The 54,068-nt window shown below is 64.8% G+C and carries 60 protein-coding genes (1 of these 60 running past the window's edge); 17 read left to right on the top strand and 43 right to left on the bottom strand.

The window, feature by feature from the left end; genetic code table 11:
* The 7 genes from ACFTOW_RS09575 to ACFTOW_RS09545 form a co-directional block, all read left to right on the top strand.
* Positions 1-221, top strand: partial view of an ABC transporter substrate-binding protein gene (locus ACFTOW_RS09575; protein WP_379915027.1) — the end only. 946 nt of this gene lie to the left of the window's left edge; 221 of the gene's 1,167 nt are visible here — the last part of the coding sequence; the start codon falls outside the window, past its left edge; its stop codon occupies positions 219-221.
* Between the two features lie 70 nt (positions 222-291).
* Positions 292-1,206: a branched-chain amino acid ABC transporter permease gene (locus tag ACFTOW_RS09570; protein WP_379915025.1), complete on the top strand. Its 915-nt coding sequence runs from the start codon at positions 292-294 to the stop codon at positions 1,204-1,206.
* A 4-nt stretch (positions 1,207-1,210) separates the two neighbouring features.
* Positions 1,211-2,182, top strand: coding sequence for a branched-chain amino acid ABC transporter permease (locus ACFTOW_RS09565; protein WP_379915023.1), 972 nt, complete (start codon positions 1,211-1,213; stop codon positions 2,180-2,182).
* The gene (locus ACFTOW_RS09560) at positions 2,179-2,928 is read left to right on the top strand and encodes an ABC transporter ATP-binding protein (protein WP_379915021.1); all 750 of its coding nucleotides are present in this window, start codon (positions 2,179-2,181) and stop codon (positions 2,926-2,928) included. The genes ACFTOW_RS09565 and ACFTOW_RS09560 overlap by 4 nt, the downstream gene beginning before the upstream one ends.
* Complete coding sequence (locus ACFTOW_RS09555) at positions 2,928-3,629, top strand: ABC transporter ATP-binding protein (RefSeq protein WP_379915019.1); 702 nt, start codon at positions 2,928-2,930, stop codon at positions 3,627-3,629. Before ACFTOW_RS09560 ends, ACFTOW_RS09555 begins: the two co-directional genes overlap by 1 nt.
* Positions 3,616-4,419 (top strand): aspartate dehydrogenase, encoded by an 804-nt coding sequence (locus ACFTOW_RS09550; RefSeq protein ID WP_379915017.1) that lies wholly within the window; start codon positions 3,616-3,618, stop codon positions 4,417-4,419. The genes ACFTOW_RS09555 and ACFTOW_RS09550 overlap by 14 nt, the downstream gene beginning before the upstream one ends.
* Positions 4,416-5,288, top strand: a complete 873-nt coding sequence (locus ACFTOW_RS09545; RefSeq protein ID WP_379915015.1) for an alpha/beta hydrolase — start codon at positions 4,416-4,418, stop codon at positions 5,286-5,288. The genes ACFTOW_RS09550 and ACFTOW_RS09545 overlap by 4 nt, the downstream gene beginning before the upstream one ends.
* A gap of 60 nt (positions 5,289-5,348) precedes the next feature.
* Here ACFTOW_RS09545 and hpaH read toward each other — a convergent pair whose 3' ends face one another.
* From hpaH to ACFTOW_RS09515, 6 genes are all read right to left on the bottom strand, one after another.
* Positions 5,349-6,149 carry a 2-oxo-hept-4-ene-1,7-dioate hydratase gene (hpaH, locus tag ACFTOW_RS09540; protein WP_379915013.1) on the bottom strand — a complete coding sequence of 267 codons (801 nt, stop codon included), beginning with the start codon at positions 6,147-6,149 and terminating at the stop codon, positions 5,349-5,351.
* On the bottom strand, positions 6,146-7,006 hold the full coding sequence (locus tag ACFTOW_RS09535; RefSeq protein WP_379915011.1) for a fumarylacetoacetate hydrolase family protein: 861 nt from the start codon (positions 7,004-7,006) through the stop codon (positions 6,146-6,148). Before ACFTOW_RS09535 ends, hpaH begins: the two co-directional genes overlap by 4 nt.
* A 2-nt stretch (positions 7,007-7,008) precedes the next feature.
* Positions 7,009-7,326, bottom strand: coding sequence for a cupin domain-containing protein (locus ACFTOW_RS09530; protein WP_379915009.1), 318 nt, complete (start codon positions 7,324-7,326; stop codon positions 7,009-7,011).
* 11 nt (positions 7,327-7,337) lie between these two features.
* Positions 7,338-8,318 carry a 3,4-dihydroxyphenylacetate 2,3-dioxygenase gene (hpaD, locus tag ACFTOW_RS09525; RefSeq protein ID WP_379915007.1) on the bottom strand — a complete coding sequence of 327 codons (981 nt, stop codon included), beginning with the start codon at positions 8,316-8,318 and terminating at the stop codon, positions 7,338-7,340.
* Between the two features lie 102 nt (positions 8,319-8,420).
* On the bottom strand, positions 8,421-9,932 hold the full coding sequence (gene hpaE / locus ACFTOW_RS09520; protein WP_379915005.1) for a 5-carboxymethyl-2-hydroxymuconate semialdehyde dehydrogenase: 1,512 nt from the start codon (positions 9,930-9,932) through the stop codon (positions 8,421-8,423).
* Between the two features lie 3 nt (positions 9,933-9,935).
* A complete protein-coding gene (locus tag ACFTOW_RS09515; RefSeq protein ID WP_379915003.1) occupies positions 9,936-10,331 on the bottom strand; it encodes a 5-carboxymethyl-2-hydroxymuconate isomerase in 396 nt (131 codons plus the stop codon).
* A 101-nt stretch (positions 10,332-10,432) separates the two neighbouring features.
* On the opposite strand from ACFTOW_RS09515, the gene hpaR reads away from it, so the two are divergent.
* The gene (gene hpaR / locus ACFTOW_RS09510) at positions 10,433-10,882 is read left to right on the top strand and encodes a homoprotocatechuate degradation operon regulator HpaR (RefSeq protein WP_379915001.1); all 450 of its coding nucleotides are present in this window, start codon (positions 10,433-10,435) and stop codon (positions 10,880-10,882) included.
* Here the strand turns inward: hpaR and ACFTOW_RS09505 are convergent.
* Genes ACFTOW_RS09505 through ACFTOW_RS09475 form a run of 7 tightly spaced genes read right to left on the bottom strand, consistent with a single transcriptional unit; the run spans position 10,879 to position 18,858 of the window.
* The gene (locus ACFTOW_RS09505; protein WP_379914999.1) at positions 10,879-12,123 is read right to left on the bottom strand and encodes a Tm-1-like ATP-binding domain-containing protein; all 1,245 of its coding nucleotides are present in this window, start codon (positions 12,121-12,123) and stop codon (positions 10,879-10,881) included. The two genes, hpaR and ACFTOW_RS09505, sit on opposite strands and share 4 nt — an antisense overlap.
* Complete coding sequence (locus ACFTOW_RS09500) at positions 12,120-13,067, bottom strand: phosphotransferase (RefSeq protein ID WP_379914997.1); 948 nt, start codon at positions 13,065-13,067, stop codon at positions 12,120-12,122. The genes ACFTOW_RS09505 and ACFTOW_RS09500 overlap by 4 nt, the downstream gene beginning before the upstream one ends.
* Complete coding sequence (locus ACFTOW_RS09495) at positions 13,064-14,362, bottom strand: aspartate aminotransferase family protein (protein WP_379914995.1); 1,299 nt, start codon at positions 14,360-14,362, stop codon at positions 13,064-13,066. The genes ACFTOW_RS09500 and ACFTOW_RS09495 overlap by 4 nt, the downstream gene beginning before the upstream one ends.
* Positions 14,347-15,813, bottom strand: a complete 1,467-nt coding sequence (locus ACFTOW_RS09490) for an aldehyde dehydrogenase family protein (protein WP_379915181.1) — start codon at positions 15,811-15,813, stop codon at positions 14,347-14,349. Before ACFTOW_RS09490 ends, ACFTOW_RS09495 begins: the two co-directional genes overlap by 16 nt.
* The gene (locus tag ACFTOW_RS09485; protein ID WP_379914993.1) at positions 15,696-17,315 is read right to left on the bottom strand and encodes a tripartite tricarboxylate transporter permease; all 1,620 of its coding nucleotides are present in this window, start codon (positions 17,313-17,315) and stop codon (positions 15,696-15,698) included. The genes ACFTOW_RS09490 and ACFTOW_RS09485 overlap by 118 nt, the downstream gene beginning before the upstream one ends.
* Positions 17,316-17,325: 10 nt before the next feature.
* A complete protein-coding gene (locus ACFTOW_RS09480) occupies positions 17,326-17,856 on the bottom strand; it encodes a tripartite tricarboxylate transporter TctB family protein (RefSeq protein WP_379914991.1) in 531 nt (176 codons plus the stop codon).
* A gap of 60 nt (positions 17,857-17,916) precedes the next feature.
* Positions 17,917-18,858, bottom strand: coding sequence for a tripartite tricarboxylate transporter substrate-binding protein (locus ACFTOW_RS09475; protein ID WP_379914989.1), 942 nt, complete (start codon positions 18,856-18,858; stop codon positions 17,917-17,919).
* A 160-nt stretch (positions 18,859-19,018) separates the two neighbouring features.
* Between ACFTOW_RS09475 and ACFTOW_RS09470 the strand changes: the two genes are divergently transcribed.
* Positions 19,019-19,846: an IclR family transcriptional regulator gene (locus ACFTOW_RS09470; RefSeq protein ID WP_379914987.1), complete on the top strand. Its 828-nt coding sequence runs from the start codon at positions 19,019-19,021 to the stop codon at positions 19,844-19,846.
* Positions 19,843-21,195, top strand: coding sequence for an aspartate aminotransferase family protein (locus ACFTOW_RS09465; RefSeq protein ID WP_379914985.1), 1,353 nt, complete (start codon positions 19,843-19,845; stop codon positions 21,193-21,195). Before ACFTOW_RS09470 ends, ACFTOW_RS09465 begins: the two co-directional genes overlap by 4 nt.
* Positions 21,196-21,216: 21 nt before the next feature.
* Here the strand turns inward: ACFTOW_RS09465 and ACFTOW_RS09460 are convergent, their stop codons facing one another.
* The 6 genes from ACFTOW_RS09460 to ACFTOW_RS09435 form a co-directional block, all read right to left on the bottom strand.
* Positions 21,217-21,654: a universal stress protein gene (locus ACFTOW_RS09460; RefSeq protein ID WP_379914983.1), complete on the bottom strand. Its 438-nt coding sequence runs from the start codon at positions 21,652-21,654 to the stop codon at positions 21,217-21,219.
* Between the two features lie 17 nt (positions 21,655-21,671).
* On the bottom strand, positions 21,672-22,958 hold the full coding sequence (locus ACFTOW_RS09455) for a TRAP transporter large permease (protein ID WP_379914981.1): 1,287 nt from the start codon (positions 22,956-22,958) through the stop codon (positions 21,672-21,674).
* A 3-nt stretch (positions 22,959-22,961) separates the two neighbouring features.
* Positions 22,962-23,591 (bottom strand): TRAP transporter small permease, encoded by a 630-nt coding sequence (locus tag ACFTOW_RS09450; RefSeq protein ID WP_379914979.1) that lies wholly within the window; start codon positions 23,589-23,591, stop codon positions 22,962-22,964.
* Positions 23,592-23,676: 85 nt separating this feature from the next.
* On the bottom strand, positions 23,677-24,693 hold the full coding sequence (locus ACFTOW_RS09445) for a TRAP transporter substrate-binding protein (RefSeq protein WP_379914977.1): 1,017 nt from the start codon (positions 24,691-24,693) through the stop codon (positions 23,677-23,679).
* A gap of 333 nt (positions 24,694-25,026) precedes the next feature.
* A complete protein-coding gene (locus ACFTOW_RS09440) occupies positions 25,027-26,316 on the bottom strand; it encodes a type I glutamate--ammonia ligase (protein WP_379914975.1) in 1,290 nt (429 codons plus the stop codon).
* Between the two features lie 51 nt (positions 26,317-26,367).
* Complete coding sequence (locus tag ACFTOW_RS09435; protein WP_379914973.1) at positions 26,368-27,624, bottom strand: cytochrome P450; 1,257 nt, start codon at positions 27,622-27,624, stop codon at positions 26,368-26,370.
* A 67-nt stretch (positions 27,625-27,691) separates the two neighbouring features.
* Between ACFTOW_RS09435 and ACFTOW_RS09430 the strand changes: the two genes are divergently transcribed.
* On the top strand, positions 27,692-28,399 hold the full coding sequence (locus tag ACFTOW_RS09430; protein ID WP_379914971.1) for a type 1 glutamine amidotransferase: 708 nt from the start codon (positions 27,692-27,694) through the stop codon (positions 28,397-28,399).
* Here ACFTOW_RS09430 and ACFTOW_RS09425 read toward each other — a convergent pair.
* The 10 genes from ACFTOW_RS09425 to hmgA form a co-directional block, all read right to left on the bottom strand.
* Positions 28,396-29,046: a GntR family transcriptional regulator gene (locus ACFTOW_RS09425; RefSeq protein WP_379914969.1), complete on the bottom strand. Its 651-nt coding sequence runs from the start codon at positions 29,044-29,046 to the stop codon at positions 28,396-28,398. The two genes, ACFTOW_RS09430 and ACFTOW_RS09425, sit on opposite strands and share 4 nt — an antisense overlap.
* 83 nt (positions 29,047-29,129) lie before the next feature.
* Positions 29,130-29,903 carry an aldolase/citrate lyase family protein gene (locus ACFTOW_RS09420; protein WP_379914967.1) on the bottom strand — a complete coding sequence of 258 codons (774 nt, stop codon included), beginning with the start codon at positions 29,901-29,903 and terminating at the stop codon, positions 29,130-29,132.
* A 3-nt stretch (positions 29,904-29,906) separates the two neighbouring features.
* Positions 29,907-31,325 carry a pyridoxal phosphate-dependent decarboxylase family protein gene (locus ACFTOW_RS09415; protein ID WP_379914965.1) on the bottom strand — a complete coding sequence of 473 codons (1,419 nt, stop codon included), beginning with the start codon at positions 31,323-31,325 and terminating at the stop codon, positions 29,907-29,909.
* Between the two features lie 112 nt (positions 31,326-31,437).
* Complete coding sequence (locus ACFTOW_RS09410) at positions 31,438-31,638, bottom strand: DUF2783 domain-containing protein (protein ID WP_379914963.1); 201 nt, start codon at positions 31,636-31,638, stop codon at positions 31,438-31,440.
* 3 nt (positions 31,639-31,641) lie between these two features.
* On the bottom strand, positions 31,642-33,255 hold the full coding sequence (locus ACFTOW_RS09405) for an FAD-dependent oxidoreductase (RefSeq protein ID WP_379914961.1): 1,614 nt from the start codon (positions 33,253-33,255) through the stop codon (positions 31,642-31,644).
* Positions 33,252-33,455 (bottom strand): hypothetical protein, encoded by a 204-nt coding sequence (locus tag ACFTOW_RS09400; protein WP_379914959.1) that lies wholly within the window; start codon positions 33,453-33,455, stop codon positions 33,252-33,254. Before ACFTOW_RS09400 ends, ACFTOW_RS09405 begins: the two co-directional genes overlap by 4 nt.
* A gap of 10 nt (positions 33,456-33,465) precedes the next feature.
* Complete coding sequence (locus ACFTOW_RS09395) at positions 33,466-34,416, bottom strand: MBL fold metallo-hydrolase (protein ID WP_379914957.1); 951 nt, start codon at positions 34,414-34,416, stop codon at positions 33,466-33,468.
* 87 nt (positions 34,417-34,503) lie between these two features.
* Complete coding sequence (gene fahA / locus ACFTOW_RS09390; protein WP_379914955.1) at positions 34,504-35,760, bottom strand: fumarylacetoacetase; 1,257 nt, start codon at positions 35,758-35,760, stop codon at positions 34,504-34,506.
* Between the two features lie 23 nt (positions 35,761-35,783).
* Positions 35,784-36,422, bottom strand: coding sequence for a maleylacetoacetate isomerase (gene maiA / locus ACFTOW_RS09385; protein WP_379914953.1), 639 nt, complete (start codon positions 36,420-36,422; stop codon positions 35,784-35,786).
* Positions 36,423-36,519: 97 nt separating this feature from the next.
* Positions 36,520-37,875 carry a homogentisate 1,2-dioxygenase gene (gene hmgA / locus ACFTOW_RS09380; protein ID WP_379914951.1) on the bottom strand — a complete coding sequence of 452 codons (1,356 nt, stop codon included), beginning with the start codon at positions 37,873-37,875 and terminating at the stop codon, positions 36,520-36,522.
* 175 nt (positions 37,876-38,050) lie between these two features.
* Here hmgA and ACFTOW_RS09375 point away from each other — a divergent pair, with 175 nt between their 5' ends.
* A complete protein-coding gene (locus ACFTOW_RS09375) occupies positions 38,051-38,485 on the top strand; it encodes a MarR family winged helix-turn-helix transcriptional regulator (RefSeq protein ID WP_379914949.1) in 435 nt (144 codons plus the stop codon).
* Positions 38,486-38,533: 48 nt separating this feature from the next.
* Positions 38,534-39,394, top strand: a complete 861-nt coding sequence (locus tag ACFTOW_RS09370) for a DMT family transporter (protein WP_379914947.1) — start codon at positions 38,534-38,536, stop codon at positions 39,392-39,394.
* A 117-nt stretch (positions 39,395-39,511) separates the two neighbouring features.
* On the opposite strand, the gene ACFTOW_RS09365 is transcribed toward ACFTOW_RS09370, so the two are convergent.
* The 14 genes from ACFTOW_RS09365 to ffh form a co-directional block, all read right to left on the bottom strand.
* Entirely contained in the window at positions 39,512-40,321 is an 810-nt protein-coding gene (locus ACFTOW_RS09365) for a division plane positioning ATPase MipZ (RefSeq protein ID WP_379914945.1), read from the bottom strand.
* 198 nt (positions 40,322-40,519) lie between these two features.
* Positions 40,520-40,741: a 50S ribosomal protein L31 gene (rpmE, locus tag ACFTOW_RS09360; RefSeq protein ID WP_024810020.1), complete on the bottom strand. Its 222-nt coding sequence runs from the start codon at positions 40,739-40,741 to the stop codon at positions 40,520-40,522.
* Positions 40,742-40,752: 11 nt separating this feature from the next.
* Positions 40,753-41,136 (bottom strand): 50S ribosomal protein L19, encoded by a 384-nt coding sequence (gene rplS / locus ACFTOW_RS09355; protein ID WP_379914943.1) that lies wholly within the window; start codon positions 41,134-41,136, stop codon positions 40,753-40,755.
* A gap of 442 nt (positions 41,137-41,578) precedes the next feature.
* Entirely contained in the window at positions 41,579-42,376 is a 798-nt protein-coding gene (trmD, locus tag ACFTOW_RS09350; RefSeq protein ID WP_379914941.1) for a tRNA (guanosine(37)-N1)-methyltransferase TrmD, read from the bottom strand.
* A 45-nt stretch (positions 42,377-42,421) separates the two neighbouring features.
* Positions 42,422-43,216 carry a hypothetical protein gene (locus tag ACFTOW_RS09345; RefSeq protein WP_379914939.1) on the bottom strand — a complete coding sequence of 265 codons (795 nt, stop codon included), beginning with the start codon at positions 43,214-43,216 and terminating at the stop codon, positions 42,422-42,424.
* Between the two features lie 4 nt (positions 43,217-43,220).
* Positions 43,221-43,724, bottom strand: a complete 504-nt coding sequence (gene rimM / locus ACFTOW_RS09340) for a ribosome maturation factor RimM (RefSeq protein WP_379914937.1) — start codon at positions 43,722-43,724, stop codon at positions 43,221-43,223.
* A 119-nt stretch (positions 43,725-43,843) separates the two neighbouring features.
* Complete coding sequence (gene rpsP / locus ACFTOW_RS09335) at positions 43,844-44,221, bottom strand: 30S ribosomal protein S16 (protein ID WP_379914934.1); 378 nt, start codon at positions 44,219-44,221, stop codon at positions 43,844-43,846.
* A gap of 80 nt (positions 44,222-44,301) precedes the next feature.
* A complete protein-coding gene (locus ACFTOW_RS09330) occupies positions 44,302-44,598 on the bottom strand; it encodes a chorismate mutase (RefSeq protein ID WP_379914932.1) in 297 nt (98 codons plus the stop codon).
* Positions 44,599-44,694: 96 nt separating this feature from the next.
* Entirely contained in the window at positions 44,695-45,300 is a 606-nt protein-coding gene (locus ACFTOW_RS09325; protein ID WP_379914929.1) for a GNAT family N-acetyltransferase, read from the bottom strand.
* A complete protein-coding gene (locus tag ACFTOW_RS09320; protein WP_379914927.1) occupies positions 45,297-45,827 on the bottom strand; it encodes a GNAT family N-acetyltransferase in 531 nt (176 codons plus the stop codon). The genes ACFTOW_RS09325 and ACFTOW_RS09320 overlap by 4 nt, the downstream gene beginning before the upstream one ends.
* Positions 45,824-46,378 (bottom strand): GNAT family N-acetyltransferase, encoded by a 555-nt coding sequence (locus ACFTOW_RS09315; RefSeq protein WP_379914925.1) that lies wholly within the window; start codon positions 46,376-46,378, stop codon positions 45,824-45,826. Before ACFTOW_RS09315 ends, ACFTOW_RS09320 begins: the two co-directional genes overlap by 4 nt.
* The gene (locus tag ACFTOW_RS09310; protein ID WP_379914923.1) at positions 46,375-46,890 is read right to left on the bottom strand and encodes a GNAT family N-acetyltransferase; all 516 of its coding nucleotides are present in this window, start codon (positions 46,888-46,890) and stop codon (positions 46,375-46,377) included. Before ACFTOW_RS09310 ends, ACFTOW_RS09315 begins: the two co-directional genes overlap by 4 nt.
* Positions 46,887-47,402: a GNAT family N-acetyltransferase gene (locus ACFTOW_RS09305; RefSeq protein WP_379914921.1), complete on the bottom strand. Its 516-nt coding sequence runs from the start codon at positions 47,400-47,402 to the stop codon at positions 46,887-46,889. Before ACFTOW_RS09305 ends, ACFTOW_RS09310 begins: the two co-directional genes overlap by 4 nt.
* A complete protein-coding gene (gene ffh / locus ACFTOW_RS09300; RefSeq protein WP_379914919.1) occupies positions 47,399-48,886 on the bottom strand; it encodes a signal recognition particle protein in 1,488 nt (495 codons plus the stop codon). Before ffh ends, ACFTOW_RS09305 begins: the two co-directional genes overlap by 4 nt.
* A gap of 310 nt (positions 48,887-49,196) precedes the next feature.
* Here ffh and ACFTOW_RS09295 point away from each other — a divergent pair, with 310 nt between their 5' ends.
* The 4 genes from ACFTOW_RS09295 to ACFTOW_RS09280 form a co-directional block, all read left to right on the top strand.
* Positions 49,197-49,589 carry a DUF983 domain-containing protein gene (locus ACFTOW_RS09295; protein WP_379914917.1) on the top strand — a complete coding sequence of 131 codons (393 nt, stop codon included), beginning with the start codon at positions 49,197-49,199 and terminating at the stop codon, positions 49,587-49,589.
* A 144-nt stretch (positions 49,590-49,733) separates the two neighbouring features.
* Positions 49,734-52,418, top strand: coding sequence for an ATP-binding protein (locus ACFTOW_RS09290; RefSeq protein WP_379914915.1), 2,685 nt, complete (start codon positions 49,734-49,736; stop codon positions 52,416-52,418).
* 32 nt (positions 52,419-52,450) lie between these two features.
* Complete coding sequence (locus ACFTOW_RS09285) at positions 52,451-53,347, top strand: LysR family transcriptional regulator (protein ID WP_379914913.1); 897 nt, start codon at positions 52,451-52,453, stop codon at positions 53,345-53,347.
* Positions 53,320-54,068, top strand: a 749-nt coding sequence (locus tag ACFTOW_RS09280) for a DMT family transporter (protein WP_379914911.1), incomplete at its 3' end; no start/stop codon positions are given. The genes ACFTOW_RS09285 and ACFTOW_RS09280, both read left to right, overlap by 28 nt.

The following is a 54,068-nucleotide window of genomic DNA, read 5'->3' as shown; positions in this document are numbered from 1 at the left end:
CCGGCGGCGTGGATGACATCGACGCCCTGCGCGAAGCCGTGCGCAAGGCCGATTTTGACTCGGTACGCGGCGAGTTCAAGTTCGGCCCCAACCAGCACCCGGTGCACAACTGGTACCAGCTGGACATCGTCGCCGGTGAAGACGGCAAGCCGGTCGCCGTGACCAAGGAAGTCCTGCTGGAAAACTACGGCGACGCCTACGCCGAACAGTGCCAGATGTAAGCCACGCGGCCCCGGCGGCACACGCCGGGGCCTGACGCTTTCAACCCATCCCAACAGGCAGGAGGCAGGCATGATCCTGTTCCTCGAGCAGCTTCTGAACGGGCTGCAATACGGTGTCATGCTGTTTCTTCTGGCCGCCGGTCTGACCCTGATCTTTGGTATCATGGGGGTTATCAACCTGGCCCATGGCTCGCTTTACATGATAGGGGCGTTCGGCGGCACTTGGGTCGCCACGCAGACCGGCAGTTTCTGGATCGGCTTGCCCGCCGCGCTGGTCATCGCGGGGCTGTTCGGATTCCTGATTGAAACCACGGTGGTGCGAAAACTATATGCCCGCGACCATCTGGATCAGGTTCTGGCGACATTCGCGCTGATCCTGATCTTCAACCAGATGATCGTGCTGACCTTTGGTCGCCAGCCGATCTTTACCCCGCTGCCTGCCGGGCTGTCGGGGTCGATCGAGCTGCTGCCGGGGCTGTTCTATCCACCCTACCGGCTGCTGATCATCGCCACGGGTCTGCTGGTGGCCGTGGGTCTGTACTTCCTGATCAACCGCACCCGCGTCGGCATGCTGGTGCGGGCGGGTTCGACCAACCGCGACATGGTGCGCGCGCTGGGGGTGGATGTGCGGCTGCTCTATACCATCGTGTTTGGCCTTGGCGCGCTGCTGGCCGGGCTGGCCGGCTACATGACCGGGCCGATCCTGGCGGTGCAGGTCGGCATGGGCGAGGAAATCCTGCTGGCCACCTTCGTCGTCGTGGTGATCGGCGGTGTCGGGTCGATCAAGGGGGCGTTCGTGGCGGGCATCGGTCTGGGTGTCGTGGACACGATGCTGCGCGCCTATCTGCCCACCATCCTGCGCGGGTTCATGGCCCCGTCCGAGGCCGACGCCATCGGGTCATCGGTGTCGTCGATGGGGATTTTCCTGCTGATGGCGATTGTTCTTCTGATCCGGCCCAAGGGCCTGTTCGCGGCGGGGGCCTGAGATCATGCGCAAACTGATCCTGCCCATCGTGCTGATCGCGATCTTCGCCGCGATGCCGCTGTTTGCCGATATCTTTGGCAAGAACGCCTTGCAGACCCTGTCGGCGCGCATCCTGATCTATGCGATGGCAGCGGCCAGCCTGAACCTGATCCTTGGCTTTGGCGGCATGGTGTCGTTCGGCCATGCGGCGTTCTTCGGGGTGGGCGCCTATGCCGTGGGCATCCTGTCGCATCACGCGGCCAGCGAAGTCGCCATATTCGGCGTCTTTCCCGGCTCTACCCAGTTGCTGATCACCCTGCCGGTGGCGATGCTGATCGCGGGCTTTGCCGCGCTTTTGATCGGCGCGCTTTCGCTGCGCACCGGCGGCGTGCAGTTCATCATGATCACGCTGGCCTTTGCGCAGATGATCTTTTTCCTGTTTGTGTCGCTGACCACCTATGGCGGCGAGGACGGCATCATCATGCGCCGTGCCAACACGCTGCCGGGCCTGAACATGCGCGACAAGCTGACGGTCTATTACGTGATCCTTGCCGTGGCGGTGATCTATTTTGCACTGATGTGGCGGGTCATCCATTCATCCTTCGGCCAGATCCTGAAAGGCATCCGCCAGAACGAACGCCGGATGGAGGCGATGGGCATCGCCACCTATCGCTACAAGCTTTACGCCTTTGTGCTGGCGGGCATGGGCGCGGGGCTGGCCGGGGCGCTGATGGCGAACTTCCTGCGGTTTGCCAGCCCCGACATGATGCACTGGACCAAGTCGGGCGAACTGATCATCATGGTGATCCTGGGCGGGCTTGGCACCTTCTTTGGGCCTATCCTTGGCGCGGCGGCCTTCATGATCCTTGAATTCTATCTGGCCGACTGGACCGAGCACTGGCAGCTTGGGCTGGGGATCATCCTGCTGCTGGTGGTGCTGTTCACCAAGGGCGGCATCCTTGGCCTGATCGAGCGTCTGAAAGGGGGCCGTGGATGACCGAGATCCTGCGCATCGAAGGGTTGCAGAAACGCTTTGGCGGGCTGGTGGCCACCGACAACGTGTCGCTGGACGTGCACACCGGCGAAATCCACGCCCTGATCGGACCGAACGGGGCGGGCAAATCGACGCTGATCAACCAGCTGTGCGGCGAGCTGCGGCAGGATGCGGGCATGATCCATCTGGCCGGCCGCGACATCAGCCACATGGCCGCGCCCGACCGGGTCGATCTGGGGCTGGGCCGCACCTTTCAGATGACCTGCCTGCTGGAGGATTTCACCGTGCGCGAAAACGTGGGTCTGGCCGTGCAGGCCCGCGACGGCGGCAATTTCCGGGTGTTTGACCGCATCATGGGCCGCGCATCCGTGTGGGAGGAAACCGACCACCTGCTGCAAGGCAGCCTGCTGTCCGAACGCCCGGATGACATCGTGGCCGACCTGAGCCATGGCGAAAAAAAGCAGCTTGAACTGATCATGGCGCTGGCGACCCAGCCGCGCCTGTTGCTGCTGGACGAGCCGATGGCAGGGTTGGGCCATGTCGAAAGCCAGCAGATGATCGAGACGTTGAAAGCCCTGCGCGGCGAATTGTCGATCCTGCTGGTCGAACATGACATGGATGCGGTGTTTGCGCTGGCCGACCGGATTTCGGTGCTGGTCTACGGCCAGATCATCATGACCGGCACCGCCGATCAGGTGCGTGGCGACCCGCGTGTGCGCGAGGCCTACCTTGGAACGGAGGACGCCTGATGCTGACGGTTGACGGATTGCAGGCGGGATATGGCCGGGCGCAGGTGCTGTTCGACGTGTCGTTGCAGGTCAACGACGGCGAGCTTGTCACCCTGATGGGGCGCAACGGGATGGGCAAGACCACGACCGTGCGCAGTATCATGGGCCTGCTGGGGCCGAGGGCCGGGCGCATCGTGTTCGACGGCAACGATATCCACGGCGCTGCCCCGGAAAAGGTGGCGCGGCTGGGCGCGGGTCTGGTGCCCGAGGGGCGGCAGGTGTTTCCCACCCTGACCGTGCGCGAAAACCTGATCGCCACGGCAGGCAACCGGCTGAAACGCAGTGATCCCTGGACGCTGGACAAGGTCTATGCCCTGTTCCCGCGCATGCAGGAGCGTGCGAACCAGATGGCGGGCACCCTGTCGGGTGGCGAGCAGCAGATGCTGGCAGTGGGCCGCGCGCTGATGACCAACCCCAAGCTGCTTATCCTGGACGAGGCGACCGAAGGTCTGGCCCCGGTGATCCGGACCGAAATCTGGCACGTGGTCGAGCAGCTCAAGGCGCAGGGCCAGTCGATCCTGCTGATCGACAAGAACATCAACGTGCTCAAACGGTTGGCGGACAGGCACTACATCCTTGAAAAGGGCAACGTGGTCTGGACAGGATCGGGGGCCGATCTGGACCGCGATGCCGAGCGTGTGCATGGCTATGTCGGCGTCTGAGGACATCGCCCTGATCGGCTGGGGCGCGATCTCGGGTCAGGTGGCACAAATGCTTGCCGACCGCGCAGCACCCGTGCGGATCGTGGCGGTGGGCGTGCGCGACGCATCGCGCGCGCGCGATGTGCCGGACGGGGCCAAGGTGATCGACGACCCGGATGCGCTGGCAGGCACGGGCGCCACGCTGGTGGTCGAGGCGGCGGGCCGGGCCAGCGTAGATCCGTGGGGCAGCGCCGCGCTGGAGATGGGGGCGGATTTCGTGGTCTCGTCCACCTCGGCCTTCGTGGATGACGCGGTGCTGGCACGGTTGCGCGGGTTGGCGCAGGCCAATGGCGCGCGCATCCTAATCCCGCCGGGGGCCCTTGGCGGCGTGGATGCCCTGTCGGCTGCGGCGCGGATGGGGTTGGACAGCGTCACGCATATCGTGACCAAACCCGCCGCCGCATGGGCGGGCACGGCGGCAGAAGGGCTGTGCGATCTGCATGGGCTGACAACGCCTTGCACTTTCTTCGAAGGCACCGCGCGGGCGGCGGCGGACGCGTTTCCGCAGAATGCCAACGTGGCCGTGATATCCTCGCTCGCCGGTCTGGGGCTGGACCGGACCCGCGTGGCGCTGGTGGCCGATCCCGGGGCTGCGCATAACACGCACAGGATCGAAGCGGCTGGTACGTTCGGCCGGATGCTGGTGGAACTTGAGAATCATCCCCTGCCGGGCAATCCCAAGTCCAGCGCGATGACCGCGCTGAACCTTGTGCGGCTGATTGAGAACCGCGTGTCCGGGCTTGTCATATGACATTCGACGCCCATTTGGACGCCGCACTGATCGAGGCGGATTACGACGCGCGGGCAACTGTTTCGGGGGATCGGTTCGACGCGATCATCGCGGAGTATTTTCGGTTTTCCGATCAGGCGGCGGCGCTGTTCATGGAAGCCGAGGGCGTGGTCTATGATCCCTGTGGCGAGCGGCTAGACATTCTGGGCGATGGGGGCACCGGGCGACCGGCGGTGATCTTCATCCATGGCGGATACTGGCGCGCGCTGTCGCGGCAGCATTCGAGGTTCATGGCTCCGATGCTGGCCGCGCAGGGTGTCGCGACGGTGGTGCCCGACTACACGCTGGCCCCGCAGGCCAGCCTGCCCGAGATCACCCGCCAGATGCGTGCGGCGCTGGCCCATGTCTGGCACAATGCCGATGGCCTGGGGATCGACCGGACGCGCATCTTTGCCGTGGGCAGTTCGGCGGGCGGGCATCTGGCGGCCTGTCTGGCAAGTGGTGGCTGGCAGGGCGGGTTTGACCTGCCACAGCAGGCCTTGGCGGGGTGCATGCCGATCAGCGGGCTGTTCGATCTGGCCCCGGTCGCGCGGGCCGCGCCGCAGGCGTGGCTGAACCTGAATGCGCAGGACATCCACGACACCAGCCCGCTGCGCCATATCCCGGCGCAGGGCTGCCCGATGGTTGTCGCGCTGGCCGAGAAAGAGGCGGCGGGCTTTGCTCGTCAATGCCGTGCCTATGCCGACGGGTGGCAAGCGGCAGGGCATCCGGTGGATCACATGGTGATCGAGGGGCGCAATCATTTCGACGTGGTGCTGGACCTGTGCAGCGACCAGCGCGATCTGTCGCGCGCGCTTTTGCGGATGATCGATGCCAGTGGCGGTTTGTAGGCACGCAAAGAGTTTTCGTGAAAACTCTTTGCAAAATCCTTTGAAAGGATTTTGCGCGGATCAGGCAAAATGGATGCCAACCGCACCGAAAGCGCCGAAATCTGCCCGGATCTGCGCACCCGGCGGGCATTCCACGGGCCGGATGGAGGAGCCAGACAGGATCACCTGCCCGGCCTCGATCCGCGCGCCATACTGTTCCATTCGGCGGGCCAGCCAGACCACGCCCTGCACCGGATCGTTCAGTACGCCTGCGCCCAGACCGGTTTCCTCGACCTCGCCATTCCGGCTGACGATGGCCCCGACCCACCGCAGGTCATGATCGGTCACGGCGTGGCGCTGCAGGCCCAGAACGATGCCTGCATTGGCGGCATTGTCGCTGATCGTATCCACGATCACGCGGGCCTGTCCTGTGGTCGGATCGGCGCGCAACACGCGGGTGTCCAGGATCTCGATCGCGGGGGCCACGTAATCCGTGGCGGCGATCACATCGTCGCGGGTGATGGTGCCGCCGGTTAGCGGGGCTTTCATGACAAAGGCGATTTCGGCCTCGATCCTTGGCTGGATGAACCGGCCTGCGGGCACGGTGGCCCCGTCCGCAAAGGCCATGTCATCCATAAGCACGCCGCTGTCGGGTGTGTCGATGTTCAGCGCGTATTGCATCGCCTTGGAGGTCAGGCCGATCTTCCAGCCGATCACGCGATGTCCCGCCTGTTGCCGCCGTTCTATCAGCGCGGCCTGCACGGCATAGGCCTGGTCCATCGTCATGCCCGGGTAGGTGGCCGACAACAGTGGGCATTGCATCCCGGTCTGTTCGGCCTGCCACAGGGTTTCTGCGGCTTGCTGAATGTCCAGCGGTGTCATGTCTCGTCCTCGACCGTGTTGCGCAGGGTACCAATGCCGGTGGCCGACACCTCGACCACGTCGCCGGGCACCAGATAGCTCGGCGGATCGAACCGCGCGCCTGCCCCTGTGGGTGTGCCGGTGATGATGATGTCGCCCGGCACCAGCGTGGTGAAGGTGCTGATATAGGCGATCTGCTGGCGGATCGGGAACATCATGCGCGACAGGGTGTCGTCCTGCCGCAGCTCGCCGTTGACATGCGTGGTCAGGCGCACCTCGTCCAGTTGCGCCGCGTCGGTGAAGGGCACCAGCCAGGGGCCGATGGCACCCGAGTTGTCCCAGTTCTTGCCTTGCGTGACGTTGAATTTCGCGTGGCGCACCCAGTCGCGGATCGTGCCTTCGTTCGCGAGAGTGATGGCGGCGATGTGGTCATAGGCATCTGCGGCGTCGATGCGCCGTCCGGGTTTGCCGATGACGATGGCCACCTCGCCCTCGTAGTCCAGCGTGTGGTTTTCGGGCGGGCGGATCAGCGGGCGGTCGTGGCCGGTAAAGCTGCGCGCGAAGCGGGGAAACAGCGACATGTATTTCGGTAGGTCGCTGCCATCCTTGTACTCGGCGTTGCGGTCGGGAAAGTTCACGCCGACGCAGATGATCTTTTCCGGGTCGGGCACGGGGGGCAGATTGCGGACCTGCCCGGCCATATGGGTCGGTGCGCGGCCCGTGGCCTGGGCGGCCACCTGATCCAGCACGCCCGCAGCGATCACATGGCGCAGCGTGGGCCATTGCGGAAAATCATGCGACAGCGCGACAAAGCCATCCTCGGTGACCGCGCCATAAAGCTGGCCCTGATCGGTTTCGACGGTTGCGATGCGGTCCATGCTCATCCCTTGCGGTCCATCAGTTCGATCTCGATGAAAGAGCAGGGAAAGTCATTGCCGCTGACGACGTCATGCTCGGTTCCCAGCGGGCGGTAATAGGGCACGCCGGTCGTCAGGTCGGCGGTCATGTGCTCGCCTTCGGGCAGGTCGATCTCCAGCGTGCCGTCGAACTCGGGCACCACGACGTAATCGTGTTCGTGCCGGTGCCAGCCGGTGCGGTCACCCTTGGCCGCGAAGGACCAGCGGGTGACACGCACCCGGTCGTTCTCGATCAGGATCGTCGGTGTGGCGGTCATCTCGGGGCCGGTATCGGTGCACATGGGCGGTCCTTTCAGGGAGCGATGATGGGCTGCGCCTTGAGCGCGGATGGCTGCGGGGTGGCACCGTCAAACAGCGAGCCTTCCTCGAACCAGCTGCGCGGGGCGGGTGCACCCCACAGGGTCTGGCGCTGCGGGTCGGTCAGCGACCAGCGGATCGGTTCGAGATCGGGATCGACGGTCTGGTAGTCCGAGCAATAAATCTCGATCCGGTGGCCATCGGGGTCGCGGACATAGAGGAAAAACGCGTTGGAAATGCCGTGCCGCCCCGGCCCGCGTTCGATGTTGGCAACCCAGCCGGTGGTGGCCATCAGGTCCAGCAGATCGATGATGTTCAGCGGCGTGGGCACCCAGAACGCGGTGTGATGCAGGCGCGGGCCGGTGCCGTTGGTAAAGGCCACGTCATGCACGCCGCCCTTGCGGTGCATCCATGCGGCCCAGCATTTGCCGGTCTCGTCATCCTCGGTGTATTCCGTGACACGAAAGCCGATGTCGTTGTAGAAACCCACACTGGCATCCACATCGGCGCTGAACATGTTGAAATGGTCGATCCGCAGGGGTTTGACGCCGTTATACAGCTTGTAGTGCTGGTGGATCGGCGGCAGGCGATCCATCTTGACGTAGAACTCCAGCGGAATGCCCCAGGGATCGCGGGTGCGCAGGGTGCGGCCCTGATAGGGCCGTTCGATCCATTCGACCGGCAGATCGCGGGATGTGAAGAAATCATGGGCGCGGTCGAGGTCGGGCTCGTCATAGAGCTTGAAGCCCAGAACATCGACGGACGGCGCGTCGGCCTTGATCAGCGTGATGCAATGGTGGCCGCGCTCTTCCATGGCGCGCAGGTAGATGGTGCTGTCGTCCTCGTCCGTGACCTGCAGGCCCAGCGTATCGACGTAGAAGGCGCGCGATTTCGCCAGATCGGTCACGCGGTAATCCACATGCGACAGGCGCACGATATTGAAGGGCGGGTAGAGGGTGGGCTTGGGCACGGGCATAGCGATATCCTTTGCGTCAGGCGCAGGCTGCTTGGGACGGGTGCGAGGGGCCAGCCCCTCGCGCTCCCCGGGATATTTCTGGAGAGAGGAAACACATGGCGGTCACGTTCCCAGACGGGGGATCTTGTGCTGACCTGTGGCGAAACCGACGTGTTTTTGCTCCATGTAGAATTCGAACGACCAGTCGCCGCCATCGCGGCCGATGCCGGATGCCTTGACCCCGCCAAAGGGGGTGGGCAGGTGGCGGACATTCTCGCTGTTGACCCAGATCATGCCGGCCTCGAGGCTGTTGGTAAACCGCAGCGCGCGGGTCAGGTCGTTTGTCCAGACATAGGCGGTCAGCCCATAGGCGGTGTCATTGGCGATCTGCACCGCCTCCGCCTCGGTGGCAAAGGGGATGGCGGTCAGGACCGGGCCGAAAATCTCTTCCTGTGCGATGCGCATGTCGTTGGTGGCGTGGGTAAACAGCGTGGGGCGCACGTAATGGCCGGGCTGATTAAGCGCGCTGCCGCCTGCGGCAATGGTGGCGCCGTCCTGCCGGGCCACGTCGAAATATGAACAGACCTTGTCGAAATGCACCTTGTGGATCAGCGGCCCGACCTCGGTTTGAGGGTCCAGCGGATGGCCGAGGCGGATGGTGCTTACCCGTTCGGTCAGCCGGGCGATGAACTCGGGGGCGATGGACTGCTGCACCAGCAGGCGCGACGAGGACGTGCACCGCTCGCCGTTCAGCGAGTAGATCATGAAGATCGCGGCATCCAGCGCGCGTTCGAAATCGGCATCGTCGAACACGATCACCGGGTTCTTGCCGCCCAGTTCGAAATGCACGCGCTTGAGCGTGTCGGCCCCCTGTTTCATGATCATGCTGCCGGTCTTGCTTTCGCCGACAAAGGCGATGGCGCGGATGTCGGGGTGCTCGGTCAGGGCGCGGCCCGCATCCTCGCCCATGCCGTTGACAAGGTTCCAGACCCCGGGGGGCAGGCCGGCCTCCTCGGCGATCTCCATCAGGATGCGGGCGGTGACGGGGCTGAACTCGGCCGGTTTGTGCACCACCGTGCAGCCTGCGGCCAGCGCAGGGGCGATCTTCCAGGTGGACAGCATGAAGGGTGTGTTCCACGGCGTGATCACCCCGACCGGGCCGATGGGCAGGCGGGTTGTCACGTTCATCAGCGTGTCGGATGGCAGGTGCTGCCCGTCGCGGGCGGCAGGCGCGCGGTCGGCGAAAAAGCGAAAGTTGTCGGCCCCACGCAGCGCGGCCTTGGACATGAAGCGGATCGCCTGGCCGGTGTCCCAGCATTCGGCCAGCGCGATCTCCTCGGCCCTTGCCACGATGCCGTCGGCGATGGCGTGCAGGATCTTTTTCCGCTGGGTCGCGGGCAGGTCGCGCCACGCGGGAAAGGCCGCCTTGGCCGCCTTGGCTGCGGCGTCGATGTCTGCCGCGCCCGACTTGGCCACGTCGCAGATATGGCTTTCATCCACGGGCGAGTGGTTGGCAAAGGTCGCGCCGGATCGCGCAGCGCAATCCTGCCCGGCGATGCGGTTCATCACGCCGGTTTCGCGCAGGCGGTCAAGGATCGGGGCCAGCGTGGCAAGGTTGGCGTGCAGATCGGACATGGATCAGCCTTTCAGGTCATCGGGCAGGTGGTCGCGGATGGTGCCGGTCTTGGGCGAAAGCTCCGGGTCGATATCGCGCATCTCGAACGACAGGGCGAGCGGGCGCTGCGCCATGATTGGGGCCAGAAACTCGCGCGCGGCGTCGAAAATCAGCGCCGTGGCGTGTTTGCGTGTTTCCAGATCGCGCCCCGCCCGCAGGCGCAGCGAGATGTCGATATAGCCGTGATCGGGGTTGCCGTCGGCGATGCTGACATGGGTGGCGGCAAAGGCGCGCACGCGCACACCCGCAAGGGGCAGAGCGCCTGTGTCGATCGCCGTGCGCCGCAGAAGGTCGCACAGGGCGGCCATGTCGACCGCCTGCTCCAGATTGGCCGAATAGTCCACGGTGACGTGGGGCATCGGACGACTCCTTCCTTTTCCATTAACATGTTAAATATATTATGGCGGCTGCGTCAAGCCTGCATGTTGCGCGGGGATGCGAAAAGGGGCAAAGGGACGCAATGACTCGTATCCAAGCGCCAGAAACCAACCGATCCCTGCCGATTGCACTGCTGCGCGCGCGGGAAAAGGTGATGGGACCGATCCGTGACATGCTGGCCGATGTCGGCGTGACTGAGCAGCAATGGCGCGTGTTGCGCGTGCTGGACGAGCGCGGCCCGCTGGACCCGACCGAGATTGCCGACCGGTCCTGCCTGCTGCTGCCCAGCCTGACGCGGATATTGCAGACGCTGGATGGCAAGGGGCTGGTCAGCCGTGCGCCACACCCCACCGACCGGCGCAAGCAGGTGGTCACGATCACCGATGCCGGGCGGCACCTGATCGCCGAGAACCTGGTGGAAAGCCAGCGGCTGAATGCCTGGCTGCGCGACAGTTTCGGTCAGGACAAGCTGGACACCCTGCTGGACCTGCTGAACGAGCTGGACGCGCTGGACCGTCCCGGCGGGCGTTAACCTGCGCCCTTGGGCACCACGCCCTGCGCCACCCATTCGTCGAACACTTCAAGCACTGCCTCGGCAAAGGCCTCGTCGTTGATGTGACAGCCCAGAACGCGCAGGTCGGTGGTGTCAGGTATGGCCCTTGCCATGGCCTGATTGAACGCGGCCAGCCCGTCTGCATCGTGCAGCGGCGCGCCGGGCCGATCCCATTCGTTGCCGCCGCCCTTGGGCAGGATGAACACCGACGGGCCAGTGGCCTGCGCCAGCTTGTCGCCCAGAACCTGCGCGATCTCGTGCCGCTCATCCGTGGTCAGGATGACCGAGGTGAGCAGGCGGTTGTGCGCATGTGTGGGGCGGCCCGACAGGCGCTCGGGGATCGGGTGCCAGCCGATCAGATCGACCAGATCGTAACAGGCCGAGGAGGTGATCTGCGGGATGCCGCGCCGTCCGGCGTTGGTCATCCGGTCAGGCCCGGCGGAGATGCCCGAACCCATGTGATGGTTCGTCACCTCCTGCGTGGCGAAATCCATCACGCAGGCAAAGGCCCCCTGCGCCGCAAGGCTTTCGAACGCCCGCCCGCCCATGCCGGTGGCGTGAAACACCGCCACCTCGTAGCCGCGCCGTTCAAGTTCGGGCTTGAGCGTGACCATGTAGTGCAGGATCGTCTTGCCAAAGCTGGTCATGCCGATCAGCGGTCGGTCACGCTTGGGCGGCTCGACCGCGCGGGCGGCCCCCAGAACGGCGCCCGCCGCCTGGCTCAGCGAGGATTTGCAGACCGAGTTCAGCCCATAGAGCCCCCCGGCCCACAGGATCATCTGGATGTCGGCGGCCAGACGCTCGGGCGGCAGCATGGCGGAAAAGCTGACGGTCGAGACGACGTATTTCGGCACGCCCAGCGGCAGGGCGGCGCAGACATCCAGCGCAAGATCGGTGCCCATCGTGCCCCCCAGCGCGATCACGCCGTCGATCCAGCCTGCCTGATACAGCTCCAGCGTCCTGGCGGCAGCCCCCTGCGCCATGATCTGCATGGCGTGGTTTTCATCGCCACTGTCGATGGCGTCCTGAATGGTATGCCCGCCCGCCTGCGCCACATCGTGCTTGGACACATCGACGGGGGATTTCGGGTCGCCCAGCACGCTGACATCCATCGACATCACCCCACCGCCCTGCGCGCGGATGCGGTCGGCCAGATAGGACAGTTCGTCATCCTTGGTGTCATAGGTGCCGACGATCAGGATGGTCTTGTCAGGGGTCATTTCGGGCCTCCGTTCAGATATGTTTCGGCCAGCGGCACGGCGGTGGCGATGGCGCGGGCGGATCGCGCCGCGCCGCAGGGTTCGTGCCGTCGCGGGATGATCCAGCCGGGATAGGTCAGCGCGCGCAGGGTCAGAAACAGGTCGAGCGTTTTGGTGTCGATACGGCGGCGTATTGAATAGCCCTCCAGCAGCGCCGCGCGGATCTCGGCATGGTCCGGTGCATCGACAAAGCGCATCAGGAACGTCGCCAGTTCGAAATCGCGGAAGCCCCAGCCGCCATCGTCGAAATCGATCAGATAGAGGGCGTTGCCGTCGCGCATGATGTTCTCGGTGATCACGTCGGCGTGGATCAGACCATGGTCAAGCTCGCTTTCTATGCCTGCCAGATGGGCCTTGGCCTGCGCGCGGGCGGCCTCGAACAGGGCGCGCTGATCCGGGGTCAGGTCGGGATGCTCCCAGAACCGGCCCCAGAGCGGGTCATCGCCCAGCAATCCGGCGCGATCCCATGAAGGTCGGGTGAAGCCGGGCGGAGGCGTCCAGCCATCGGACAGGTCGTGCATCTGCGCCAGCAGGCGGCCCAGCCGGTGCGCCAGCGCGGGCCGGTCGGTGACACCGTCCATCGCCCCCTGCGCGCCCAGCGGTTGCCCCGGCAGCCACGTCAGCATGTCCACCAGCGTATCGCCCAAAAGCACGGTCATCTGCCCATCGGGCAGCGGCACCGGGCGGGGGACAGCCATTCCGCCATGTTCCAGCGCGGCCATCCAATGCAGTTCCGACTCCAGCTCGGCCGCGCTGCGATAGCCGGGGCGGTGCAGGCGCAGGGCATATGTGCCGCTGTCAGCCTCGACGCGGTAAACCACGTTTTCGCGCCGCGCGGCCAGCGTGACGCCGCCCGGATCAAAGCCCCACAACCGGGCCGCCTGTTGCGCGCGCTCGTCGCTCATTGCAGCGGCGTTTCCGTCAGCACCGCATCCAGCGTCTCGATCACCTGATCGACATTGGTGCGGCTGAACACCATGGGCGGGCGCATCTTCAGGATGTTGCCGTGCCGCCCGAGGAAATTCAGCAGCACACCGCGCTGGCGCATCCCGTTGGCGACCCGTTTGGTAAAGGCGGTGGCCGGTTCCCTGGTCGCGCGGTCCAGCACCATTTCCGCGCCAAAGAACAGCCCCGAGCCGCGCACATCGCCGATGCAGTCGTGACGTTTGGCCAGGTCCCGCAACCCGGCCTTGGCATAGGCGCCGACATCGGCGGCATTGGCCTGCAACCCGTCGTCCTGCACCACCTTCAGCGTTGCCATGGCCGCCGCGCAGGACACGGGGTTGCCGCCAAAGGTGTTGAAGTAGCGGAAATTGTTGCGGAATTCATACATCGTCTCGCGCGGGGCGATCACGGCGGCAACCGGATGGCCATTGGCCATGGGCTTGCCGATGGTGATGATGTCGGGGGTGAACCCGATCTTTTCATAGCCCCAGAAATGGCTGCCCAGACGGCCAAAGCCCGGCTGCACCTCGTCCGCGATGATCACGCCACCGGCGCGGTGCACCACCTCGACCGTTGGGTCGAGCCAGCCCTCGGGCAGGTCGGGGAAGCCTTCGTTGGCAAAGTACGGGCACAGCATCAGGGTGGAAAACCCGACCCCCTTTTCCTCCAGCACGGCAATCTGTTTTTCCACCTCGGCGGCAAAGGCGCGGGCATGGGCCATGCCGCCCTCGCCCCCCAGCGGGCGATAGCTGTCGGGGGCGGGCACGAAACCTACGTTGTCCCAGTATCCCCCCGGCGGCGGGTTGGACCGCGACAGTTGATGCACCGCCGTCGTGTTGCCGTGATAGGTATGATCGGTGGCGATCACCCCGGTCTTGCCCGTCAGCGCCTGCGCCATGCGCAGCGCCACGTCATTCGCCTCGGACCCGGTGCAGCACATCAGCGCGGTGTCGAACTTTGGCGCAACGGTCGCGGTCAGGGCCTCGACATAGTCCAGTATCCCCTCGTGAAGATAGCGGGTGTGGGTGTTCAGCGTGCCCGCCTGATCGCAGATTGCCTGCACCACCGCCGGGTGGCAATGGCCCACGTGCGGTACGTTGTTGTAGCAATCCAGGTACTCGCGCCCGTCGGCATCCCACAGGTGCACGCCCAGACCCCGCACCAGATGCACGGGCTCGTCATAGAAGGTGGACATGTTCGGGCCCAGCAGGCGGGCGCGGCGGTCTTGCAATGTTTCGGTCACAGTTGGATCCATGCGGTTTTGAGGTCGAAATACTTGTCGAAGGCGTGCAGCGATTTGTCGTGGCCATTGCCCGATTGCCTGACGCCACCAAGGGGCACGGTGTTGTCCGACCCGCCATAGGTGTTCACATGCACCACACCGGCGCGGATGCCCGCCACCATGCGATGCGCCCGGCCAAGGTTGCCCGTCCAGACCCCCGCCGCAAGCCCGTAATCGGTGGCATTGGCCAGTTCGACCGCCTGTTCCTCGGTATCAAAGGCGGTGACGGCCAGCACCGGGCCGAACACCTCTTGCTGGAACACGCGGTCGCCCTGCGCAACATCGGTGATGATCGTCGGCGCCATGTAATAGCCGCCGGTTTCGGCCAGGATGCGGTTGCCGCCCAGGGCGATGGTATTGCCCTGCGCCAGTGCGTCGTTGATGAACCCCAGGTTGCCCTGCAATTGCGCGTCCGAGTTGATGGCGCCGATATGCATGTCCAGCGACAGCGGATCGCCCACGCGCAGCTTGCGCGCCTCGTCCGCCAGCATCTGCACGAACTCGTCATGGATGGAACGCTCCACCAGCAGGCGCGATCCGGCCACGCAGACCTGCCCGGAGTTGCGAAAGATGCCCATCGTGCTGACCTTTGCCGCCTTGGCCAGATCGGGCGCATCGGCAAAGACGACGTTGGGCGATTTCCCCCCCAGCTCCAGATAGACGCGCTTGAGGTTCGACGCGGCGGAGTATTGCAACAGCCGCCGACCCACAGCCCCCGAGCCGGTGAAGACCAGCACATCCACGTCCGGCGACAGCGCCAGCGCCTCGCCGGTCACTGCCCCCGGTCCCGTGACCACGTTCAGAACGCCGGGGGGCAATCCGCAGTCCAGACTGATCTGCGCCAGCCGCAGCAGCGACAGCGATGCAGTCTCGGCCGGTTTCAGCACCACGGAATTGCCCGCCGCCAGCGCGGGGGCCAGTTTCCACGCGCCGATCATCAGCGGAAAGTTCCACGGCACGATGGCCCCCACGACACCCACGGGTTCGCGGTGGACAAGGCCCAACACATCGGGCGCGGTCGGGGCGATCTCGCCATACAGCTTGTCCAGCGCCTCGGCGTAATAGCGGAAGGTGCCCGCCGCCGATCCGGCCTCGGCCTTGAGCGCCATGTTGAATTCGGTTCCGTTGTCGCGCACGCCCAGAACGGTCAGGTCCAGCGCCTGCGCCTCGATTGCGTCGGCGATAGCGTGCAGCACCTTCTTGCGCGCGGCAGGGACCATGCGCGACCAGCGGCCATCGTCAAAGGCGCGGCGCGCGGCGGCACAGGCGCGCGCCACATCGTCGGCCCCGGCCTGTTCGATCGTGGTCAGTTGCGATCCGTCGATGGGCGAGAGGACATCGAGCGGCGCGCCCGAACCACCTTGCCACGTTCCGTCAACAAGGAGTTTCTGCGCCGCGACAGGTGCGCGCCGAAGGTCGTCGATGCGTGTTTGGTCAACCATTTTTCTTGCCTCAACTCTTGCCGGTCCAACCAGACGCGGCGGAAATGCAGGATAAGAACGCCCAGGATCATCACGAACAGGATCATGGAAATCGGGCGTTCAATGAAATCGAGCGGGGTTTTGACGCGGGCCATGCCGGCGCGCAGCTTGACCTCCATGATCCCGCCCAGAACCATGCCAAGGATGATCGGTACGGCGGGCAGCGACAGCCGTTTCAGGACAAACCCCAGCAACCCGAACACCGCCGCAAGGATGCAGTTGGTGGCGGAATTGCGCAGCGAGTAGACGCCGACGAACGACAGGGTCAGGATGCAGACGCCCAGAAAACGATTGGGGATCTTCACCACCTTGATCAACTGGTTGGTGGCGAACAGCAGGAATATCATCACCAGCACGTTCAGGATCAGCAGCGCCAGATACAGCGCCACGACAAACGGCATGTCATTCTGGAACAGTTGCGGCCCCGGCACCACGTTATGCACATAGAACACAGACAGCATCATCGCTGTCAGCGCCTCGCCGGGGATACCCAGCGCCAGAAGCGGCACCATCGCGGCGGCGGGCACGGCGTTGTTGGATGCCTCGGCGGCGATCAGCCCCTCGCTTGATCCATGGCCGAAATCCTCGGGGCGTTTGGATGATTTCTGCGCATAGGTGTAGGACAGGAATTGCGCGGTGAACTCGCCCACGCCGGGGATCATGCCCATCACCGTGCCAAAGCTGGCCGAGGCGGCGGCCACGCGCGGATGGCGCGACAACTCGCGCAGGCCCTGGAACAGGCTGCCGCTGAGTTTGGTGATGCGGGTTTTCTCGTCATCCCCTTGCAGCAGGATGAACGCCTGGCTCAGCGCGAACAGCCCCAGCACCACCACGATCAGGTCGATGCCCGAGGACAGGAAGGACTGATCGAAGGTGTAGCGTTTGGAATACTTGACTGCCTCCAGCCCCACGGTGTTCAGGAAGATGCCGAAACACGCCAGCGCCGCCGCGATCAGCGCCTGCCCGCGATGGGCGACGATCACAAGGATGATGCCCAGCAACGCGGCCAGAAAGATCTCGCGCGATCCGAACATGGGCGCGATCCGGGCCAGAACCGGGGCGAACAGGATCAGGCAGATGACCGAGAACACGCCGCCAAAGAATGACGCGGAATAGGCCAGAGACAGCGCGCGCCGCGCCTCGCCCCTGCTGGTCATGGGAAAGCCGTCATAGGTGGTCAGCGCGTTGACCGCCGTGCCGGGCGTGTTGATCAGGATCGCCGGGATCGCGCCGCCATACATGGAACTGCCGTAGATGCCCAAAAGCACGGTCAGCCCCACGATGGGGTCCATGCTGAACGTCGCGGGCAACAGGATGGCGATGGCCACCGCCGGCCCCACGCCCGGGATCGCCCCGATCAGAACCCCGCCGACCGAGCCCACCATCAACGCCAGAACAACGTCCCAGCGGGCAAGGATTTCCAGACTGGCAAGGATCAGGTCCATCAGCGCACTTTCAGAAATTCACGATGAAGAACGCGCGCAACGCGCCGGGCAGGTATTCATAGATCATGCCGCCGGGGATACGGACCTGAAGGAATGTCTTGAACACCATCACGACCGCTACGCCGAACGCCACGCCAAGCCACAGGAACCATGGCCTGCGATAGCCCATGCGCCACATCATCGCGGGCACAAAGGCCATCGTGACCGGCAGATAGCCAAGCACCGGCACCAGCATGACATAGCCCATGAACCACAGCGCGTATTCCAGCGGTTGCGCCCAGATTTTCGCCTCGGTCACATCGGTGCGGCGGATGCGGCGGCGGGGCAGGCGCCAGAAATGCAGCGCGCCGAACAGCACCATGCCGCCCAGGGCCACGGCGGGCCAGAACCGGGGTTGGGCAAAGAACGCGGTGCGTGCGGCCCAGGTTGTCTGCGTGCCGATCTGCGACAGCAACAGCAGGGACAGGACCAGAAAGGCGATGGCGAAGATCACCTGACCTTGCAGGCGTCCGACCCATCGGCGTTCTTCGGGGGTGCTCATCTGCGGGCGACCTTTGGGGTGGCAAAGGGCCGGGCACAAGGCCTGGCCCGGTGGTCTGGATCACTCAAGCAGCGATTCGATGCGTCCGACGGTTTCGATGTCCGTGGCGATCCGCTCGGCGCTGTCCTCGGGCCCCTGCCAATAGACCTGCGCGCCGGTTTCGCGGGCAACGGCCTGTGCGCGGTCGCTCATCACGGTCTTTTCGGCCACGGCGATGATCTTTTCGCGCACGTCCTGCGGCGTGTCCTTGTGCACGAACAGCCCGTTCCACAGCGCGATGTTCAGGCTCGGGTCAACCTCGCCCGTCGTGGGCGCATCGGGCACCAGCGGGATGCGCTCGTCGGTGATGGATACCAGCACCTTGATGTCGTCAAGGCAGGGCAGCACCAGTTGCAGGGTGGTGTTGATGACATCGGCATCACCCGACGCCAGCGTGTTGCAATCCAGCGCGTCAAAGGCCGCGTCGCTGCCCCATTCAAACCCCTTGTTGACCGCCAGTGCCTTTGTCACCTGCGTCGGCGTCAGCGGATCGCCAAAATGGCCAAGCGCGATATCGTTGTCCTGCGCATAGGCGGCCAGCTCGTCGATGGTGGAATAGGGTGCATCGGCGCTGGTGGCGATGACGAACGGATAGGTCAGAAAGATGCCCAGCGGGTCGAATTTCGCAGGCGTCAGATCGTCGATACCCAGTTTGTGACCCACCACCGGCACGCCGATCACGAATGACCCGATGGTGTAGCCATCGGCAGGAGCATTCGCCACCTCGATCGCGCCGGGGAAGGGGCCACCGCCACCGCCGGGCTTGTTCACCACGGCGGCCGAGACGCCGTATTCGTTCTGGAAATCCTCGGCGATCATGCGGGTGATCACGTCTTCCAGATCGCCGGGCGGGAAGGGCACGACAAAGCTGACGGGCTTTTTGGGGTAATCGGCCAGCGCGGCCCCGGCCAGCGCGGCCATCGCGACGGCCAGCGTGCCGCCAAGAAGATGTGTTGGTTTCATGGTACTCTCCCTGTTTATCGTTGCTGGTTCATTATTTGAACCGATGGTTCTGATTTACATTGACAGACGGTGCGACTTTCTGTCAACAATTTTGAAAGGGTCGGGCGGTGTGCTTGAGCCCGCGCCGCAAATTTCATCATCCGGGATCTTCTGCCGCCTCATGGGAACCGTTGCCAAAGCCTTGTCATTGCTGACCTATTTCAGCCGCGCGCGGCCCCTGATCGGGTTGAGCGACATGGCGCGTCTGTCGGGGCTGAACAAGGCCACCACCCATCGCTTGCTGTCCGAACTGGAATCCGCCGGATTCGTCGAGCAGGTGGCGGCAGGGCGCGAATACCGGCTTGGTGCGGTCTATCTGCGGCTGGCGGCCTTGCGCGAACAGGCGGTGCCGATGCGCGATCTGGCCGCCGGAGTGCTGGCCGATCTGAGCGTCGAGACCTGCGAGACCGCGCATTTCTCGATCCTGCAGGGCGATCTTCTGGTGGCCACGGCCCATGCCTACAGCCCGGTGCATGGCACGCGGGTGACGATGGATGACGCGCAATACCTGACCCTGCATGCCACCAGTTCGGGCCTTGCGGTGCTGGCCTATGCCCAAGCGGGCTTGGTCGATGCGGTTCTGGCCGCGCCGCTGGAGGCGCGCACGCCGGAAACCATCACCGACCCGGTGCAGATCAGGGCGGTTCTGGCCGACATCCGCGTGCATGGCGTGGCCGAATCCATCAGCGGGTTCGAGCAGGATGTCCATTCGCACGCCGCCCCCATCTTTGACGCGCACGGGGCGCCGCTTGGCGCAATGGCCGTGGCGGCCCCGGTCGCACGCATGACACCCGACCTGCGCGCGACCATCCGGGCGCGCGTGCACGCCGCGGCCCTGCGCCTGACGCGGGCGCTGGGGGGCTTTCCGCCGCCCGGCTACCCCACACCCAAATTCACCGACACACCGGCAGACACCCCCCTGCCGCAACATGAGGAGACGACCCCATGAAGGACGGCAATTTCCTGAAGGAACACAACGCGCGTTCCATGTGGCACCCGATGGCGCATCCGGCCGACAGCCTGAAGAACCCGCCCACCATCGTGACCGGCGCGCAGGGCGTGCGCATCACCGATGTGGACGGGCACGAGGTTGTGGATGGCGTCGGCGGCCTGTGGAACGTGAACCTTGGATTTTCCTGCCAGCCGATCAAGGACGCGATCACCGCGCAGCTTGACCGGCTGCCCTATTACTCGACCTTCCGGGGCACGACGAATGACTGCGTGATCGAGTTGTCCGAAGAGCTGCGCGATTTCTTTGCGCCAGACGGACTGACGCGGGCGTTCTATACTTCGGGCGGCAGCGACAGCGTGGAAACCGCGCTGCGGCTTGCCCGCCAGTATCACAAGATCCGGGGCGAGGCCGGGCGGGTCAAGTTCCTGAGCCTGAAAAAGGGCTATCACGGCACGCATATCGGTGGCGCCTCGGTCAACGGAAACGCCAATTTCCGCACGCAGTACGAGCCGCTGTTGCCCGGCTGCTTCCAGATCCCTGCCCCCTATACCTATCGCAACCCGTTCAACGAATCCGATCCTGAAAGACTGGCGCAGCTTTGCCTTGCTGCGCTGGAGGACGAAATCGCCTTTCAGGGCGCGGGCACCATCGCGGCCTTCATCATGGAACCCGTGCTGGGCGCCGGTGGCGTGATCCCGCCGCATCCCAGTTTCATGCCCGGCGTGCGCGACATCTGTTCGCGCAACGGCATCCTGCTGATCGCGGACGAGGTGATCACCGCCTTTGGCCGCACCGGAAGCTGGACCGGCAGCCGCCACTGGGGCGTGCAGCCTGATTTTTCCTGCACTGCCAAGGCCATCACCAACGGCTATTTCCCTTTCGGGGCCGTGATGATCGCGGAACAGGTCGCACAGGTGTTCGAACAGGACGAAACCGGTCGCGCGGCCATCGGCCATGGCTATACCTATTCCGGGCATCCAGTGGGGGCGGCAGCGGCGCTGGCCTGTCTGGCGGAAACAAAACGACTGGACGTGCCCGCCAATGCGGCGGCGCGCGGGGCCGAGCTGTTTGCCGGGTTGCAGAACTTGGCCCGGACCCATGATGTGATCGGGGATGTGCGCGGCGGTCACGGGCTGATGTGCGCGCTGGAGCTGGTCAGCGATCGCGATACCAAGGCGCCCGTCGACAAGGGCATCATCAACCGCGTGCAAGAGGTGGCGTATCAGTCGGGCGCGATGGTTCGTGTGTCGGGGCCCAACATCATCCTGTCGCCGCCTCTGGTGCTGACGGCGGATGACGTGCAGGTGATCCTGTCGTCGCTGGATGCGGGGTTTGCCGCCGTGTGACCTGTCAAAAGGCTGGTGGTGTCACACCACCAGCACCGGCATATGCGCCAGACCCGTCACCTTGTGTGATACAGAGCCCAGCAGATACCCCTCGACCGAGCCCATGCCGCGTGCGCCCAGAACGATCAGGTCGCAGTCATGCTCGGTCGCGAAACGCACGATGGTCCGGGCTGGCTGCCCTGCCTTGACAAAGGCGCGGGCGGTTGGGGCCCCCGCGTCGATTGCCAGTTTCTTGGCATGCTCTGCCACCTCGCGCGCATGGCTGCGCATGGCGTCATCCATGCTGCCGGGATCGGCGGCGCGCACCATGGAAAACGACGCCTCGAGCATCGAATGGTGGCGATAGACCGTCAGTACGTTGATCTCGGCCCCGCACAGGGTTGCCAGCTCCACCGCCTTGAGCAACGCATGCTCGCCGCCTTTCGATCCGTCAAAGGGCACAAGTATCCGTTTGAACATCGCTGTTCTCCTGAAGCTTATTTGTCAAAGGCCAGGTCACGCAGGAACAGCGCGATCTGCGGGAACGTGATCAGCAGGGCCGAGACGCAAAGCAGGATGACGATAAAGGGCGGCGTGCCGCGAATGACCTCCCAGTAGGGGCGTTTGAACACGGCGATGGCGGTGAAGATATCGCAGCCAAAGGGCGGCGTGGCCGACCCGATGGCCACCTGCAACGTGATGATCGTGCCGACCAATACCGGGTCAAGGCCAACGGCATTGACCACCGGGGCAAAGATCGGGACCAGCACAAGGATCACGACAATCGGGTCGACGAACATGCAGCCGATGAAGAAGGCGATGGAAATGACGATCAGGACGCCGATCTGGCCCATCTCGTCGATGCCGATACCCGACAGGATCGCCTGCGGGATCTGCGCGAACGAGATGACCCACGAGAACGCGGCCCCCGCCGCCACGAGGATGAAGACGACGGCGGTGATCAGCCCGGTGGACTTGGCGGTGTCGTAAAGGTTCCGAAAATTCATTTCCCGAAACACGACCATTTCCAGGATGATGGCATACAGGACACAGGCCGCCGCCGCCTCGGTCGGGGAAAAGATGCCGCCATAGATTCCGCCGATGATGATCGCCGGAAAACCCAGCGGCCACAGCGCGCGTTGCAACGTGCGTGTGCGTTCACCCCATGTGGCCTTGTCCTCGGTTGGCACGTTGTTGCGCACCGCATAGATCCAGGCATAGATCGAGAACAGCACGAGGATCAGCAGACCGGGGCCGATGCCCGCGATGAAGAGTTCCGCGATCGAGGTGTTCGACACCACGCCATAGATGATCATCCCGATCGACGGCGGGATCAGAAAGGCGATATCCGACGAATTGACGATAAGCGCCAGAATGAAGCTGTCGCCATAGCCCGCCTTTTGCATCCGTGGCCGCAGCGGGCCACCGATGGCCACAACGGTGGCCTGGGTCGAGCCCGAGACCGCGCCGAACATGGTGCAGGCCGCAGCGGTGGAGATCGCCAGCCCGCCGCGCATGTGGCCGACAAAGGACATCACCAGATCGATCAGCCGACCCGCGGATTGCCCGCGTGTCATGATATCGGCGGCAAATATGAACATCGGCACCGCGATCAGGCTGGCGGGCCGGATGCCCGCCATCATCTGCTGCACCATCGTCTCCATCTGGGACATGCCGCCGAACAGGGAATAAAAGCCGACGAAGGCCCCGACGATCAGCGGTATCATCATGGGAAAGCCCAGCAGCAGCAGGACGATCATGATCGAAAAGATTGTCACGGCCATGGCTTAAACCTCCAGCTCTTCATCGTCGTAGCCTTCCAGCACATTGGTCGAAAGGTAGATGTCTTTTTCGATCATGTTCTTGATGGCCGTGAGGGCGTATTGCAGCCCGGTCATGAAAAAGCCGATGGGCACCCAGATCAGGATCAGCCAGACCGGCACCTGCAGCGAGGGCAGGATGCGCCCCCGGCTGGCCTGCGTCAGGATGTATTGCAGGGAATACCATGCCAGCCCGAACATGAAGATGGCGGTGACCACGGAAATGATGATCATCAGCACCTTGCGCGGTTTGACCGGCAGCGCATCGAATATCGCCGACATGCGGATATGACGACCCTGCCGCGCGGCATAGGAAATGCCCGCGAAGGTGATCAGGATGATCAGGATGCGGTTCAGTTCTTCGGAAAAGAAAAGCGAGCTTTGAAAGACAAAGCGGCCAACAACATTGGCAATCGTGTTTGTGGCCATGAGCAGAACCCCGACTGCCAGAAAAAGGCTTTCGGCGCGGCTGATGGCGTTGTCGAGGGTGCCAAGAAGGCCCGGTAGCGAGGATTGATACGCCGCGAGTGGGGCGTCATCGGTTCCGGTTGTGTCGGTCTGCGATTGCAGCTGGCTGCGTTTCTCGTCTTCTGCCACCGGATTTTCCCTGTCTGAAACTGCTAAATTATGGACAAAGCGGCTGCGCCCGGGGTGCCGGGCGCAGCCAAAATATCAGACCGGATCAGTCGGAAACGGCTTCCAGATCAGCCTTCATCTGGTCAAGGATCTTCTGACCGCTCTCGCCCGTCATCTCGATGAACTGGGCTTCGACGTCTGCCGCCGCTTCCATGAAGGGCGCGCGCTGTTCTTCGGTCAGGCGTGTCACCGTGATCGACGGCTTGTCTTCCTGAATCCGGGCCAGCGATTCCTCGGTCAGGCCCTGCTGGTACTCAAGAATGTACTCGAACGCCGTGTCGATGGCGGCTTCGATCATCTCCTGGTCTTCTGCCGGCAGGCCGTCAAAGAAGTCCTTGTTGGCCATGATCGCCGTGGTGAAGTTGTTGTGACCGGCGAAGGTGATGTGATCCGTCACCTCGTACATCTTGGTCGATTCGACAAAGAACATCGGGTTTTCCTGACCCTGGATGATGTTCGTCTGCAGACCGCCATAGACCTCGCCCCAGGGCAGGGGTGTCGGTGTCGCGCCGAACGCCTGATAGCTTTCGACCAGCAGCGGGTTGGTCATGACGCGGAACTTGACCTCGTTCAGGTCGGCCGGGGCGGTCACGGGTTCCTTGGTGGTCATCACCACTTCGCCCTCGGGATACATGGCCAGCAGTTCAAGGCCCTGCTCGGCGTAGATCTCGGGGAACATCTCGTTGATCGTGGTCGAGGTGCGGAAGAACTCGTTCAGCTGCTCTTCTTCGGTGGGCAGCAGGTAGGGCACGAAGAACACCTGCGCCTCGGGGATCAGCGAGCCGGTAAAGCCGGGGCTTTGGTTCACGAACTGCAGGATGCCTGCCTGCGTCTGCTCCATGATGTCGGCGGACTCGCCCAGCGTGCCATAGGGGAACAGCTGAATCTCGTGGTCGGAATTGGCCTCGACCTCTTCCTTGAACTTGGTGGCGAACACGCCCTGAACGTCGGTGATTGCCTCTTCGAAGGCATAGCGCCACGTATCGGCCTGCGCGGCAGTCATGCTGGCAGCAAGGGCCGCAGCAGCGGCGGTGCCTGTCAGAATGCGTTTGGTAATGGTCATTTCGTCTCCCTTTCGGTTGCAAAAACGCGCTGGTGCCGGTGCGGATCGCACCGGTGTACGCGAAAGCTCTTCGAATTTTGGCCGGGCGGCTCTGCCGTCCATCCCGGGGCGCGCGCATCGGCAATCAGCCACACGCACACACGGTTCGCGGCGGGCCGGGGGTGCATCAATGCACCGCAGGTGGCCCGTCGACATCTACGCCTTTAGGATGACATGCTGGACGCAGATGTCAAACCCATGCAGGCCCATGGCGTGTAGATATATGATTTATAGTCATAAAATCGCTTCCGGTCACGGTCTGGCCGGTGCTTCGGCTTTGTCGCGGAAGGCGGATCAGATGAACCAGACGTAGAAATCGCGCAGCTGGTCCCCTTCAAGGTCGCGGGTTTTCTTGACCTCTTTTTCCTTCATGAAGATGTGGTTGTCGCACAGCAGCTGCCCCACCGCCGTCTGCAGTGAGGTATCGGCGCGCAGGTCTGCGACGGCGCCCTTCAGGTCGGTCGCCGTGGTGTCCTTGGCGTCCCATTTCTCGAACCCATCGCCGGTTTCGATCGGGGGCAGGGCATAGCCGTTTTCCAGCCCCAGCCGCGCGGCCTGCAACACCGCCGCGACGGCGACGTAAGGGTTTGCGGACGCATCGGCCATCCGGTGTTCCAGCCGTGCCTTGGCCCCGCCTTCGGATGAGATGCGCGTGGTCACGTTGCGATGATCGCCGCCCCAGTTGCACAAAAACCCAGACAGCGACCCGGGTTGCAGCCGCTGATAGCTGTTGGCGGTGGGCGCGATCAGCCCGGCCAACCCCTTGTGATGATGGGTCAGCCCCGCGATGCAGCCGCTCGCCAGATCGTTCAGGTGATCCGGCCCGCCGCGCGGTCCGTCCGACAAAGCATTGCCGCCATCGCCGTCGATGAAAGAGAAATTGATGTGCATGCCCGACCCACCGGCCTCGGCGATCGGTTTGGGCATGAAGGACAGCACGACACCATGTTCCAGCGCGATTTCCCGGGCCATCAGGCGGAACAGCACGATATCGTCCACCGCGTGCACCGCATCGTCAAAGGTCAGCGTGTATTCGAATTGCGGGCTGTCGAATTCGCTGGTGATCAGGTCAAGGCTGAAGCCCAGTTCATCCGCCTTTTCCCAGATCGCATCGTTGAACCGCAGCGGATCGGTGAACGGCCCCGTGCCATAGACATGCGCGCCGGGCGTGTCATAGGGCGTCAGGCGGCCGTTCTCGTCCGCGACAAGCGCAAACGCCTCCAACTCGATCCCCACCTTGGGCGTCAGGCCGTGCGCCTGCCAGTCCGTCACCGCCCGTTTCAACGCGCCACGCCCGCACATGGGCAGCGGTTGCCCTTCGGTGTCATACAGGTCGCCCACGACGATCTTGGTGGCGCGGTCCCAGCTGTCGCGGATTTCCTCGGCGACCCAATGCAGTTCCATATCGGGCAGGCCCTGCATCATCATGGCACCGGGCGCATCCAGCAGATCCTTGTCGTAATGCACGCCGAAATTGGACCGGCAAAAGCGGGTCGTGCCGGTGCCGATCTTTGATCCGGGCAGGTACTTGCCCCGCATGATCGACAGGTGATCGCAGAATAGCGCGCGCAGGCGGGTGTTCATCGGGGTCTCTCCTGTTGGGATGGCCGGGGTCTTCTGCCCCGGTCCGGGCGATTAGGCTGGGGTGACGTGGACGGGCAGTTCCTTGATCCCGCCCACGAAGTTCGAGCGCAGGAATTTCGGCGTGCCCGCAGCTTCTATGGTCTTGATGCGTTTGGCCAGTTCCTGAAACAGCACGCGCACTTCTAGCCGGGCCAGATACATGCCCAGGCAGACATGTGGCCCGCCCTGACCAAAGGCGATGTGACGGTTGGGTTTGCGGTTCAGGTCAAAGGTGAACGGCGCGTCGAACGCATCGTCATCCCGGTTGGCCGAGACGAACCAGTACACCACCTTGTCACCCGCCTTGATCGTCTTGACGTGCATGTCGAAATCCTGAGTCGCGGTGCGGCGGAAATACATGGTCGGGCTGGCCCAGCGGATGATCTCGTCGGGGGCCGTGTCCCACACATCCTGCGTCTGCATCTGTCGCAGAAATGAAGGATCATGGGTCAGCGCCTGCAAACCGGCGGCGATGGAATAGCGTGTCGTGTCATTGCCCGCCGCGACCAGCAGGCAAAAGAAGTTGCGGAACTCTTCCTCGGTGATGCGGCTGCCGTCCTTGCCCGGTTGCAGGATCAGGTGCAAGATCCCGTTGGTGTCGCCGGTGGCGTTCTTGTGGGCCATCAACTCTTTGGCATAGTGATACAATTCCGCCCCGGCGGGCGAGTTGAAAGGCATCATGCGGAATTCATCGGTGGTCATCCGGTCCAGCACGTGATCGGTGAAATCCGGGTCGGTATTGGCAATCAGCGCGTCACCCTTTTCCACCAGCCACGGCAGGTCCGCATCGGGCGTTCCAAGGATGCGGCCCAGCATCCGCATGGGCAATTGCCGTGCGATTTCCTTGGTGGCATCAAAGGTGCCGTGTTGCAGGGCGTCGTTCAGGATCTCATCGCATAGCTGTCGGATGTCGTTTTCAAATTCCGCGATGACGGGTTTCGAGAACGCCTTGGCCACCTTCATCCGGGTCTGGCTGTGATCGGGCGGATCGGTTTCCTGAAAGGTGCGGCGGGCCAGGTACTCCTCATACGTCTGATCCTCGATCCGGATGCCCTGCGCAGAGGAAAACACTTGCGTGTTGCGGTTCATTTCCAGGATGTCGGCCATGCGCGTGATCGACCAGAATCCCTGCCCCTGCGGATAATCCGTCCAATGCACCGGGTCGTCGCTGCGCAGGTGCGCGAAGGTGTTGAATGGTGGACCATCGGTAAAGGAATCGTGGCTGGTCAGGTCGGCGGTGCCTGAATCTGCGGGGTTCCAGACCGTCATTCGAAAATCCTTTCCTTAACTTGTTATGTATATTAAAGAGGGATATAAATATGTAAAGGATTTTCGCATGAAACTGGCAACCCTTGTCACCAATACCGATGACAGCGCCTTTGCCCATGCGCGCGATCTGGACGATGTGAAATTCGCCAAGCTGATCGCGATGGTGCGCCCGGACTGGCAGGTATCGGCCTTCAACGTGAAGGATGGGGTGTTTCCTGATGATCCCGCCGCATTTGACGGGGTGATGATCACCGGCAGCCCGGCCTCGGTCCATGATGGCACGCCGTGGATCGCGCGGTTGGAGGAGTTGATCCGCCAGATGGTCGGGCAGGGCTTGCCCGTGTTCGGGGCCTGTTTCGGGCATCAGGCGATTGCCACGGCGCTGGGTGGCACGGTGGGCTACAACCCCGATGGCTGGGCGCTGGGGCTGGTCGAAACGCAGGTAACCGCGCCTGCGCCATGGATGGGCGATGGGGGCCGCTTTGCCCTTTATGCCGCGCACAAGGAGCAGGTGACAGAGCCGCCCGCGGGCGTGCGCATCCTGACCGAAACGCCGGGGTGCCCGGTGGGCGGTTTTGCCATTGGCGCGCATGTCTATACCACGCAGTATCACCCCGAGATCGAGCCGCAGTTCATGGCCGACCTGCTGGACGAGATCGCGGATGAGGTGCCACAAGATGTGCTGGCACAGGCGCGCACAACACTGGCCAACCCACCGGATCAAAAGGCTTTTGCCGAAACCATCGCGCAGTTCTTCGAAACTGCGCGCGGCTAATCCAGCGCCGCCAGCAGGTCCATTGCGGTGACCTGATCGAATTGCACATGGCACGCCATTGCCGCCTCAGCCGCGTCTGAATCGCGGTTCACGATCAGCCCCGTGATCGTGCGATGATCCTGCGCGCTGTCGGCGATCGCGCCCTTGTAGTGATAGCGCGCGCGGTAATAGGCCATCAACTTGCGCGCGTTCGTCTTGATCATGTCCAGCAGGAACGGGTTGCCCGCCGCCTCGGCCACGCAGCCATGATACGCCATGTTGAGCTGGTAATACCGGTCCGGCTCGCCATCGCCCAAACCGGCGGCGTGATCCTCGCAGGCCTTGGTTGCCTGTTCCAGACGGGCGGCATAACCTGGCGACAGGCGGCGCGCGGCCAGCCCGGCCGCCTGACCCTCAAGTTTGGCATGCACCTCGAGGATCGCTAGAAACTCGTGCAGCGTGGGTTTGAACAGCACAGCGCCCTTGCGCGGCAGACGTTTGATCAGACCGGCGGTTTCAAGCTGGATCAGCGCCTCGCGCACCGGGGTGCGCGACACCTTGTGGGCGTCGATCAGCGGGGCCTCTTCGATCAGGTCGCCGGGGTGCAGTTTGCCCGCGTCGATCTGGTCAAGAATGGCGCTGATGATCGTTTCGGTCTGTCCTGCCATGGCCCGAAGATCAGCGATTTCTGCGGTTTTGTAAAGCCGCGGGTATATTTAGCGCGTCTTCGGATATGCAGCCAGATCCGCGATCATCCCCTCCCGGACCACAGTTTGACCGTGTCGCGCGCGGCTTTTGCGAGCATCACCACGTCGATGCCCACCGACAGAAACTGCGCGCCCCATCCGGCGTACTGCTGCGCGGTGGCATCATCCACGGCCAGAATGCCTGCCGCCTTGTCTGATGCCGCAATCCGCCCCAATGCATCGCGGATCGCCTCGGCCACTTCCGCCTCGGCGGAATTGCCGGGAAACCCCATGTCGGCGGCCAGATCGGCGGGGCCGATGAACACGCCATCCACGCCCTCGACCGCCAGGATGTCATCCAGCGCCGCGATCCCGGCGCGGGTTTCGACCTGCACCAGCAGGCACATCTGGTCGTTGGCGGTCTGCACATAGTCGGGGATGGATGAAAACTCCGATGCCCGCGCCAGCGCCGCCCCGGCCCCGCGGATACCGGCGGGAGGATAGCGCATGGCGCGCACCAGATCGCGCGCCTGTTCGGCGGATTCCACCAGCGGAATCAGCAGCGTCTGCGCGCCCGCGTCCAGCACCTGCTTGATCGCCCAGGCCTCGCCCATCGGCAGGCGCACCACCGGCGCGCTGTCTGATCCTTTCAGCGCCACAAGCTGCGCCATGATGCTGCGCAGGTCGTTGGGCGCGTGTTCGCCGTCGATCACCAGCCAGTCGAACCCGGCGGTGCCCAGAACTTCGGTCGCGTAAGGGTCGGCGAAACCGGCCCAGCAGCCGATCACGCGCTCGCCGCGGGCAAGGCGCTGTTTGAAATGGTTGGTGGGTGCGGGCATGGGTCAGCCTTTCCTGATCTGTGCGGCGATTTCGGTGATGACGTCATAGGCGGTGTCGATATCCTGCGCGATGCAGTCGAACTGCCCGGCCTGAAACCGGATGACGAAGGTGCCGTCTATACGGGTCTGCGTCACATATATCCGGCCATCGTCGTTGATGCGGGTGATCAGGTCCAGTGTGGCCTGTTCCGCGTCCTGTCCGGCGGGGGCAAAGCGAAAGGTGAACAGCGACAGGATCGGATCGGTGACGATCTCGAAATCCGGCGCCGCGCGCAGCCGTTCGCACAGGGCCTGCGACCACGTCACATGGTTGCGGATCATCGCCCGCAGCCCGTCCAGCCCATGGGCGCGGATCAGGAACCACAGTTTCAGCGCGCGGAACCGGCGGCCCAGCGGCACCGACCATTCGGAATAGTTGATGATGCCGTCCGCGCCGTGGGTCTTCAGATACTCGGGCTGGATCGCCAGCGTGCGGGTCAGGTCTTCGGGGGCGCGGATGAAATGCGCGGCCAGATCGAACTGCGTGCCCAGCCATTTATGCGGGTTGAACACCACGCTGTCGGCCATCTCGACGCCTCGCCACAGATCGCGGAACTCGGGGCAGATCATCGCGCTGCCGGCCCAGGCGGCATCGACATGGGTATACAGGCCGTGCGCCTGCGCCACGGCACAGACGGCGGCGATGTCGTCGCAGGCCCCCATGCCGGTGGCCCCGGTACAGGCGATCACCCCGGCGGGCAGGTGGCCCGCGGCCAGATCGGCGCGGATCGCGGCCTCCAGCGCGCCTGCGTCCATCCCGCGCATCGGGCCGGGGGCAAGGGGCACGCGCACCAGATTGGCCTGACCGATGCCGGACACCCAGATCGCCCGGTCGATCGAGGTATGCGCCTCGCCCGAGACATAGATGCGCAGGGGTTTCTGCCCCGCCAGCCCCTGCGCGTTGCCGTCCCAGTGCAGCGCGCGTTCGCGCATGGTCAGCACGGCGGCCAGGGTGGCCGACGAGGCGCTGTCCTGAATGACGCCCGCGAACCCTTCGGGCAGGCCGATGGCCTGGCGCAGCCAGTCCATCATCCGTGTCTCCATCTCGGTCGCGGCAGGCGATGTCTGCCAGAGCATGCATTGCGGGGCCATCACCGTGATTAGTTGATCGGCCAGCACGGCGGCGGGTGCCGCGTTCGAGGGGAAGTAGGCAAAGAACCGGGGATGCTGCCAATGGGTGATGCCGGGCATCACGATGCGCTCGAAATCCGCGATCACCTCGGCGATGGGCTGCGGCGCGTCGGGCGGGCTGTCGGGCAGGGCGGCCAGCGTTTCACCGGGTCGGACCTGCGCGCGTACGGGCCGGTCGCGCAGGGTGGCGTGATACTGCGCCGCCCAATCGGCCAGCCAGTGCCCCCATTTCGGAAAATCGCTCCAGCGCATGACCGCCTCCCTATTTGCTTAACATGATAAGTAAATCATGCGCCCGCATCAGGCAACAGGATTTGCAGGCCCCGCGCGNGGGGGGCGCCCCCCCCCCCCCCGTGGCGCCGGGTCAGCCGGGGGCGACGTTGCGGGCGGCCTCCAGCGCCTGCGCAATCACCGCGCGGTCCCCGATATGGTTGGCCAGGATCAGGATCAGCCGGGCATTCAGCGCGTCGGACTGCGCCTTGGTCAGCCCTTCATGCGCCGCCAGGATGTCGGCATAGACATCGTCGGCATTGGCGAAATTCGGGGTCAGGATCAGGTCGGTCATGGGTCACTCCTGCCCGGTGGCGCGGCGGATGGCGGCGCGGATGGCTGCGTCGTCAAAGCCGGGCCAGCGTGCCGCGACGTGCTGGTCGGGGCGGATCAGGTAGACCGCGCCGGGCGCGTCTCCCAGATAGCGCGCGGCAAGCGCGCCTGTGCTGTCATCGCTGGCCGACAGGGTCAGACGGGTGGCGGTGATGCCGCCCTCGGTCACGGTGTCGGGGGCATCCGCGTCGATCGTCAGCAGGGTGAACCGCCCGCCCAGATCGCCCAGCAAAAACCGGTTGCCCAGCGGTGCATCGGGGCAGGGCGCGCCGGGGCGGGTGCGGGCGGGGCCGCCCTGCAGGGCGTCGGGCGTGTTAAGGGCCGATCCGTCATAGGTGCAGGGCATCGACAGACGGCCCGAGTTGACCAGCGGGCGGGCAAAGGCGTGATGCTCGGCCAGGTCCAGCACGGCATCGCGGAACACCCGGCTGATCTCGGATTTTGGCGTGATGAAATCGGTCGAGCGGGACGAGTTCAGGATATTCTCATCCGCGCCATGAACCCGCTCGGCATCGTAGCTGTCCAGCAGCGCCTCGGGCGCCGTGCCATCGATCACCAGCTTCAGCTTCCACACAAGGTTGTCGGTGTCCTGCAGCCCCGAATTGGCCCCGCGCGCGCCGAACGGGCTGACCTGATGTGCGGCATCGCCGGCAAAGATCACCCGGTTGTGGCGGAACCGGTCCATCCGGCGGCACTGGAACGTGTAGATCGAGGACCATTCAAGCTGATATTCGATATCCTGCCCCAGCATGGCGCGCAAACGGCGGTCGATGTTTGCGGGTTTCAGCTCTTCTTCCTTGTCGATGTCCCAGCCAAGCTGGAAATCGATGCGCCAGACATCGTCGGGCTGGCGGTGCAGCAGCGCCGACTGGCCCTTGTTGAAGGGCGGGTCGAACCAGAACCAGCGTTCGGTCGGGAAATCGGCCTGCATGATCGTGTCGGCGATCAGGAAGTTGTCCTCGAACACACGGCCGCGGAACTCCAGCCCCAGCATGTCGCGGATCGGCGATCTGGCCCCGTCGCAGGCGATCAGCCAGTCGGCGTGCAGGGTATAGTCGCCCTCGGGCGTGGCGATCTGCACCTCGGTGTAATCGCCATGATCGGTGACGGAGGTGACCCGGTTCTGGCCACGCAGCTCGATCGGTGCGCCCTGCGCCTCGATCTCGCGCGCGCGGTTCACCAGGTATTCCTCGATGTAATACTGTTGCAGGTTGATGAAGGCCGGGCGGCGGTGGCCGGTTTCGGGCAGCAGGTTGAAATCGAACACCTTGCGCTCGTCAAAGAACACCTTGCCGAGGTTCCAGACAACGCCCTTGTCCACCATGCTGTCGCCGAGGCCCAGACGGTCGGCGATTTCCAGCGTGCGCTTGGCAAAGCAGATCGCGCGGGAGCCGAAGCTGACCTTGTCATTCTCGTCCAGCACCACCGCCTCGACCCCCTGCTGCGCCAGATCGATGGCGGCGGCCAGACCCACGGGGCCGGCCCCCACGATCACCACGCGGCGGCGGACGGGCGTTTCCGCATCCTGATCGGGCGAGCGGGTGTAGGGGTAGAGTGGGATTTCAAAGATCTTGTTCATGTGCGGTCCTCACGGATGAGTTTGACAAGCGTCCACAAAGCGGTGCCGCCGAAAAAACCCCCGGCGATCAGCACCATTTCCAGCGATGCGATGCCCCTGACCCCGTGCAGGGTCAGCGCCACCGCCATCATCACCAGCCCCACGAGCGAAAAGCCGAGACGGAATTTCAACTCGCCGCGCGTGGGGCCGTATTTTGCCATCTGCCGTGCCTTACCCCTGCAGGGCTTCCCACATTTCCAGATCGCGCTGCGCGGTCCAGATGCGCGGGGTGTCCAGGCCGCGGGCCTCGTCATAGGCGCGGGCGACGTTGAAGGGCAGGCAGTGTTCGTAGATCGCGTAATCGCTGAACTTGGGGTCGCATTCGGCGCGGCAGGCGTCCCAGGCTTCTTTCAGGCTGCCACCGCGTGCGGCAACGCGGGCGATGGGCTTGTAGGTGCTGGCGACGAAATCGCGGGTGTTCTCGATCGCGGCATTGACCATCTCGCGGCCCACCAGCGCGTCCCCGCGACCGGGCGCGATGGCATCGACATCGAACCATTTGATATTGTCCAGCGTATCGCCCCAGTCGGCGAAATGCCCGTCACCACAATAGCAGGCCGAGTGGTATTCGACGATGTCGCCGGTGAACATGACGTTCTGATCGGGCACGTGGATCACGGCGTCGCCTGCGGTATGGGCGCGGCCCAGATGCATAATGTCGACGCGGCGGTTGCCCAGGTAGACCGTCATGCTGTCGCTGAAGGTCGTGGTGGGCCAGGTCAGGCCGGGGATGCTTTCGTGCCCTTCGAACAGGCGCGGAAAACGCTGAAACTCGCTGTCCCAGTCCTCCTGCCCGCGCTCGACCACCATCGAGCGGGCGGTGTCGGACATGATGATCTCGCGCGCGCCATAGGCGCTGGCACCCAGCACGCGGACGGCGTGGTAATGGGTCAGGACGATATGCGAGATCGGCTTGTCCGTCACCTCGCGCACCTTTTCGATGACCTTGTGGGCCAGGCGCGGGGTTGCCTGCGCCTCGACGATCATCACGCTGTCATCGCCGATGATGACGCCGGAGTTGGGATCGCCTTCGGCGGTAAAGGCCCACAGGCCCTCGCCCACTTCGGTGAAGGTGATGTTCTTTTCGGTCATGTCGCCCTGTGAGGCAAAGGCCTTGGCCATGGGTGTGGTCCTTTTTGGTCGGTGGGGTGGGTTGGCACCCACCCTACGGGATGTGGTGTAGGGTGGGTGCCAACCCACCCCCGGTGTTTATCGCTCGTACGGGTTTTCCAGCGCCGGGATCACCTGTCCGGTGCAGTCGCCAAAGCCGATGGTATAACCATCGCCACGCGCAGCCCCGTGCAGGATCAGCGTATCGCCGTCTTCGATGAAGCTGCGCTGATCGCCGGTCTCGAGCGTGATCGGTTCCTTGCCGCCCCAGGACAGTTCCAGCAGGCTGCCGCGATTGCCCTTTTCCGGGCCCGACACGGTGCCCGAGCCCAGCAGGTCGCCGGGGTTCATCGGGCAGCCGCTGGTCGAATGATGCGCCAGTTGCTGCGCCGCGCTGTAATACATCTCGTTGTAGTTGGTGCGCGTGATGATGCTGGCGGGTTTGTCCAGCGGCGCCAGCGAGACCCACAGGTCGATGTCATAGAGCATCGGCACAGTGTCGCGCAGATGCGGCAACAGTTCCACCTCCCGCGCGGGGCAGGTGGTGCGGAACGGATCGAGCGCTGCGGCGGTCACGATCCAGGGGCTGATCGTGGTGGCGGTGGCCTTGGCCTGGAACGGGCCCAGCGGCTGGTACTCCCACGCCTGGATGTCGCGCGCGGACCAGTCGTTCAGCAGTACGTAGCCGAAAATCATCTCGTCCGCCTCGTCCACGGTCACCGGGCCGTCGCTGCCGCTGCCCACGATGGCGCCCATTTCCAGTTCCAGATCGAACCGGCGGCAGGGCAGGAAGGCGGGCGTGTCGTGATCGGGCGATTTGAGCTGCCCCCAGGGGCGGCGCACCGGCGTGCCGGACACCACGACCGAGGATGCGCGGCCGTTATAGCCGATGGGCATGTGCAGCCAGTTCGGCGGCAGCGCGTTTTCGGCGCCGCGAAACATGGTGCCCACGTTCACTGCGTGATGCTTGCCTGCGTAGAAATCGGTGAATTCGGCCACAAGGAAGGGTAGGTGCATCACCGCATCGGTTGCCGGGGTCAGCAGCGGCTCCACCGCTGCCCGCTCGGGTGATCCCTCGGCCAGGATCTCGGTCAGGCGGGCGCGCAGCCTGGCCCAAAGCTCGGGGCCTTCCTCCATCACTTCGTTCCAGAAGGGCACGTCGAACAGCGGGCCGGTGCCCATGTCGATCACGCCTTCCTCTTCGGCCTCGCGGCAATCAAGGATCATGTCCCCGATGGCCACGCCGCAACGCGGGTCGCCGTCGCCTATGGAAAACACGCCATATGGCAGGTTGTTGAGGGGAAAGGGATGGTCGGGCGCGTTGGCGCTGGCGACCCAGCTTTTCATCAATGTCATGTGGTGTCCTGTTCGTTCGCATTTCAGGTTGGCTGCGCGTCGGGTTGGTGTTCGGGCAGGGCGCGGGTCACCGCGTCGATCTTGCGGCAGTGGGTGTCGATCTGCTCCAGCCGCTTGAACGGAGTCATGTCCAGCCCCCAGCGGCGGGCGTTGACCATCTGCCCCACAAGGCACAGATCGGCCATGCCGAGGGTGTCGCCAAAGCAGAAGGGCGTGTCTGGGCGGATCAGCGTTTGAAAGGTCGCAAAGCCCTCGTGCATCCAGTGGCGCATCCATGCCTCGGCTTCGTCCTGGCTGTGGCCCATCGTGCCCTTGAGATAGCCCAGAACCCGCAGGTTGTTGACCGGATGGATGTCCAGCGCGATCGCATGGGCCGCCGCATCGACCTGTGCGCGCAGCACCGGATCGGCGGGATAGAGCGGCGGTTCGGGGTAGGTGGTATCGAGGTAATCGAGGATCGCCATCGACTGCGTCAGCGCGGTGCCATCGTCCAGCACCAGCGTCGGCACGCCACGGGCCGGGTTCAGCGCGGCATAGCCAACGGCCTTCTGCTCGCCCTTGACCAGATCCACCGGCACGATCTCATACGCCACACCCTTGAGGTTCAGTGCGGCGCGCACCCGCACCGAGGTGGTCGAGCGCCAGTAGCTGTAGAGTTTCATCCGTCCTCCCGCACCGGCAGTCTGATGCTGCCATGTCCTGTGCCTATGCCCCTGCGGCACCGGGGTCCAGCCCTTGCGGGTCAGACCCCGGACCCGGTCATTTCTTGCCCGGCGTGCCGTCGAATTTCTTTTCCAGACTGTCCCAGCAGTCGATGTAATCGTCCTGCAACGGGGCCTCGGTCGCGGCAAAGGCGGTCAGGTGCTGCGGAAAGCGGGTTTCGAACATGAAGGACATGGTGTTGTCCAGCTTTTCGGCCTTCAGCTCGGCGTTCGACGCACCCTCGAAGGCGGTCTTGTCCGGCCCGTGCGGCAGCATCATGTTGTGCAGGCTCATCCCGCCGGGGACAAAGCCCTGCGGCTTGGCATCATACTGGCCATAGATGTTGCCCATCAGTTCGGACATGATGTTCTTGTGATACCACGGCGGGCGAAAGGTATCCTCGGCCACCATCCAGCGTTCGCGGAACAGCACGAAATCGATATTGGCCGTGCCCGGATGGCCCGACGGCGCGGTCAGCACGGTAAAGATCGACGGATCGGGATGGTCGAACAGGATGGCACCCACAGGGCAATAGACGCGCAGATCGTATTTGTAAGGCGCGTAATTGCCGTGCCATGCCACCACGTCCAGCGGGCTTTGCGGGATCTGCGTCTCGTGGAACTGCCCGCACCACTTGATGGTCAGGGTCGAGGGCACCTCGCGGTCCTCATAGGCGGCGACAGGGGCCTTGAAATCGCGCGGGTTGGCCATGCAGTTGGCACCGATCGGGCCACGGCCCGGCAGCTCGAACTTCTGACCGTAGTTTTCGCAGACGAACCCGCGCGCCGGGCCTTCCAGAACCTCGACCCGATAGACCAGCCCGCGCGGGATGATGGCGATCTCTTTCGGTTCAAGGTCGATGATCCCCAACTCGGTCGCAAAGCGCAGACGGCCTTCTTGCGGGACGACCAGCAATTCGCTGTCGGCGGAATAGAAATAGGCGTCCTGCATGGAGTCCGTCACCAGATAGACATGAGATGCCATGCCGACCTGCGTGTTCACGTCGCCCGCCGTGGTCATGGTGCGCATGCCGGTCAGCCAGGTCAGCGCCTCGCCGGAATGGAGCACCGGATCCCAGCGGTACTGGCCCAGGCTGATGACGTCCGGGTCCACATGGGGGGCCGATTTCCAGTAGGGCAGATCGATCTTGGTGTACCGGGCTGAGTGTTTCACCGATGGACGGATGCGATAGGTCCATGTCCGCTCGGGCGGGTTGGCGGTGAAGGCGGTGCCGGACAACTGCTCGCCATAAAGGCCATAGTTGCATTTCTGCGGGCTGTTCATGCCCTGCGGCAGGGCACCGGGCAGGGCCTCGGTCTCGAAATCATTGGCCCATCCGGGCATGTAGCCGGGGGTGGTGCCCACCGGGGTCTGGGCCTGGATCAGGCCATGTGCCTTGGTCTGCTGATTCATGCTGCATCCTCCTGTTTCATTGCGGAGTTAATGGTTGATTTTGTAACCAACAACAGCGCATCCGCGAAAATTCCCTGCGGGCAGTGTATCACAAATCCTCGGCGACTGCGCCGCGCGGCAGATTCCGGTTGCGCGCCTGACAGTTGCCGCTGTAACCAAATGTCAGAGGTGCCCCATGTCACATGACGATTTCGATTTGCAGGATTTTCTGCCCTATCTGCTGAACCAGGCGGCCGAGGCCAGCAGCCTGGATTTCCAGCAGGTCTACAAGGATCGCTATGGCATGCTGCGCACCGAATGGCGGGTGCTGTTCCACCTTGGCATCTATGGCCGAATGAGCGCCAAGGAGATCGGCCAGCGGTCAAGGATGCACAAGACCAAGATCAGCCGCGCGGTGCAGAAGCTGGCCGACCGGCGGTTCCTGACCCGGCAGACCGACGATCAGGACCGGCGGCTGGAATGGCTGGATCTGACCGCGCAGGGGCAGGCGGCCTATCGCGATCTGCGCGCCATCGCCATGCGCTATGACAGCGGGCTGTCGGCGCAGCTGACGGCGCAGGAAAACGCGGTGCTGCGGCAGGCGCTGCGCAAGCTGGCACAGCGCGGCTAGGCAAATGGGGGGTTTACCTTTGTCCCGGTCTTGCGCCAGATGCGCCTCATGTCCGATCAAGCCAAAGGCCTGTTGATAACCGCGCTCGGCGTGATGTGCGTTGTGCCCGATTCGCTGTTCGTGCGGCTGATCGATGCCGATGCGCTGGTCATCGCGTTCTGGCGCAACGCCGTCGCAGGCATCCTGATCGCCGTAGGCGTGTTGATGTGGCAGGGTGTGCGCCCCTATCGCGCGCTTGCGGGCACCGGGCGCTATGGCGTGATCTACGTGATTGCCGTGGGCGGGGCGGGCATCCTGTTTCCGGTGGCGATCAGCATGACATCCGTGGCCAACGTGGTGTTCATTCTTGCGGCGATGCCGGTGTTTGCAGCCATCTATTCGTGGATCTTCCTGAATGAAAGGATCTCGCGCCGCATGGTTCTGACCATGATCGCGGTGGCTGTGGGGCTGTCTGTCCTGGCCTATGGCTCGGGCGAGACCAAAGGCGCGCATTGGTCGGGCGACCTGACCGCGCTGGGGGTGGCCGCGTTGTTTGCCGCGGGCCTGACATCGGCGCGCAAGGTGCGGACCGTGTCCATGGTGGCGGCGGTGCCTGTGGGCTACATCGGGGGCAGCCTGCTGCTGTGGCCGTTCATCGCGCCGTTCAGCGTGCCGGACGGGCAATGGTATCTGGCGATCCTGCACGGTGTTTTCATCGCGGGCAGTTCCATCGGGCTGGCGCTGGGCCCGCGCTATATCCCTTCGGCCGAGGTGGGGTTGCTGATCCTGCTGGAATCCGTGCTGGCCCCGCTGCTGGCCTGGGCCGTGATCGGCGAAGACCCGGGCATCTACGCGCTGGTGGGCGGGGCCATGGTGATCGGCGCGCTGGCCGTGTCGAATGCCATTGCGCTGTCGCGGCGACGGGTCTGATCTTCATCTTGCCCGGTAAACTCCGGGGGGAATTGGGCCGCAAGGCCCAAGGGGGGCAGCGCCCCCAAACCCAACTGATAAAGCGTGGCGCAGCCACTCGACCGGATCACGCCAGTTTCAGAATTCGACCGAGACGCCGGGCAGGTTCAGTGCTTTCATCAGGTCGCGCAATTCCTGACGGGCGGCCACGTTCGAGATGTTGAGCTGCTTGACCCCGATATCTCGCAGGTCCAACAGGGTCAGGCCGCGCGGAAACAGCTCGCGAAATATTACCCGCTCGTTGAAACCCGGGGCCACGCGAAACCCGATGCGGCGGGCCAGATTGTCCAGCGCGCGGCCCATCTTTTCCTTGTTGACCATCTGCTGCGCGCCCACGCGGTTGCGCAGCACGACCCAGTCGATCGGTTTCAGACCCGCCTGCGCGCGCAATTGCCGGGCCGACCAGACCATTTCGGAATAGACCGAAGGGCCGAGGATCTTCATCCCGTCGTCGTCGACATGGGCCAGCAGATCGAAATCGATGAAGCTGTCGTTGAGCGGTGTGATCAGAGTGTCGGCCAGCGAGTGCGCGACCTGGCTCAGCCGGGTGTGCGAGCCGGGGCAGTCGATCAGGATGAAATCGCTGTCACGCTCCAGCCGGGCCACCGCCGCCGACAGGCGTTGATCGAACGGGTTCTCGCCGGGTTTCAGTGCGTCCTGATCCACCTCCGGCAGGTCGTGATAGGTGGCCGAGGGCAGGGCCAACCCCTGCTTGGCGCAGAATGTCGCGCGGTTCTGGGCATAGCGGGCAAAGCTTTTCTGGCGCAGGTCCAAATCCAGCGCGCCGACCTTGTGGCCCATCCGCGCAAGGGCCGTGGCCACATGCATCGACACGGTGGATTTGCCCGCCCCGCCCTTTTCGTTGCCCACCACGATGATATGCGCCATGCCTGCCCTTGCCCCTTGATCTTGCCGCGCGCAGCAATTGGCCCACAGGATATGGGGTGTGGACCAATTTGCAAAGCACGGATCACTCTGTGTGGGCGATGCTTTCGCATCTGTTGCAGAAATATGGAAGAGGCGGCGACAACGAAAAACGCCGCCCCCATGGGGACGGCGTTTGCGAACACGCGAAGCGGTGCGGGATCAGAAGCCCAGACCGGCGTACTTGTTCTTGAACTTCGAGACGCGGCCGCCGGCATCCATCAGGCGCGACGAGCCACCGGTCCAGGCCGGGTGCACGGTGGGGTCGATATCCAGCGACAGCGTGTCGCCTTCCTTGCCCCAGGTCGAGCGCATCTTGAGGATGGTGCCATCGGTCATTTTGACGTCGATGAAGTGGTACTCGGGATGTGTATCTTTTTTCATCTCGTCCGTCCTTATGCTGATGCGCCGGATTTCGGCTTGTAGTTGGACACTTCCGCGATCCGGGCCGATTTGCCGCGACGCGCGCGCAGGTAATACAGCTTGGCGCGACGGACACGGCCACGGCGGACCACTTCGATATGGTCGATGTTGGTCGAATAGAGCGGGAACACGCGTTCCACGCCTTCGCCAAAGGAGATCTTGCGCACGGTGAACGAGGCGTCGATGCCCTTGCCGTGCTTGCGGCTGATGCAGACGCCTTCGTAGTTCTGAACGCGGGTGCGGGTGCCCTCGGTCACCTTGTAGCCGACGCGAATGGTGTCGCCGGCCTTGAAATCGGGGATGGTTTTCCCCAGCGAGGCAATCTGTTCGGCCTCGAGTTGCTTGATCAGATCCATCTGACCGTACTCCTGATTTGCTTGCGGTTTTGTCCGCAAAGGTGTGTTGCGCCTCAGAGCTCTTGGTCTTCTTCCGGGTCCGGCCCTTGCCGCCCGCCAGAGGTCAGGTCGTCATTGCTTTGTGTCGTCGTCTGTCTGTCATCTGCCTGCGCGCCGACCCGGTGCCGAAGAAGGCGGGGTGCCATACGCAAACAGGCCCGGCGACTCGGGTGTTCGGGTCGCGGACGGGCGAGGTATAGGGCGGATGGCCCTGTCTGGCAAGGGGAAATGGCGTGATCGCAAGGAGCGCGCGGGCGCGCGCGCAGGGTATCTCGCCTGCGCCCTTCGGGCTTCGGCTCGGGCGGGTGGCTGTTGCGCGGGCGGTGTGGGCCTTGGCCGCAGTGCCTGTTGCGCGGACGGGAGCCTCTGGCGGGAGTTTATCCTGCAAGATGAAGCGGGACGGTCAGTCCTTGGTCCGGCGCGCGGTCCAGAGGTCGGGGCGGCGCGTGCGGGTCAGTTCCTGCGCCTGGGCCTGCCGCCATTTCGCGATCTCGCCATGATGACCGGACATCAGGACTTCGGGGATGGTCAGGCCCTGCCATTCGGCGGGCCGGGTGTACTGCGGGTGTTCCAGCAGGCCATCCGAGTGGCTTTCATCCGTCGTGCTGTCGGCATTGCCCAGCACGCCCGGCAGCAAGCGCACGGTGGCGTCCAGCATGGCCTGCGCCGCGATCTCGCCGCCGGTCATCACGAAATCGCCCAGGCTGACCTCGGCGATGCGGTAGTGGTCGAGCACGCGCTGATCCAGCCCTTCGAAGCGGCCGCAGATCATCTTGATGCCCGGAAGGCTGGCCCAGTCGCGCGCCATCTGCTGATCGAAGCGCCGACCCCGCGGAGAGAGATAGACCAGTGGGCCGGGGGACCGACCCAGCGCGTGGTCGATGGCGCGGCCCATCACGTCGGCGCGCAGCACCATGCCCGCGCCGCCGCCTGCGGGCGTGTCATCGACATTGCGATGGCGACCCTCGCCGAATTGGCGCAGATCGACGGTATCAAGCTGCCAGAGGCCGTCGCGCAGGGCCTTGCCGGTCAGGCTTTCGGCCAGAACGCCGGGAAAGGCCTGTGGCAGCAAGGTGATGATCTGCGCTGTCCACGCGCGGGCCAGCCGGGTGTCCTCGGTCAGGCTGCGCGGGGTCGCCGAGGCGCTGATCGATTTGCGGCCATGGCTTTTTGACGGCGGGGGGCTGGGTGTCTGGGTCATGGGTGCGGCTATACGACGGCGGCGGGGCCGGGCCAAGGGGCTGTGTCAGCCAAGGCGGGCGGTGCTGCGCCAATCCTCCATCAGGGTTTTCTTGGCCTCGGCCAGCGCGGCGCGCGTCAGGTTTGATTGATTGAGGGCAAGGAATTGCGCCAGCACCGGATTGGGAAAGGACGGGTTCGAGGGCGGCAGCGCAGTCAGCTTGGCGCGCAGTTTCTGCGGGGGCTGCATCAGGTCCAGAAGCGGGGTGAAGGGGCCGAAGGGGGCATCCGCGCACGCCTCGAGCGCGGTGGCATGGACCGGCGCGGTGACGGCGGCGGCGATGCGCGCCACGGTGGCTGTCAGATCGGCATGGGGGGCCATGCGCGCGAGGTAGGCGTCACGCGGTTCGGTGAAGCGGATGGCGCGGACGTGCTGCGCCCAGGTGCTGCGCAGCCAGGGCGCGGTGGCGCGGATGGTGAAGAAGAAGGCCAGATCGGCACCCGGCAGGCAGGTCTGTGTGGTCTGTTCGATCGTGGCCATTAGCCGTGGCGCGGCGTCATATCCGGTCAGGTCGAAGCGCCCCGGCATGTGGCCAGACAGATCCTCGGAGGACAGGACCAGCGGGCGCGTGTCGACGGGGTCGAGCGGTTCGAGGATTTGCGCCAGTTCGAAGGTCACGAGCCCCAGATCGGCGGCATCGTGTGACAGCGACCAGGCGCGGGCGGCCTCGCACAGGGCGGGCATCTGGCGGCGGGTGAGGATGCGGAAATGGCGGGCCAGTTTGCGCGCGTTGCGCTGCATCATGTGCTGGATGCTGGTGGTTCCGGTCCTGTGGAACCCGGCATGCACGATCACGCGCACGGGATCAGAACAGCCCCTCGGGCGGATCGGCGATGATGCGGCCCGCGACCAGATCGACGGTGGGCACAGCCTCGCGGGTGAAGGGCAGCAGGACGGTGGATTTCAGCCCCGGGCCGTGGATTTCCAGTAGGTCGCCGGCGCCATGGTCATGCACCGCCTTGACGTGACCAATCTGCGTGCCACCGGTGTCGAACACGGGCAGGCCCAGCAGGTCGGCGTGGTAGAACTCGTCATCCGGCAAGGCAGGCAGGCGGTCGCGCGGGACGAACAGGCGCACGCCTTTCAGGGCATCGGCCTGTTCCTTGGTCTTGATCCCCGTCAGGCGGGCGGCAAGCCCGTTGTTGATCACGCGTTCGACGGTGACGTCGAATTCCATAGCGCCATCCTCGGTTTCGAGGGGGGCGTAATCGGCAATATCCTCGGGGGTCGAGGTGAAACTTTTCAGCCGCACCTCGCCCTTGACGCCGAAGGCGCCCGCGATGGCACCGACGCAGATCCGCTCTGACATGCTGGCTGCACCTTTCACAGGGTTGCGCTGCGCAATAGAAAACACCGGTTTGCCAAGGATTTGCAAGCCTGTCCGGCAGGTGGCGGCCCTTGGCAAGGGCCGCCACGGGGCAGCGCCGATTACTCGGCTGCGGCTTCTTCTGCTGGGGCCTCGGCTGCGGCGGCTGCCTTGGCGGCCTTTTCCTCGGCCCGTTCGGTGGCTTTCTTGCCGGGAACGGCCTTCTTGGGGTTGTTGCGCTCTTTCTTGGCGATGACGCCTGCGGCTTCGAGCATGCGCGACACGCGATCCGTGGGCGCGGCACCCTGATCCAGCCAGTGCTGGATACGCTCGACGTCCATCTTCACGCGCTCTTCGCTGTCCTTGGGCAGCAGCGGGTTGTAGGTGCCCAGCTTCTCGATGAAGCGGCCATCGCGCGGCATGCGGCTGTCAGCGGCCACGATGCGGTAGAAGGGGCGTTTCTTGGAGCCACCACGAGCGAGGCGGATTTTCATGGCCATTTTGATTTCTCCTTTAATGGCGGGGGTTTGGTGGGGGTGTCCCACCTTGCGAGTTGGCGAATGGTGGGTTTGCACCCACCCTACGTCTGGTGTTTTCGATGGTGCTGAATGACTTCAGCGATGATGAAGTTGAGGAACTTCTTGGCGAATTCCGGGTCCAGATCGGCCCGGCGCGCCAGGTCTTCTAGCCGCTCGATCTGCTGCGCTTCGCGCGTGGGATCGGACGGGGGAAGGTCGTGTTCGGCCTTGAGCTTGCCCACGGCCTGGGTGTGCTTGAACCGCTCGCCCAAGGTGTAGACAAGGATCGCGTCCAGCCGGTCGATGCTGGCGCGGTGCTCTTTGAGAAGCGCGGCGGCGCGGGTGGCGTCGTTGCTCATCAGGTGCTCCTTTGGGCGAAAAACGGCTGTGCACCGGGCATGCACAAACCATGCACATGCCATGCAGTCGCGGGGGCACAGGTGTGGCGGGCGAGATCAGTCAAGCGCGAACCCTTTCGGTTTGAACAGCGGGTCGGCGTAGTTGGCGATCTCCATCCCGATGCCATGCTCGATCTGGCTGCCGCGCAGCGCGTCGGGGGCGGGGTGGCGGTAGACCACGTCATGCCCGTCGATCGACGGTGCGGCAGGATCGCGCGTGGCCCCCAGCCGTTCGGCCAGCCGGATCGAATCGAGGTTCTTTGGGTCGATGTAGCTGACCGCCGTCTGCCATCCCATGTCGTCGTAGAAATAGCGGCGCACGCGGTGGGTGGCTTCCAGCGCATAGCCCTTGCCCGCCACATCCGGCCAGATGATCCAGGCGATTTCGGGCTCGGGCCATTTGGCCGGAAACCAGCCGCCGGCCATGCCCAGCGTGCGGTCGGTGTCGCGCGCGTGGATCATCCACATGCCATAGCCGCGAATCTGCCAATGGCCGATCTCGGCGGCATAGAGCATCCACGCCTCGTAGCCGTTCAGCGGCCCGCCCATGAAGCGCGAGCGGTAGCTGGAGAACGTCGCCTTGAAGTCGGGGTAATCCTGCGGTTCCGGCCCGCGCAGCACAAGGCGCTGGGTGGTCAGTTCGGGGATGGTGTGGCTGGTCATGCGTCGCGCCCCCCGACCTTGGGGTGGCGGTAGATATTGACATCATGGCCCAGCAGCATGCCCTGCCGTTCGACCGTCGCCCCCAGCCGTTCGGCCAGCGCGGCCGAGCGGGTGTTGCCCGGCGCGATGTAGCTGATCACGCCGTCCAGCCCGAAATGCGCGGCGCCATAGGCGCGCGCGGCGGTTGCGGCCTCGAAAGCATAGCCCTTGCCTTCGTGGCCGTTGTACAGGTGCCAGCCCAGTTCGGGTTCATCCCAGCCTTCGGGGCTCAGGAAACCGACGCCGCCGATGGGCTGATCGGTGGTCCGGTCGGCCACCAGCCACATGCCATGGCCGCGCAGCAGCCAGTGACCCAGAGCCCCCGCGATCACCCGCCAGCTGTCGGCGCGCGATTTCGTCCCGCCGACAAAGGCGCTGCGGTCATCGGCAAAGAAATCGGCGATCACGTCCAGATCGGCGTCGCGCATCTCGCGCAGGATCAGGCGGTCGGTCTCGATCACCGGGATATCGACGCAAAGCCGGGTCATGCGTAGGCCTCGACATTGCCGTCGCTGTCCAGCGCGCCGGGGCCGGGGTGGCGATAGAGCAGATCCTTGCCCATGTGCACGTTCTGGTATTCGCGTTCGAACCGCGCGCCCAGCCGTTCGGCCAGCGCGATCGAGCGGGTGTTGCCCGGCACGATGTTCGAGGTCATCGTGGTGAAGCCCAGATCGTCATAGGCCCATTCGCGGGCGCGGGCGGCGGCCTGATACGCCACACCGCGGCCCTCGAAGCCATCGAACACGACCCAGCCCAGTTCGGGTTCGGGCCAGCCATCGGGGTTCCAGATGCCGGTGATTCCGGCGGGCTGGCCCGATGCCTTGTCCTCGATCGTGAAATAGCCGTAGCCGTGGATGTGCCAGTGGCCCACCGACAGGGCGACCCAGCGCCAGGCCTCGTGCCGGTCGGGATGCGCGCCAAAGCCCGCCGCGCGCACCGGATCGGTCAAAAAGGCGATCAGCGGTTCGATATCCTCGGGGCGGTGGCTGCGCAGGATCAGGTCTGCGGTTTCCAGCGTGGGGGCGTTGGTCAGGTTCATGTCTGCGCCCCTTTCAGGTCGTGGCGGATCACCACATCCCCTTGGTCGATGCCGGGCAACGACGGGTCGATTACCCCGCCCAGCCGCAGACCCAGCGCGATGGAGCGGTCGTTGTCGGGATGGATGATGTTGGTCACATGGGGCCAGTCGGTGGTGTCGCGCAGCCAGTCCAGCACGCGTTGTGCAGCCTCGAACGCGATGCCCTTGCCCTCGGCCTGAGGCACGGTGAACCAGCCCAGCTCGGCGGCGGGGTAGCCTGCGGACTGGTAGAGGCCCACGTCGCCCAGATGCGCGCCCGTGTCGCGGTCTTCGACGGCAAAGGGGCCATAGCCGCGCAGCTGCCACAGCGCCACGTCCGATGCCCAGATGCGATAGGCCTGCACGCGGTCGAACGGTCCGCCTTCGAATACCGAGCGGGGGCTGGTGAAATAGTCCGCCCAGGCGTCGAAATCGGCCAGCCGAGGCGCGCGCAGGATCAGGCGGTCGGTGGTGAGCGTGGGAATCGTGGTCATGCGCGCACCTGTGCGCGCAGATCATAGGTCAGCACATCTGCCGACCATCCGGGGATCGGATCGTCCGACAGGGTGGCGCCCAGCTTTTCGGCCAGGCGGAGCGAGGCTGTGTTGCCGGACTCGATCCGCAGGATCATCGCGGGCCAGCGCAGATCGTCGAAGACGTGGCGGGTGACGGCCTGTGCCGCCTCGGTCGCGAGACCCTGTCCCTCGGCCGCGCCGTCCCACAGGGTCCATGTCATTTCGGGGGGATGGTCATCGTCGCGGGCCAGCGGGCCGACATGGCCGATGGCGCGCTCGCCCTGCATCATGACATAGCGGCCGTAGCCGTGCAGCGGCCAGTGCGCGATCATCGCGCCCAGCCTTGCAACGGCCTGTGCCTCGTCGAACGGCCCACCCACAAAGCGCGCACGATCCGACATCGCATAGGCGACATAGGCATCCATATCGCCCGGCACCGGCTGGCGCAGGATCAGTCGCGCCGTGGTCAATGTGGGGGCCGCGGTGATCATTTCTTCTTGCCGAAACCGGACAGGCCGCCGGGCAGGCCCATGCCGCCACCCATGCCGCCGGGCAGCCGGGTGCCCATGGCCTTGGCCGCGGCCTCCATCGCCTTGGGGTCGTTCATGTCGGGCATGCCGCCGCCTTTGCCCATCATGCCCTTCATGGCCTGCTTGAACATGCCGCCCTTGCCCATCTTGCCCATCTTTTTCATCACGTCCGCCATCTGGCGGTGCATCTTGAGCAGCTTGTTGAGGTCGGAGACTTCCAGCCCCGCGCCCCTGGCGATCCGCTTCTTGCGGCTGGCCTGAAGGATCTGGGGGTTGGCGCGTTCCTTCTTGGTCATCGACTGGATCAGCGCGACCTGCTGGCGGATGATCTTGTCGTCAAAGCCCGCGTCCTGCACCTGCTTGGCCATCTTGCCCATGCCGGGCATCATGCCCATGATGGATTCCATGCCGCCCATCTTGGTCATCTGTTCAAGCTGCATTTTCAGGTCGTTCATGTTGAACTGACCCTTCTGGAAGCGCTTCATCATGCGCTCGGCCTGTTCGGCCTCGATGGTGTCCTGCGCCTTTTCGACCAGCGCCACGATGTCGCCCATGCCAAGGATGCGGCCGGCGATGCGCTCGGGCTCGAAGGTTTCCAGCGCGTCCATCTTTTCGCCCAGACCGACAAAGCGGATCGGCTTGCCGGTGACCGCGCGCATCGACAGGGCGGCGCCGCCGCGCCCGTCGCTGTCCATCCGGGTCAGGACCACGCCGGAGATGCCGATCTTGGCGTCGAATTCCTGTGCCACCTCGACGGCGACCTGACCGGTCAGACCATCGACCACCAGCAGGGTTTCGCGCGGGCTGGTGACGGCGGCCACATCGGCCACCTCCTGCATCAGCACCTCGTCGATCTGGAGCCGCCCGGCGGTGTCGAGCATGTAGACATCATAGCCGCCCATGGTCGCCTGCTGCTTGGCGCGGCGGGCGATGTCGACGGGTTTCTGCCCGGCCACGATGGGCAGGGTGTCGACGCCGATCTGCGCGCCCAGCACGGCCAGCTGTTCCATCGCGGCGGGGCGATAGATGTCGAGCGAGGCCATCAGCACGCGCTTGCCATCGCGTTCCTTGAGCCGCTTGGCCAGCTTGGCGGTGGTGGTGGTCTTGCCGCCGCCCTGCAGGCCGACCATCAGCATCGGGGCGGGCGGGTTGTCGATCTTGAGCTTGCCGGGGTCTTCGTCGCCGGTCAGCGTGGCCACCAGCGCGTCATGCACGATCTTGACGACCTGCTGACCGGGGGTGACGGATTTGGTGACGGCCTGTCCGGTGGCCTTTTCCTGCACGCGGGCGATGAAGTCGCGGGCGACGGGCAGGGAGACATCCGCCTCGAGCAGGGCCACGCGCACCTCGCGCAGGGCGGTCTTGACGTCATCCTCGGACAGCGCGCCCTGCTTGGTCAGGCGGTCGAAGACACCGGACAGGCGTTCGGACAGATTTTCAAACATGCCGTCGGCTCCTTGTTGCGGCCTCGATCTGCCTGCCCAGATGGGGGCGCGGCGGGTGGTGTGAAACCCCGAGCCGCCAAACAGGTGTGGCCCCCGTGGGCGCACCGCGCTGACGGGGGGCGATCCTGACCTGCGGTCGAGGACCGGAAGAGCGGGGTCTTCCGGGTGTTGGATGGGGCAATAGGGCCAGCGCGCGCCCGAGTCAAGAGAGTGGGCAAGGCGGGCTGCGACTTGGCCCCGAACCCGGCCGGGCACGAGGGCATGCCTGCGCGCCTTTGCAGTCGGGCCCCTGCGGACCTATGTAGGGGGCATGGCCGATGACCCCGAAACACGCCCCGCTCTGCCCGCGCGATCCAACGCCGAAGCCATGCGTCGGGGGCTGTTGTGCCGCTGTCCGAACTGCGGCGAAGGCAGGTTGTTCGACGGCTACCTGACCGTCGTTCAGAAATGTTCGGCCTGCGGTGAGCCCATGGGGCTGTACCGTGCTGCGGACGGGCCGGCCTTTATCACCATGACGATCGTCGGGCTATTGCTGATCCCTGTTCTGGGATTGGGGTTTGTCGCGTTCCGGTCCGACCCCTTGATGCTTGCCCTTGTGGTCACGGCCGTGATCGGGGGTCTGACGCTGGGTCTGCTGCGGCTGGTCAAGGGCGCCTTTGTCGGCCATCTGTGGGCCCAGCACGAGATCGACCGTGGCGCATGAGCCAGGTGCGGTAACCGGTGCAGTCCGACCTGCCGTCCGCCAGCCCGGGCGCAGGGCGTGTCGCGGGCATTTTAGATTGCGACAATGGGCTGTGAATGTCAGGGTGCAGGCCGCGCATACCGGCAATATGGCAGGGAGAGCAGAGTGAAAGGCAGCGATTGTCTGGTACTCGACACGGGCACTGCGCCCGAGGGAATGCGCTTTGCCCGCGACACCCTGGCGGGGCATGTGGTGCCGGCCGATGTGTCCCTGTCCGATCTGCAGGGATGCAACACCCAGCCGGGGGCCGAAATGGGCGTGCTGATCGTGCCGTTCGGCCAAGGCTGCAATCTGGACCCGGTCGCCCGCGCGGTGGCGCGGTGCCGCGCACAGGGCGTGCATATCGCCGTGCTGGGGCTGGCGGCAGACAATGCGCAGGCCGCGCAGGTGCCGCTGGGCGATCTGTTCGACATGCTGGTCAGCATGGACTGGGCCGCGGCCTCCGAGATCATCCGCCGCTTTGTCGATAATCGCCGGACCGATTTGCAGAACCGCGCGCTCAAGACCTTTCTGGAAGAGTCGGTTGACGGCTACTGGATGTGGCATGTCGAAAGCGATGTGGTCGAATGGTCGCGCCGCACCAGCGACATGGTCGGGCTGCCGCATGAAAAGGCCCCCACCAAACGGGACGAACTGGCCGCGCTGGTCCACCCGAGTGATCACGACCGGGTCAAGCAGGCGATCAACAACCATCTGGAGCTTGGCACGCCGTACAAGAATATCGAGTTGCGGTTTCATCTGGGCGACAATCGCTACGGGCATTTCCTGGCCAACGGGCAGGCCCTGCGCGATGACGAGGGCAAGCCGATCATCATCGTGGGCAGCCTGACCGACCGGACCCTGATGCAGCAGGTCGAACGCCAGCTTGAAGACACCCAACGGCGGTTCACCGTGCTGTTTCACCACATGAACGATGCCGCGATCCTGGCCGATGCGGTCACCGGCACGATCCTCGAGGCGAACCAGCCCGCCGAGAGGCTGTGGGGCAAACCCATCGCCGAACTGGTCGGCATGCATCAATCCGAGCTGCATCCGCCACGTGTCAGCGACCAGGTGCGCCAGGGGTTTGCCGACCATGTCGCGGCGCTGATGCGCAACAAGCGCGACACGACCCATGCCCCGATCCTGTGTGCCGACGGCACCGAACTGCTGGCCGAGATCAGCGGGTCGCTGATCGAGATTGACGGGCAGACGGCCATCCTGGGGGTGTTCCGCGATATCTCGGACCGGGTGCGGATCGAGCACGAGGCGCGCGCGCGCGACGCGCAGATCCAGCTGTCGTCGCATATGGCGACCATGGGCACGATGGCCGCCGGTGTGGCGCACGAGATCAACAATCCGCTGACCTATGTTCTGGGCAATCTGGAGCGGATCGAGGATCTGCTGCGCCGGGATGGCACCGCAACGCCCGAAATCGCCGAGGCGCTGGAAGGCGCGGCCACCGGCGGGCGCTATGTGCGCGAGATCGTCGCCGATCTGAAAGCGATCAGCCGGGTCGACGGGTCGGAGAACGCCTGTGATCCTGCCGAGGTGATCCGCATCGCGTCTCGCATGGCGATGTCGGACCTGCGCCACCGGGCGCAACTGGACATGGCGCTGGGGCAGGTGCCGCATGTGCCCATCGCACCGGGGCGGTTGAGCCAGGTGATGTTGAACCTTTTGAGCAACGCCGCGCATGCGTTCCAGTCCGAGGATCGCGGGCAGAACGGGATCGGCATCGATGTCTCCGCGGCGGGCGACCGGGTGCGGATCGTGGTCGAGGACAACGGCGTGGGCATTCCGCCCGACGACCTGGCGCGGCTGTTCGAGCCGTTTTTTACAAGGCGTGGCGAAAGCGGGGGCACCGGGCTGGGCCTGCCGATCTGCCGCAGGATTCTGGCCGAGGCGGATGGCACGCTCGAGATCACCTCGACCCCCGGGCAGGGCACGCGGGTGGAGATCACGCTGCCGGCGCTGGCCGACAGGGGAGAGGCCGGCACGGTGGCGCAGGCGGCGGCGCGGCGGGCGGCCGGGGCGGCGCGGCCACGGGTGATGGTGGTGGATGACGATGTGCTGGTCACCACGCTGGTGGCGCGGATGCTGGAGGATGCCTTTGACATCACCGTGTTCAACGACGCGCGCCGCGCGCTGGAGGCGCTGCGGGCCGGTCAGGGCTGCGACATCATCCTGTGTGACATCATGATGCCCGACATGGACGGGCCTGCCTTTTGCACGGCGGTCGGCCCGGATGGCCCGCCGTTTCTGTTTCTGACCGGCGGGGCGGTCACCGCCCACAGCATCGCATTCGAACGGCGCATGGCCAGCGAGGGGCGGTTGATGCACAAGCCGTTCGACACGTCCGACCTGCGGCGCAAGCTGCAACATATGGTGCGCGGCGGGGCGGGGGCATCCGGGCCGCGCGCGAGCGGGCCGACCGCCGGTCTTGACGCTGCGGGCCGTCCCGAGCCGGACATCCTGTCCGAACTGGAAGCTCTGCTGGGCCGCGCGGGCGTGTGCCGCCAAATGGAAACGCTGGCGGCGCAGGTCCAGGGGCTGGCCGATGGCATCCCCGGTCTGTCGCCCGAGGCGCTGGCCGCCGAGGCGCATCGCGTGGCCGGGGCGGCGGATGTGATGGGCCTGCGCGTGATCGGCGGGCAGTTGCGCGGCTGCCAGCAGGCCGCGGCGCGCGGCGATCTGGCCTGCGCCCGCGAGGCCATGGAGGCGGTGCGCCCGATGCTGCGGGCGTTCAAGCGCTTTGTTTCGGGCTATTGTCCCGGCGGCTCTGGCCATTTGGCCGGGCCGCGCGCATAGTCACCTCCGGTTGCGGGCAGCAAGAGGCAGGCATGGACAACTGGGATGAGATTCGCACCGCGTTTCAGGTGGCGCGGCTGCGCACGGTCAGCGGCGCGGCCGAGGTTCTGGGCGTGCACCACGCCACCGTGATCCGCCATATCGACGCGCTGGAAGGACGGCTGGGCGTCAAGCTGTTCCAGCGGCACGCACGCGGCTACACCCCGACCGAAGCAGGCGCCGACCTGCTGCGTGTCGCGCAGGCCACGGACGAGCAGTTTCACCAACTGGCCGGGCGTCTGAAGGGCGGCACCAACGACATGACGGGCGAGTTGGTGATCACCTCGCTGTCGGGGCTGGCGCCGCTGCTGTCGCCCGCGCTGAAGATGTTTCAGGACACGCACACCGATATCGTCCTGCGCTATCTGACCGGCGAACGGCTGTTCCGGCTGGAATACGGCGAGGCGCATGTGGCGATCCGCGCGGGCGAAACAGCCCCGGATGAACCCGACAACGTGGTGCAGCCGTTCTTTCGCCAGGGGTATGGCCTGTATGCCGCGCGTGACTATGCCGACCGGCACGGGCTGCCCGATGGCCCCGAGGATTTCGGCAATCACGTGTTCGTTGCGCATGATGATCCGGGCATGCGCGCGCCGTTCAACAAGTGGCTGCGCCGCAATGTGGACGATGCCGCGATCCGGTTTCGCAGCACCGAGACGCGGGCGCTGGAACTGGCAGTCGTCGACGGGGGCGGGATCGGGTTCCTGCCGCTGTGGGAGGCCGTGCATCATCCCGACCTGCTGGAAGTGATGCCGCCCCTGCGCGAGTGGGAGGTGCCGATGTGGCTGGTCACCCATGTCGATCTGCACCGCACGGTCAAGGTCCAGACCCTGCTGACATTTCTGAAGGAACGCGCGCAGGCATGGGGCGTGCCGGACCCGCGCCCGTGACCGAGGCCGCAAGGGGCCATCTGGCCATGCTGCTGTTCTCGGCGCTGGTGGCGGGGTCATTCTCGTTGGGTGTGATGGTGGCCAATGACATCGCCCCGTCGGCGCTGAACGCGCTGCGGTTCGCGCTGGCGGCGGTGATCGTGGGGTCTGTGGCGATCGCCACCCGCGGCATCAAGCGCGAGGCATTGCGCGCGCCGTGGCGGTATCTGCTGCTGGGTGGCATATTCGGCGTCTATTTCGTGCTGATGTTCGAAGGTCTGAAAACCGCGCCTGCGGTGTCGGCCTCGGCGGTGTTCACGCTGACGCCGATCATCTCGGCCATCGCGGGCTGGTTCCTGCTGCGCCAGATCACCACCCCGCGCATGGCGGGCGCGCTGGCGATCGGGGCCACCGGGGCGCTGTGGGTGATCTTTCGCGCCGATCTGGACCTGCTGTCGCAGTTTCAGGTGGGGCGCGGCGAGGCGGTGTATTTCATCGGCTGCGTGGCGCATGCGGTCTATACCCCGCTGGTGCGCAAGCTGAACCGGGGCGAGCCGGCGGTGGTGTTCACCTTCGGCATGCTGGTGGCCGGTGCGGTGCTGGTGGGGGCCTGGGGCTGGCGCGACATCGTGGCGACCGACTGGTTGGCGCTGCCGCTGCTGGTCTGGGTGGCGCTGGGTGTCAATCTGCATTCAAAACTGACCCATCGTGATCATTTAAAAATGACCCACCCGGGGGGTAG

It is taken from the genome of Lacimonas salitolerans, from assembly GCF_042677865.1.
In the GTDB taxonomy this organism is placed as follows: domain Bacteria; phylum Pseudomonadota; class Alphaproteobacteria; order Rhodobacterales; family Rhodobacteraceae; genus Lutimaribacter; species Lutimaribacter salitolerans.
The sequence above is the reverse complement of the archived record's forward strand: the minus strand, read 5'-3'. Positions and strand labels throughout refer to the sequence as shown.

What these genes read in the sequence shown, in the direction of transcription:
- ACFTOW_RS09570 (WP_379915025.1), top strand. Translation starts at nt 292, where the DNA reads ATGATCCTGTTCCTCGAGCAGCTTCTGAACGGGCTGCAATACGGTGTC.
- ACFTOW_RS09565 (WP_379915023.1), top strand. Translation starts at nt 1,211, where the DNA reads ATGCGCAAACTGATCCTGCCCATCGTGCTGATCGCGATCTTCGCCGCG.
- ACFTOW_RS09560 (WP_379915021.1), top strand. Translation starts at nt 2,179, where the DNA reads ATGACCGAGATCCTGCGCATCGAAGGGTTGCAGAAACGCTTTGGCGGG.
- ACFTOW_RS09555 (WP_379915019.1), top strand. Translation starts at nt 2,928, where the DNA reads ATGCTGACGGTTGACGGATTGCAGGCGGGATATGGCCGGGCGCAGGTG.
- ACFTOW_RS09550 (WP_379915017.1), top strand. Translation starts at nt 3,616, where the DNA reads ATGTCGGCGTCTGAGGACATCGCCCTGATCGGCTGGGGCGCGATCTCG.
- ACFTOW_RS09545 (WP_379915015.1), top strand. Translation starts at nt 4,416, where the DNA reads ATGACATTCGACGCCCATTTGGACGCCGCACTGATCGAGGCGGATTAC.
- hpaH (WP_379915013.1), bottom strand. Translation starts at nt 6,149, where the DNA reads ATGACACCGCTGGACATTCAGCAAGCCGCAGAAACCCTGTGGCAGGCC.
- ACFTOW_RS09535 (WP_379915011.1), bottom strand. Translation starts at nt 7,006, where the DNA reads ATGGACCGCATCGCAACCGTCGAAACCGATCAGGGCCAGCTTTATGGC.
- ACFTOW_RS09530 (WP_379915009.1), bottom strand. Translation starts at nt 7,326, where the DNA reads ATGTGCACCGATACCGGCCCCGAGATGACCGCCACACCGACGATCCTG.
- hpaD (WP_379915007.1), bottom strand. Translation starts at nt 8,318, where the DNA reads ATGCCCGTGCCCAAGCCCACCCTCTACCCGCCCTTCAATATCGTGCGC.
- hpaE (WP_379915005.1), bottom strand. Translation starts at nt 9,932, where the DNA reads ATGTCCGATCTGCACGCCAACCTTGCCACGCTGGCCCCGATCCTTGAC.
- ACFTOW_RS09515 (WP_379915003.1), bottom strand. Translation starts at nt 10,331, where the DNA reads ATGCCCCACGTCACCGTGGACTATTCGGCCAATCTGGAGCAGGCGGTC.
- hpaR (WP_379915001.1), top strand. Translation starts at nt 10,433, where the DNA reads ATGACTCGTATCCAAGCGCCAGAAACCAACCGATCCCTGCCGATTGCA.
- ACFTOW_RS09505 (WP_379914999.1), bottom strand. Translation starts at nt 12,123, where the DNA reads ATGACCCCTGACAAGACCATCCTGATCGTCGGCACCTATGACACCAAG.
- ACFTOW_RS09500 (WP_379914997.1), bottom strand. Translation starts at nt 13,067, where the DNA reads ATGAGCGACGAGCGCGCGCAACAGGCGGCCCGGTTGTGGGGCTTTGAT.
- ACFTOW_RS09495 (WP_379914995.1), bottom strand. Translation starts at nt 14,362, where the DNA reads ATGGATCCAACTGTGACCGAAACATTGCAAGACCGCCGCGCCCGCCTG.
- ACFTOW_RS09485 (WP_379914993.1), bottom strand. Translation starts at nt 17,315, where the DNA reads ATGGACCTGATCCTTGCCAGTCTGGAAATCCTTGCCCGCTGGGACGTT.
- ACFTOW_RS09480 (WP_379914991.1), bottom strand. Translation starts at nt 17,856, where the DNA reads ATGAGCACCCCCGAAGAACGCCGATGGGTCGGACGCCTGCAAGGTCAG.
- ACFTOW_RS09475 (WP_379914989.1), bottom strand. Translation starts at nt 18,858, where the DNA reads ATGAAACCAACACATCTTCTTGGCGGCACGCTGGCCGTCGCGATGGCC.
- ACFTOW_RS09470 (WP_379914987.1), top strand. Translation starts at nt 19,019, where the DNA reads ATGGGAACCGTTGCCAAAGCCTTGTCATTGCTGACCTATTTCAGCCGC.
- ACFTOW_RS09465 (WP_379914985.1), top strand. Translation starts at nt 19,843, where the DNA reads ATGAAGGACGGCAATTTCCTGAAGGAACACAACGCGCGTTCCATGTGG.
- ACFTOW_RS09460 (WP_379914983.1), bottom strand. Translation starts at nt 21,654, where the DNA reads ATGTTCAAACGGATACTTGTGCCCTTTGACGGATCGAAAGGCGGCGAG.
- ACFTOW_RS09455 (WP_379914981.1), bottom strand. Translation starts at nt 22,958, where the DNA reads ATGGCCGTGACAATCTTTTCGATCATGATCGTCCTGCTGCTGCTGGGC.
- ACFTOW_RS09445 (WP_379914977.1), bottom strand. Translation starts at nt 24,693, where the DNA reads ATGACCATTACCAAACGCATTCTGACAGGCACCGCCGCTGCTGCGGCC.
- ACFTOW_RS09440 (WP_379914975.1), bottom strand. Translation starts at nt 26,316, where the DNA reads ATGAACACCCGCCTGCGCGCGCTATTCTGCGATCACCTGTCGATCATG.
- ACFTOW_RS09435 (WP_379914973.1), bottom strand. Translation starts at nt 27,624, where the DNA reads ATGACGGTCTGGAACCCCGCAGATTCAGGCACCGCCGACCTGACCAGC.
- ACFTOW_RS09430 (WP_379914971.1), top strand. Translation starts at nt 27,692, where the DNA reads ATGAAACTGGCAACCCTTGTCACCAATACCGATGACAGCGCCTTTGCC.
- ACFTOW_RS09425 (WP_379914969.1), bottom strand. Translation starts at nt 29,046, where the DNA reads ATGGCAGGACAGACCGAAACGATCATCAGCGCCATTCTTGACCAGATC.
- ACFTOW_RS09420 (WP_379914967.1), bottom strand. Translation starts at nt 29,903, where the DNA reads ATGCCCGCACCCACCAACCATTTCAAACAGCGCCTTGCCCGCGGCGAG.
- ACFTOW_RS09415 (WP_379914965.1), bottom strand. Translation starts at nt 31,325, where the DNA reads ATGCGCTGGAGCGATTTTCCGAAATGGGGGCACTGGCTGGCCGATTGG.
- ACFTOW_RS09410 (WP_379914963.1), bottom strand. Translation starts at nt 31,638, where the DNA reads ATGACCGACCTGATCCTGACCCCGAATTTCGCCAATGCCGACGATGTC.
- ACFTOW_RS09405 (WP_379914961.1), bottom strand. Translation starts at nt 33,255, where the DNA reads ATGAACAAGATCTTTGAAATCCCACTCTACCCCTACACCCGCTCGCCC.
- ACFTOW_RS09400 (WP_379914959.1), bottom strand. Translation starts at nt 33,455, where the DNA reads ATGGCAAAATACGGCCCCACGCGCGGCGAGTTGAAATTCCGTCTCGGC.
- ACFTOW_RS09395 (WP_379914957.1), bottom strand. Translation starts at nt 34,416, where the DNA reads ATGGCCAAGGCCTTTGCCTCACAGGGCGACATGACCGAAAAGAACATC.
- fahA (WP_379914955.1), bottom strand. Translation starts at nt 35,760, where the DNA reads ATGACATTGATGAAAAGCTGGGTCGCCAGCGCCAACGCGCCCGACCAT.
- maiA (WP_379914953.1), bottom strand. Translation starts at nt 36,422, where the DNA reads ATGAAACTCTACAGCTACTGGCGCTCGACCACCTCGGTGCGGGTGCGC.
- hmgA (WP_379914951.1), bottom strand. Translation starts at nt 37,875, where the DNA reads ATGAATCAGCAGACCAAGGCACATGGCCTGATCCAGGCCCAGACCCCG.
- ACFTOW_RS09375 (WP_379914949.1), top strand. Translation starts at nt 38,051, where the DNA reads ATGTCACATGACGATTTCGATTTGCAGGATTTTCTGCCCTATCTGCTG.
- ACFTOW_RS09370 (WP_379914947.1), top strand. Translation starts at nt 38,534, where the DNA reads ATGTCCGATCAAGCCAAAGGCCTGTTGATAACCGCGCTCGGCGTGATG.
- ACFTOW_RS09365 (WP_379914945.1), bottom strand. Translation starts at nt 40,321, where the DNA reads ATGGCGCATATCATCGTGGTGGGCAACGAAAAGGGCGGGGCGGGCAAA.
- rpmE (WP_024810020.1), bottom strand. Translation starts at nt 40,741, where the DNA reads ATGAAAAAAGATACACATCCCGAGTACCACTTCATCGACGTCAAAATG.
- rplS (WP_379914943.1), bottom strand. Translation starts at nt 41,136, where the DNA reads ATGGATCTGATCAAGCAACTCGAGGCCGAACAGATTGCCTCGCTGGGG.
- trmD (WP_379914941.1), bottom strand. Translation starts at nt 42,376, where the DNA reads ATGACCCAGACACCCAGCCCCCCGCCGTCAAAAAGCCATGGCCGCAAA.
- rimM (WP_379914937.1), bottom strand. Translation starts at nt 43,724, where the DNA reads ATGTCAGAGCGGATCTGCGTCGGTGCCATCGCGGGCGCCTTCGGCGTC.
- rpsP (WP_379914934.1), bottom strand. Translation starts at nt 44,221, where the DNA reads ATGGCCATGAAAATCCGCCTCGCTCGTGGTGGCTCCAAGAAACGCCCC.
- ACFTOW_RS09330 (WP_379914932.1), bottom strand. Translation starts at nt 44,598, where the DNA reads ATGAGCAACGACGCCACCCGCGCCGCCGCGCTTCTCAAAGAGCACCGC.
- ACFTOW_RS09325 (WP_379914929.1), bottom strand. Translation starts at nt 45,300, where the DNA reads ATGACCAGCCACACCATCCCCGAACTGACCACCCAGCGCCTTGTGCTG.
- ACFTOW_RS09320 (WP_379914927.1), bottom strand. Translation starts at nt 45,827, where the DNA reads ATGACCCGGCTTTGCGTCGATATCCCGGTGATCGAGACCGACCGCCTG.
- ACFTOW_RS09315 (WP_379914925.1), bottom strand. Translation starts at nt 46,378, where the DNA reads ATGAACCTGACCAACGCCCCCACGCTGGAAACCGCAGACCTGATCCTG.
- ACFTOW_RS09310 (WP_379914923.1), bottom strand. Translation starts at nt 46,890, where the DNA reads ATGACCACGATTCCCACGCTCACCACCGACCGCCTGATCCTGCGCGCG.
- ACFTOW_RS09305 (WP_379914921.1), bottom strand. Translation starts at nt 47,402, where the DNA reads ATGATCACCGCGGCCCCCACATTGACCACGGCGCGACTGATCCTGCGC.
- ffh (WP_379914919.1), bottom strand. Translation starts at nt 48,886, where the DNA reads ATGTTTGAAAATCTGTCCGAACGCCTGTCCGGTGTCTTCGACCGCCTG.
- ACFTOW_RS09295 (WP_379914917.1), top strand. Translation starts at nt 49,197, where the DNA reads ATGGCCGATGACCCCGAAACACGCCCCGCTCTGCCCGCGCGATCCAAC.
- ACFTOW_RS09285 (WP_379914913.1), top strand. Translation starts at nt 52,451, where the DNA reads ATGGACAACTGGGATGAGATTCGCACCGCGTTTCAGGTGGCGCGGCTG.